The following is a 41449-nucleotide window of genomic DNA, read 5'->3' on the forward strand; positions in this document are numbered from 1 at the left end:
CATTCCCACGCAGAGCGTGGGAACGATCAGCACGCGGAGCGTGGGAACGATCAAGAACGATCAGAAGACCGCGCCGGTGTTCCTTAAAGGGGCGCCCCGCACATCCATTGCTCCCATCTGTAACACCCGCCATTGCGGACCTCGCCCCTCACGGCATCACGCTGATGCACCGCAACACCTCTACTCCAAGGCCTGACGATTAATTCGCGCCTCCGCCTGGAAACGGGCACGTTGATTGCTATATTTAATATCGTATACGAAATCCACAATACGATATCCAACAGCACTTCACATCAACGAGGCCTCTATGAAAACCCCCGCATTTGCCGTAGCCCTCAGCGCTGTTCTCAGTACCTCCTTTATCGCCACCGCCCAGGCCGACAAGCTCGACGACATCATCGGTTCGGGCAAGCTGCGCTGCGCCGTGACCCTGGACTTCCCGCCCATGGGTTTCCGCGATGCCGGTAACAACCCGGCCGGGTTCGACGTGGATTACTGCCGTGACCTGGCGAAAATCCTCGGGGTCGAGGCCGAAGTGGTCGAGACGCCGTTCCCGGACCGCATTCCGGCGCTGGTCTCCGGGCGGGCCGATGTGATCGTCGCCTCCACTTCCGACACCCTAGAACGGGCCAAGACCGTGGGCCTCACAGTGCCCTACTTCGCCTTCCAGATGGTGGTGCTGACCCGCGACGACACTGGCATCAACAGCTTCGATGACCTCAAGGGCAAACCCGTGGGCAACACCAGCGGCACCTATGAAGCCATCGCTCTGGAGAAAGACGTGAAGAGCTGGGGCACTGGCACCTTCCGCGCCTATCAGTCGCAGAACGACACCCTGCTGGCCGTCGCCCAAGGCCACATCGCTGCCACCGTGGTCACCAACACCGTGGCCGCCGCCACCCTCAAGTCGGGCAAATACAAAAACCTGAAAGTCGCCGGCAACGCGCCGTACGTGATCGACTACGTCTCCCTCGGTGCCAAGCGCAACGAGTATGGCCTGCTCAATTACCTCAACCTGTTCGTCAACCAACAGGTGCGCACCGGTCGTTACAAGGAACTGTTCGTCAAATGGGTCGGCACTGAAATCTCGCCGACCAACCTGACCGTGCCCCAGGTCTACTACTGAGGTATCCGGCATGCCTAGGCCCACTTCTCTGACCGGTCGCAGTCTGGTCGCGGGCGCCGCCGAGGGCGCCCTGCTGTTCGCCGATATCGGGTTGAGTTTTTGGGGCGGGGTCGATCCGTTTAGCGGCGAGATCATTGACCGTCACCACCCGCTCAGCGGCGAATACCTGGCCGGCCGCGTGCTGGCCATTCCCAGCGGTCGCGGCTCGTGCACCGGCAGCAGCGTGTTGATGGAACTGATCAGCAACGGCCACGCACCGGCCGCATTGGTGCTGGCCGAACCCGATGAGATCCTGACCTTGGGCGTGCTCGTCGCGCAGACGATTTTCGAGCGTTCCCTGCCGGTGCTGTGCATCGGCCGGGAGGCCTTCGCCGCGTTGCGCGGCAAGGCTTTCGCTCGGGTCGATGGCGCCTCGGTAACCGTGTTCGAACACCTGCCGGGCGATGCCTGGCAGGCACTCGACAGCCCATTGCAAACGCAAGACCCAAGCGCCCCGCTCGAACTCACCGAACACGACCGGGCGTTACTCGACGGCCTGCAGGGCAAGGCCGCGCAAGTGGCCATGCAGATCGTCCTGCGCATGGCCGAATTGCAAGGTGCCCGCCGTCTGGTGGATGTCACCCAGGCGCACATCGACGGCTGCATCTACACGGGACCGGCGAGCCTGCGCTTTGCCGAACAACTGGTGCAATGGGGCGCAAAAGTGCGAGTGCCCACCACCCTCAATTCGATTTCCGTGGACCAGCGCCGCTGGCGCGAATTGGGCATCGACCCGGCGCTCGGCGAACCGGCCAGTGCCTTGGGCGATGCCTACATGGCGATGGGCGCGCAACTCAGTTTCACCTGCGCGCCCTACCTGCTCGACAGCGCACCGAAGGCGGGCGAACAGATCGTCTGGGCCGAATCCAACGCGGTGGTCTACGCCAACAGTGTGCTGGGTGCACGCACCCTGAAGTACCCGGACTACCTGGACATCTGCATCGCCCTGACCGGCCGCGCCCCGTTGATCGGCTGCCACCTGGACGCACAACGCAAGGCCCGATTGCAGGTCGAAGTGCCCGCCCTGGGTGAACTGGACGACGCCTTCTACCCGCTGCTCGGTTACCACATCGGCGCGTTGGCGGGCAGCCGGATTCCACTGGTGCGCGGGTTGGAAAAGCACCAGCCGAGCCTGGACGACCTCAAGGCGTTCGGCGCGGCGTTTGCCACCACGTCCGCCGCCCCTTTGTTCCATATCGCCGGGATCACCCCGGAGGCCATCGACCCGTCACAAGTGCTGGATGTGGATGTAGCCCTACCCGTGGAAAAAATCCGTCTGAACGATCTATTGGTCAGTTGGCGCGAACTCAACAGCGCCCGCGACAGTCGGGTGGATGTGGTCTCGCTGGGCAACCCGCATTTCTCCCTCAGCGAGTTCGCTCATCTGGCGCGACTGTGCCTCGGTCGGCACAAACACCCTGACGTGGTCCTCGCCATTACCTGCGGCCGGGCCGTGCTGGAGCAGGCTCGCGAAGCCGGGCATATCGCCGTGATCGAAGCCTTCGGCGCGACCCTGGTCACCGATACCTGCTGGTGCATGCTCGGCGAACCGGTGATCCCGCCGGGTGCAACAACCTTGATGACCAACTCCGGCAAATACGCCCATTACGCACCCGGCCTGGTGGGTCGCCAGGTGCATTTCGCCAGCCTCGCCGAATGCGTCGACACCGCTTGCAGTGCCACGGCCAGCGGTCGTCTGCCGGCCTGGCTGAACACTGCCCCCCCTCTGGAGACGCTCGCGCATGTTTGATTACACCTTCCAATGGCGCGCCACCCTGCGCGCCCTGCCGGACATGCTCGCCGGCGCCTGGGTCACTTTCGAGACCGCCGCGCTGTCGATGATTTTCGGCGTGCTGATCGCCCTGGCCCTGACGGTGATGCGCGAAAACAAAAACCCGCTGCTGCGTGGCATCGGCAACGGCTGGGTATCGATTGCGCGCAACACGCCATCGCTGTTCCAGATCTACGTCCTCTACTTCGGCCTCGGCTCGCTGGGCTTGCACGTCAGCTCATGGTTCGCCCTGCTGGCCGGGATCACCTTCAACAATGCCGGGTACCTGGCGGAGAACTTTCGCGGCGGCCTCAAGGCCGTCCCCGACACGCAAGTGCGCGCCGCGCGTTCGCTGGGCATGAGTGCCTTCCAGGCCTACCGCATGATCATCGTCCCGCAGCTGTTGCGGATCGTCTTCTACCCGCTGACCAATCAGATGGTCTGGGCGGTGCTGATGACGTCGCTGGGGGTGATCGTCGGGCTGAACAATGACCTGACGGGGGTGACCCAGGACTACAACGTCAAAACGTTCCGCACCTTCGAGTACTTCGCCATCGCCGCGGCGCTGTATTACCTGATTGCCAAGGCGATCGTCGCGTCAGCCCGGCTGATGGCCTGGCGGTTGTTCCGTTACTGAGGGCTTGACCATGTTTTCCACCAGTTTTTCCTGGAATGATCTGCTGTTCCTGCTCGACGGCGCCTGGGTCACCCTGCAACTGACGTTCTGGTCGATCATCCTCGGCTCCGTCGCCGGGCTGTTGTTTGGCCTGCTGCGGGCGCTGTTGCCACGGGCCAGTCTGCCCCTGGCCTGGGTGCTGGACGTGTTTCGCAGCGTGCCGCTGTTGATCCAGTTCGTGCTGTTCAACTCACTCAAAAGCATCGTCGGCTTGAACCTCAGCGCCTTCAGCGTCGGCTGCATTGTGCTGGGGGTCTACACCGCCGCGTACTTCACCGAGATCGTGCGCAGCGGCGTGCTGTCGGTGCCGTTCACCCTGCGGCGGGCCAGTCGTTCGCTGGGCCTGAGTTTTTTGCAGGACCTGCGCTGGATCGTCCTGCCGATGGCCACCCGCGTGGCCTTCCCCGGCTGGCTGAACCTGGTGCTCGGGGTGATGAAAGACACCGCGCTGGTGATGTGGATCGGCATCGTCGAACTGCTGCGCGCCTCGCAAACCATCGTCACCCGCATTCAGGAACCGTTGCTGGTGCTGTGCGTCGCGGGCCTTATCTATTACGTCATGAGCCTGGTGGTTGCACGCCTGGGCGCTCGTCTGGAAAGAAGGTGGCAAGAAAATGATTGAGATCGACAACGTACATAAATCCTTCGGCGATCTGGCCGTGGTCAAGGGTGTCAGCCTGACGGTGGACAAGGGCGAAGTGGTGTCGATCATCGGCGGCTCGGGCTCCGGCAAATCGACCCTGCTGATGTGCATCAACGGCCTGGAACCGATCCAGAAAGGCAACATCCGCGTCGACGGCGTCGAGGTTCATCACCGCGCCACCGACCTCAACCGCCTGCGGCAGAAAATCGGCATCGTGTTCCAGCAATGGAATGCCTTCCCACACCTGACCGTGCTGGAAAACGTGATGCTGGCGCCGCGCAAAGTGCTGGGCAAAAGCAAGGCCGAAGCTGAAGAGCTGGCGGTGCAACAGCTGACCCACGTGGGCCTTGGCGACAAGCTCAAGACCTTCCCCGGCAAGTTGTCCGGAGGCCAGCAGCAACGCATGGCCATCGCCCGCGCCCTGGCCATGTCGCCGGACTACATGCTGTTCGACGAAGCCACCTCGGCCCTCGACCCGCAACTGGTGGGCGAGGTGCTGGACACCATGCGCATGCTCGCCGAAGACGGCATGACCATGGTGCTGGTGACCCACGAAATCCGCTTTGCCCGCGACGTGTCCGACCGCGTGGCGTTCTTTCGCAATGGGCTGGTGCATGAGATTGGCTCGCCGGATCAGGTGATTGGCAATCCGGTGCATGCGGAAACGGCGGCGTTTCTTAAATCAGTGAAATAACGACTGGCCCCTCAATGTAGGAGCGAGCTTGCTCGCGAAGGGGCCCTGACAGACAAAACAAGGAGCAGGCAATGCGCTCATCGAAAGTCATTCATGTGGTCAGCTGCCACGCCGAAGGCGAAGTCGGCGATGTGATCGTCGGCGGTGTCGCCCCACCGCCCGGCACCACCGTTTGGGAGCAATCGCGCTGGATCGCCAAGGACGGAACCCTGCGCAATTTCGTCCTCAACGAACCCCGCGGCGGCGTGTTCCGCCACATCAACCTGCTGGTGCCGGCCAAAGACCCTCGGGCGCAAATGGCCTGGATCATCATGGAACCGGCCGACACGCCACCGATGTCCGGCTCCAACTCGCTGTGCGTCGCCACGGTGCTGCTCGACAGCGGCATCTTGCCGATGACCGAACCGCAAACCCGGCTGGTGCTCGAAGCGCCCGGCGGGTTGATCGAGGCCGTAGCCGATTGCCGTGACGGCAAGGTCGAACGGGTGGAAATCAAGAACGTGCCCTCCTTCGCTGACCGCCTCGACGCCTGGATCGAAGTCGAAGGCCTCGGCTCATTGCAGGTCGACACCGCGTACGGCGGTGACAGTTTTGTGATCGCCGACGCCGAACGCCTGGGCTTTTCCATACGTCCTGATGAAGCTGCCGACCTGGTGGCGGTCGGGTTGAACATCACTCGCGCGGCCAATGAACAGTTGGGCTTCGTCCATCCGCTGAACCCTGAGTGGTCGCACATTTCCTTCTGCCAGATTGCCGCGCCCATTGTCGTTGAAAACGGCATCGCCACCGGCAGGAACGCGGTGGTGATTCAACCCGGCAAGATCGACCGTTCCCCCACCGGCACTGGCTGTTCGGCGCGTATGGCAGTGTTGCAAGCCAAGGGCTTGATGCAGGTGGGCGAACGTTTTATCGGCCGTTCGATCCTCGGTTCCGAGTTCCATTGCCGCATCGATTCGATGACCGAAGTGGCCGGCCGCCCGGCGATCTACCCGTGCATTTCCGGCCGGGCCTGGATCACCGGCACCCACCAATTGCTGCTCGACCCCAGCGATCCCTGGCCACAGGGCTATCGCCTGTCAGACACCTGGCCAGGTGCCTGAAACTCCCCCAGACCAACGGCAACCCAAAACCCCTGATTGATTGAAAAAACCACTGGCCGAGTATCGGCATTTAAAATATCGTATACGAAATACAAAAACGAACCGGAGGCAACAATGAGCAAGCGCATTAACTGGAGTGGCGTCTTCCCCGCGGTGACCACTCAATTCAACGATGACTTCTCCATCAACCTGGAAAAAACCCATCAGGTGATTTCCAACGTGATCCGTGACGGCGTATCGGGCCTGGTGGTGTGTGGTTCGGTGGGGGAAAACACCTCATTGACCGCCGAAGAAAAAATCGCCGTGACCGAAGTTGCGGTCGACGCTTCCCGCGGCCGCGTGCCGGTGATTTGCGGTGTGGCTGAATTCACCAGCGTGCAAGCGGCCAAGGTGGCCAACGCGGTGCGCAGGGTTGGTGTCGACGGCGTGATGCTGATGCCGGCGCTGGTTTACGGCTCCAAGCCGTTCGAGACCGCCGAGCACTACCGCTACGTGGCGAAGAACGCCGACGTACCGCTGATGGTTTACAACAACCCGCCGATCTACAAAAACGATGTCACCCCGGACATCCTGATTTCCCTGGCCGACTGCGACAACGTGGTGTGCTTCAAGGATTCCTCTGGCGATACCCGCCGTTTCATCGACGTGCGCAATGAAGTCGGCGACCGTTTCGTGCTGTTCGCAGGTTTGGATGACGTGGTGCTGGAAAGCATCGCGGTGGGTGCTGAAGGCTGGGTGTCGGGCATGTCCAACGTATTCCCGAAAGAAGGCGAGACCATCTTCCGCCTGGCCAAGGCCGGTCGCTTCGCCGAAGCCATGCCGATCTACGAATGGCTGATGCCGATCCTGCACCTCGATGCCCGTGCCGACCTGGTGCAGTGCATCAAGCTCTGCGAAGCCATCGCCGGTCGCGGCAGCGCCCTGACCCGTCCGCCACGCCTGGCACTGCCGCAAGCGGATCGGGAGTTCGTCGAGCAGATCATGGCCAAGGCCATGGCCAATCGTCCGGAGTTGCCGGACGTCGGTCTCTGAGTGATTGCCGGGCGGATCCTTGCGGGTCCGGCCCGGCTACCTGTTTTTGCGCCTCTACAGGAAACGTCAGCATGTCCAATCCTCACAGCACGTCCAGCGCAACCACACCCTCGGGACTCAAACGCGTGGTGGCCGCCGCCATGGCCGGCACTGTCGCCGAGTGGTATGAATTCTTTCTCTACGGCACCGCCTCGGCCTTGGTCTTCGGCCAGCTGTTCTTCCGCCAGACCGACAGCCCGATTGACGGCATCATCGCCGCCTTCGCCCTGTACGCGGTCGGCTTTCTCGCCCGTCCGTTGGGCGGTCTGGTGTTCGGTCACTACGGTGACAAATTCGGCCGCAAGCGCCTGCTGCAACTGAGCCTGGTGGTGGTCGGTGTCACCACGTTCCTGATGGGTTGCCTGCCCGGCTTCGACAGCATCGGCTATGCCGCGCCGGTGCTGTTGGTGCTGCTGCGCCTGATCCAGGGCTTTGCCTTCGGTGGCGAATGGGGTGGCGCGATTCTGCTGGTGTCCGAACACTGCCCGGACAATCGTCGGGGGTTCTGGGCCAGCTGGCCGCAAGCCGGGGTGCCGGCCGGCAACCTGGTGGCGACCGTCGCCCTGCTGCTGTTGTCATCGAACCTGTCGGAACAACAATTCCTCGCCTGGGGCTGGCGCGTGGCGTTCTGGTTTTCGGCGGTGGTGGTGCTGATCGGCTACTGGATTCGCACCAGCGTCGATGACGCGCCGATTTTCAAGGAGGCCCAGGCCCGGCAAGCGCAGACCAAGCAGCAACAACTGGGCGTGGTGGAAGTGCTGCGTCATCACTGGCGCGCGGTGCTGGTGGGGATCGGCGCGCGGTTTGCCGAGAACATCCTCTATTACACCGTGGTCACCTTTTCGATCACCTACCTGAAACTGGTGGTGCACAAGGACACTTCGGAAATTCTTTTGCTGATGTTCGGCGCGCACTTGCTGCACTTTTTCCTGATCCCGCTGATGGGCTATCTGTCGGATATCGTGGGGCGCAAACCGGTGTACCTGATCGGCGCGGTGCTCACTGCGTTCTGGGGCTTCATCGGCTTCCCGATGATGGACACCGGCAACAACTGGCTGATCATCGGCGCCATCACCCTGGGCCTGGCCATCGAGTCGATGACCTATGCGCCCTACTCGGCGCTGATGGCCGAAATGTTCCCGACCCATGTTCGCTACACCGCCCTTTCGCTGTGCTACCAGGTGGCGCCGATATTCGCCGGATCCCTCGCGCCGCTGATCGCCATCACCCTGCTCAACAAGTACCACAGCTCGACACCGATCGCCTTGTACCTGGTGGGCGCCGCGCTGATCTCCATCGTGGCCGTCGGCCTGACCCGGGAAACCCGTGGCAAGTCGTTGCATCAGGTGGATGCTGAATCCGCTGCGCGTATTGCTGCTCTGGATAACGCCGTGCCGGCCGCCGCGCGCCGGGGTGATTCGCTGGCTTGAACCAATACCTGTAGGAGCGGGCTTGCCCGCGAAGACGGCGGTACAGTCAACATTGATGTCGCCTGACTCACCGCTTTCGCGGGCAAGCCCGCTCCTACAAAGGCTCCGATTTCAACCTTTTTCGACAGGAGTTTTTTATGCCCCAGATCCTCGGCCACAACTACATCGGCGGCACCCGCAGCGCCGCTGGCAACATCGCAATGCATAGCCATGACGCCAGTACCGGCGAAGCGCTGCCCTACTCGTTCATGCAAGCCACCGCTGAGGAAGTGCACGCCGCCGCCCAAGCTGCCGCGGCGGCCTACCCGGAATTTCGCAATCTGCCGGCGACTCGCCGTGCAGAATTTCTTGAGGCCATCGCCGCGCAACTGGATGCCCTGGATGACGAATTCGTCAACCGGGTCACCCGCGAAACCGCCTTGCCGACCGCACGCATCCAGGGCGAACGCAGCCGTACCAGCGGCCAGATGCGCCTGTTCGCTCAGGTGCTGCGTCGGGGCGATTTCTACGGTGCGCGCATCGATCGCGCCTTGCCCGAACGTCAGCCACTGCCACGGGTCGACGTGCGCCAATACCGGATCGCCGTTGGTCCGGTGGCGGTGTTCGGCGCCAGTAATTTCCCCCTGGCCTTTTCCACCGCCGGCGGTGACACCGCCGCAGCGCTGGCCGCCGGTTGCCCGGTGGTGTTCAAGGCCCACAGCGGCCACATGGCCACCGCCGAACGTGTAGCCAACGCAATCATCCGCGCCGCCGAGCAAACCGACATGCCTAAAGGCGTGTTCAACATGATCTACGGCGCGGGCGTCGGTGAAGCGCTGGTCAAGCATCCGGCGATCCAGGCCGTCGGTTTCACCGGCTCGCTCAAGGGCGGTCGCGCCCTCTGTGACATGGCCGCCGCGCGGCCACAACCGATTCCGGTGTTCGCCGAAATGAGCAGCATCAATCCGGTCATCGTATTGCCTGAAGCCCTGCTCGCCCGTAGCGAGAAAATCGCCAGCGAACTGGTGGCGTCAGTGGTCCAGGGGTGCGGTCAGTTCTGTACCAATCCGGGGTTGGTGATCGGCATTCGCTCACCGCAGTTCAGCGCGTTCATCGCGCGGCTCAGTGCCTTGATGGCCGAGCAACCGGCGCAAACCATGCTCAACGCCGGCACCCTCGGCAGCTACGAAAAAGGTGTGCAGGCCTTGCTCGACCATCCCGGCATAACCCGACTGGCAGGCCAGGACCCACACGGCAATCAAGCACAGCCGCAACTGTTCAAGGCCGACGTCAGCCTGCTGCTCAAGGGTGACCCGCTGTTGCAGGAAGAAGTGTTCGGCCCGACCACCCTCGTCGTCGAAGTGGCCGACAAGGCGCAGCTGCAACAGGCACTGCGCAGCCTGCACGGGCAACTCACCACCACCCTGATCGGCGAAGCGCAGGACCTGCACGAACACGCCGACCTGCTGGTGCTGCTGGAACAAAAGGCCGGCCGGGTGCTGTTCAATGGCTACCCCACCGGCGTTGAAGTGTGTGATGCGATGGTGCATGGCGGCCCTTACCCAGCGACCTCCGATGCACGTGGCACGTCGGTCGGCAGCCTGGCCATCGAGCGTTTCCTGCGCCCGGTGTGCTACCAGAACTGCCCGGATGCCTTGCTGCCTGACGCCCTGAAAAACGCCAACCCGCTGGGCATTGCCCGACTGGTCGATGGCAACAGCCACCGCGAACCGGTCTGACACCACAACCTCCTGTAGGAGCTGGCTTGCCAGCGAAGGCGGCCTTGAGCCTTGCGGTGGCAATGAAAACGCCTTCGCCGGCAAGCCGGCTCCTACAGGTTCGGGATTTCCACGATCTGGCTGTGTAGGAGCTGGCTTGCCAGCGAAGGCGGCCTTGAGCCTTGCAGTGCCTATGAAAAGGCCTTCGCGGGCAAGCCCGCTCCTACAGGATTTTCATCGCATTCAAGCCAGCAGTGCTTTCAGGTCGTTGTACAGCGCCTCGGGAATCTGCACGCCTTCCACCACACTGCATGCCCGCGCCGCATAACGCCGTTGCGACGGCAAGCGTGCCCCCTGCCCTTCAATCCCCTGAAACAACACTTCGGCCCGGGCCAAATGTTCCTCGGTGGCCTCCCCCAGAAAACGCCGCGGATCCAGCGCGATGATCAACTCGCCATGGTACGGCGATGACTTGCTGCCCGCGTCGTAAGCCAGTGACTCGGCGCTGGTCAGGTCACCGATCAAAGGCCCGGCAATCAACTCCACCATTGCCGCCAGCGCCGAGCCCTTGTGCCCACCGAACGTCAGCATCGCGCCGCCGTCGAGCACCACCTTGGCATCGGTGCTTGGCTGCCCGTCAGCATCCACGCCCCACCCCTCGGGAATCGCCTTGCCGGCACGCCGATGCAACTCGATATCGCCACGGGCAATCGCACTGGTGGCGAAGTCGAACACAAACGGATCCTGCTCCGCACGCGGCCAGCCAAAGGCAATGGGATTGGTGCCGAACACCGGCACCCGTCCCCCGGCCGGTGCCACCCAGGCATGGCTCGGATTACACGCCAGCGCCACCAAACCAACTGCGGTCAACTGCTCGATCTCCACCCACAGCGCCGAAAAATGCACACAGTGGTTAATCGCCAACGCCGCAATCCCGTTGGCCCGGGTTTTCTCCAGCAGTAACGGCAGACCCGCCTGGAACGCCAATTGCGAGAAGCCACCCCCGGCATCCACCCGCACAATCGACGGCGCCTGGTCGATCACCCGTGGCTGGGCATCGGCCGACACCTTGCCGGCCCGCAGGGAATTCACGCAGCCCAGAATCCGGTACAAGCCGTGGGAGGCACAGCCATCGCGCTCGCCGGCGATCACCGTCGCCGCCACCGCTTGCGCATGGGCCAGATTAAAACCGTTGTGCAACAGGATCGATTCGGCCAGTTCACGGGCTTGAATCAGGGTCAATCGGATCATGCTCATCTCCTTGGACAGACCGCTCAGCGTGGTCGATCCAAGGGGATGTGGCTTGATCGGTTTGGAGACGGAGGGTGACGAAATTGGCACAGTGCCCTTTCGATCAGAACTGCGCTGCATCCAGTTTAAAGAGGCATTCGCTACCGGCCCTGACCGATGCACTCAGCGAGTGGATGCGCGGCAGCAGACGGGCGAAGTAGAAGCGCGCGGTGGCCAGTTTGCTGGCATAGAAAGCGTCCTTGGAATGCGTGCTCATGGCCGCCTTGGCCATTCGCGCCCACATGTAGGCGTACGCGGTGTAGCCGAACACGTGCAGGTACTCGACCGAGGCCGCGCCGATTTCATTCGGGTTGCTCTGGGCTCGATCCAGCAGCCACGCGGTCAGTTCGTCAAGGGTGTCCATGGCGGCGTTCAACGGTTTGGTGAACTCACCCAGGTCAGCGCAGGCGTTGGCGGTGAAGTGGCGAATTTCGGCAGCGAACAAGCGGTAGAGCGCCCCGCCGCTGCCGACGATTTTGCGCCCGGCCAGGTCCAGTGACTGAATGCCGTTGGTGCCTTCGTAGATCTGAGTGATGCGCACATCGCGAACCAGTTGCTCCTGGCCCCATTCGCGGATGTAACCGTGGCCGCCGAAGATCTGCTGACCGTGCACCGTGGTTTCCAGCCCCATGTCGGTGAGGAACGCCTTGGCCACCGGGGTCAGCAGCGACACCAGTTCCTGGGCGCGGGTGCGAGTTGCCGCGTCATCGCTGTACTTGGCGGTATCCAGTTGCAGGGCCACGTAGCTTGAAAACGCCCGTCCGCCTTCGTTCAAGGCCTTCATGGTCAACAGCATCCGCCGTACATCCGGATGCACGATGATCGGATCGGCAGACTTGTCCTTGTGCTGCGCGCCCGTCGGCGAACGGCTTTGCAGACGGTCACGGGCGTATGCGACGGCGTTCTGGTACGAGCGCTCACCCAACGCCAGGCCCTGGATGCCCACGCCCAGGCGTTCGTAGTTCATCATGGTGAACATCGCCGCCAGCCCCTTGTTCGGCGCATCGACGATCCAGCCAGTGGCGCCGTCAAAGTTCATCACGCAGGTCGCGGACGCCTTGATGCCCATCTTGTGCTCGATCGAACCACAGGACAGCGCATTGCGTTCACCCAGCGAGCCATCGGCATTCACCAGCACCTTGGGCACCAGGAACAGTGAAATGCCCTTGGGGCCGGCGGGTGCATCGGGCAGTCTGGCCAGCACCAGGTGAATGATGTTTTCGGTCAGGTCGTGCTCGCCGCCGGTGATGAAAATCTTGCTGCCGCTGATCTTGAAACTGCCGTCGGCCTGAGGCTCGGCGCGAGTGCGAATCAGGCCAAGGTCCGTGCCGGCATGGGCCTCGGTCAGGCACATGGAACCGGTCCAGGTGCCGGCATACATGTTCGGCAGATAGCGTTCCTTGAGTTCCTGGCTGGCGTGGGCATTGATCGACAGGCACGCCCCGGCGGTCAGCATCGGATACAGGCCGAACGACAGACTCGCCGAGTTGACCATCTCCTCGACCTGAGCCGAAATCGCCTTGGGCATGCCCATGCCACCGAACTGTGGGTCACCGCCGACACCCACCCAACCGCCTGCGGCGAACGCTTGGTAAGCCGCGACGAAACCTTCGGGAGCGATAACGATGCCATTGCTCCAGGTGCACCCTTGTTCGTCGCTGCTGCGGTTCAGCGGCGCGACCACCTCGGCGCTGATCTTGCCAGCCTCTTCAAGAATCGCGGCGGCCGTTTCTTCATCGATCACCTCGGCCAGGCCAGGCAATTGGGCCCAGAGCCGGGGCACCTGGAAGACTTCGTTGAGTACGAAGCGCATGTCGCGCAAAGGAGCTTTGTAATCAGACATAGTTGGCTTACTCGGAAGTGGTCAGGGCATGCGGCACGCCCTGACGTTGGGATGTATCGGTTTCAGCGGTTTGCGCCACATCAGCTTGCGCAACGGGATGACGCAGCAAGAAGTACGACAGGGCCGGGATCAGGATCAGCGCACCGAGCATGTTCCACAGGAACATGAAGGTCAGCAGGATGCCCATGTCAGCCTGGAACTTGATCGGCGACCAGACCCAGCACACCACGCCCGCCGCCAGGGTGATGCCCACCAGGCCCACCACCCGGCCGGTAAACGACACGGCGCTGCGGTAAGCCTGACTCAGCGGCAGGCCCTGGCGCTGGTAATGCAACTGCACGCTGAGCAGGTACAAGGCGTAGTCCACGCCGATGCCCACGCCCAAGGCGATCACTGGCAGGGTCGCAACCTTCACGCCAATGCCCATGGCCACCATCAACGCCTCGCACAGGATCGAGGTCAGGACCAATGGCAACAGGGCGACCAGGGTGGCGCGCCAACTGCGGAAGGTGATCAGACAGAACAGCGTCACCGCCGCATAGACGTAAAGCAGCATGGTGCGATTGGCCTCGCGCACCACAATGTTGGTCGCCGCCTCAATCCCGGCCGACCCGGCCGCGAGCAGGAACTGGCGATCTTCGCTGTTGTTGTCCCGGGCGAATTGTTCGGCGATGCCCACCACGGCATCCAGGGTCTCGGCCTTGTGGTCCTTGAGGAAGGTGATCACCGGCATCAGCGAACAATCGGTGTTGAACAACTCCGGGGAGTTGACCGAGGCTTGCTGCGCCGCGTAGTTCAGCACGTCCTGATTGCGCTGGATGCTGTTGAGCTTGGGGTTGCCTTCATAAGTGCCGGCGGTGATCTGGCGCACCGCGTTGACCAACGAAGCGGTCGCCTGTACGCCCGGATACTGCTGCAGCTCCCACGCCAGACGGTCGGCGAGGACCAGCGTCTTGTAGTTCAAGCAGCCTTCCGGCGCGGTCTTGATCATCACCGCGAACAGGTCGCTGGACAGCGCGTAGTGGCTGGTGATGTAGGCGTTGTCACGGTTATAGCGAGAGTCGGCGCGCAACTCCGGTGCGCCACTTTCCAGGTCGCCGATCTTCAGCTGCAGGCTGACCATGAAGCCGCCGATGCCCATCAGTACCGCGACCAACACCGCCCCGGTGGCCCATTTGGCGGTGGTGAAGCGGTCGAGCAAGTCCCACAGTTTGCCGAAGCCTTTGTGCCCTTCGGCGCGCGTGTCGATGTTCAGCGCTCGCTCGGCCGCCTTGGTGCCGACGCCGACATAAGACAGCGCCACCGGCATCAGCAATAGCGAAGTGAAAATCAGCACCGCCACACCGATACTGGCGGTGATCGCCAGGTCGCGAATCACCGGAATGTCGATCAGCATCAGCACCGCGAACCCGACGGCGTCGGCCAACAGCGCGGTAACGCCGGCAATGAACAGGCGGCGGAAGGTGTAGCGTGCGGCGATCAGTTTGTGGGTGCCACGGGCGATGTCTTGCATGATGCCGTTCATTTTCTGCGCCGCGTGGGACACACCGATGGCGAAGATCAGGAAAGGCACGAGCACCGAGTACGGGTCGATGGCATAGCCGAGCCAAGCGACGATGCCCAACTGCCAGACCACCGCGATCAGCGAGCAGCCGACCACCAGCAAGGTGCTGCGCACGCATCGGGTGTAGGCGTAAATGATGATCAGCGAAGTGACGACGGCCAGGGCGAAGAACATCATCACCTGGATCAGGCCGTCGATCAGGTCGCCCATCAGTTTGGCGAAACCGATCACCCGGACTTTGTACGGGCCCTTGCCCTCCTCCCCGGCCTTGCGTGCAGCGCTGTCACCCGCAAACTCGATCTGGTCGCGCAACTGCTCTTCGAGCATCTGCGAAAAGGCGTGGTAGTCGATGGGCTGACCGCTGGCCGTGGCCTTGTCCAGCAGCGGCACGATCAGCATGCTCGATTTGTAGTCGCTGGCCACCAGACTGCCAACGATACCGGCGCGGGAAATGTTCTGGCGCAGCTGTTCTATTTCTGCCGGCTTGCCCTGGTAGGTATCGGGCATCACCGGGCCGCCCTGGAAACCTTCCTCGGTGACTTCGGTCCAGCGCACCGCCGGGCTCCACAACGACTTCATCCAGGCACGGTCGACCCCCTCGGCAAGGAACAACCGGTCGTTGACCTGTTTGAGCACGTCCAGGTAACCGGGGTCGAAAATATCGCCCTGAGTGTTCTCCACCACCACCCGTACCGAGTTACCCAAACCGCGCAGCGACTGGCGGTTTTCCAGGAAGTTCTGGATGTACGGCTGGCTCTGCGGAATCATCTTTTCGAAGCTTGGACGCAGCTCCAGGCGAGTCGCGGCCATGTAGCCTAACATCAGGGTGACCAGCGCCATCAGCAGCATGAACAGCGGACGGTAGTTGAACACCAGCCGCTCCAGCCGATTGCCGGAATGGCGGTCGAAATCCCGCAGATCGCGGATCACCGGCATGGTTTCTTGTTTGGTATGGCCCATGTCTGGGTTCTCGCTCCAAGTGTTCGAGGGCTTATTCAACGGACAGCGTCCGTGCACCACGGCTGCCAACCACCACCAGCGCACCGTCGGCGGACTGAGCGGCGCCGGTCACCGGGGTCGGTGCCGGTTGCTGAACCAGGTGCAATTGCGCGCCGGCACCCTGGCTGACCAGCATCTGCCCGCCCTGGGTGAACAAGCGGTAGTGGCCATGGGCATCGACGAGGCCGGCGGTGATGCTGACGTGCAGGCCACTGTCCAGCGGGGTCCAGTTGCGACCGCCATCGGTGCTGCGCAGCACATTGCCGCGCAAGCCGTAGACGAGCGCTTCCCCGGGTTTGCCGAGCACACCGAAAAAACTGCCCTGATAAGGTGTCTGCACCGCGTCGAAGCGCTGTTGGGTGTCATCCCACTTGAGCAGCAGGCCTTGCTCTGCGGCGATGTACAGCGCATCGCCGGTGGAGGCGATGGCGTTGAGGTGAAAGCCCTGCGGGTTGTCGGTGCGGTCCTGAAACGGTGTCCAGCTCTGGCCGCCATCCTCGGTGCGCAGGATCAGGTTGAACACCCCAACCACATAGCCGAGGCGGTCGTTGGCGAACCAGACATCGAGCAACGGTTTGTCGGCGCCCTGCGCAATCAGGCGCTCACCTTCGGCGACCAGCAATGGCCATTGTTGATTGCCAGGTTCTGCACCGGCCAACGCCTGGTAATGCTTGACCAGCAAGGCACCGATCTGGCGGCCGTCCAGTTGCTTGCGCCAGGTCGCACCCGCGTCACTGCTGTGCAACACCACGCCGTCACCGCCCACCGCCCAGCCTTGGGTGGCGGAAGGAAAACTCACGGCATTGAGGTCGGCGCTGACCGGCACCGCTGCCTGCTGCCAGTGTTTGCCGGCATCATCGGAATACAGAATGTGGCCACGCTGCCCGACGGCAACCAGCCGGTCGCCGGCGCGGGTCATGCCCGATAGCGGGCTGTTGATGGCCAGGGCGCTAACCCTGGCCGGCAGATCCAGCACGTCGACATAAGCGGACGCCTGGCTCAGGCCTTGCAACATTGCAAGCAGAGCGCCGAGCGCCAGCCGCAGATAATTTTTGTACGAACACATACCGCGTCCTCTTCGGATAACCGCGCAGGGCACACGTCCGTGTGCCTGACATTCCAACCTGGGGTCACGGTTTGTTCAGCGAATCCCGCTACCGGCCAGGGATTCCGACGACCACTGCGCCTTGGAGAGCGGCTCGATGTACTTGATGCCGCCGTAAGGTCCGACCACGCCATTGATGTTGTAGGAACCCCCCACCAGGTCGTAGATCATGAAGGGCGTGGAATCCGGGGTCTGCTTGTCGTAGCTCTGGCTGAGGAACGCGAAGGAGCCACGGTACAACTGACCACGGGCGTCGTACTGGTCGGAGGCCAGAGCGGTCCAGCTGTCTTCATCCAGGTAGAATCGACGCTTCTGATAGATGTGCCGGGCGCCGGACTTGAGCGTGCCCTCCACCACCCAGACCCGGTGTTTTTCCCAGCGTACGTAGTCCGGTGACAGGTGATTGGCGGTGGTCAGGGATTTTGGGTCCTGGGCGTAGGTCAGCTTGTAGGTGTTGTACGGCACGATCATTTCCTGCTTGCCCACCAGCTTCCAGTCGTAGCGGTCCAGTGCACCGTTGAACACGAAAACATCGTCGTAAGTGCCCGCGCCGGCGGTGCCGGGGTTAGGCGTGTCGTACGCCAGGTTCGGTGCCAGCTTGACCCGGCGCTGGCCCGGCAGGTATTGCCAGGCGCGGCGCGGTTGCTGCAGCGGATTGGCGGCGTCCTTGAGCATCACCGCTTCACCGGCCCGGCGCGCAGGGCCGGTGTAGGACAGCTTCATCTGGTAGTACACGTCGGCGCTGCTGATCGGCTGCGCCAGGTTCTCGTAGATCGGATAGGAGATGAACGCCTGCCCGGTGGTCGCCAGGCTCGGTACGCCAGCGGAGTCGACGTTCCAGGAGTCGTACTTGGAATTGATGCTGACGCCCTGAAAACGCAACAGGAAGTTCCACATCACCTCGTGACCCGTCTGCGGAATCGGGAACGGCACGCCGGGCAGGACGTTATCGACGGCCAACCCGCCCTCGAGGGACTTGGCGCCGGTGGCATTTTTCACCCCGTTGTCCAGCACTGCCTTGGGCAAGGAGACTGTACGGTGGGTCGGGTAGACATTGACGTGGAAACTTGGGAAACGTTTGGCCAACTCCACCGTGGTTGCACTGAGCAAGCCCTTGTACTGATCGACGTTCTTGCCGTCGATCACCAGCAACGGTTTTTCGTTGGCGAAGGGATCCGGACGCATGCTGTCACCGGCTTTGAAACTGGCCGGCGGCATGGTCAGGCCTCCGTCATAGGCGGGGATCGATCCGTCGGCATTCCCGGCTTTTTCAGCCCCGACCAAGGTCAGGCTGGTGCCGAGCCTGGCGGCTTCCTGAGCCGATACAGCGGCCTGTGCCTGGGCGGCAATGACCATCGCCAACGAGGCGGCCAACACGGTTTGCACACATTTCATCTTGTTATTCTCCTGCTTACTTTGAGCAAGCCAGTGGTGAATCAAAAAGTGGTTTTCATCGTCAGGTAAACGGCGCCACGGTCCTCAGTCGTGGCACCACCACCGGAGAAGGCCGAGTAGCCGCCGCCGTAACACGCGTAGTTTTCATTGCCGCTAAAGGCATTGGGTGTGGAGCCGTCTCCGCTGCCGGCATTGGCCGCGCCCGTGCTCAGGCCACTGACGTCGCACTTGTCGGTCTTGCCGAAGGAGTCCACGTACTTCAGGTCGATGAAGTATTTGTTGTACACAACCGCACCCACGCCCACGGCATAGTTACCGGTGTCCTTGGCACCGCCACCGGACACCGGCGACACGCCGTCGAGGCCGACGTTGATGGACATCGGTGCGTTGAGATCGACCCCGGGGAATACCTGGTACCAGGTCGGTGTGAAGTTGACCGCGATGCCCCAGTTGTCCCGGGTCGGCTGGTCGATGCCGCGATAGGTGTCCTGGCCCTTGTAGAGCGCTTCGTTCTTGCTATCGAGCTTGAGCAGGTTGCTGTAGTACAACTCGGCGAGCAGGCTGGCCGAATCGAACACCGGTGTTTTCGGGAACGTCATCAGGCCGTTGAGCGTCCAGTGCAGCGTGTCGCCGGTGGCACTCAGGCTGTCGCCCTTTTGCGGGGTGTCATAGATCACACCGGTGGCCGCCGTGCGGGCCGGTAACAGCCCCAGACCGGCGCCCAAACCCCGTGGCCCCGTCGAGCTGACAACGGCGGGAATACTGGCCAGCGGCATGTTGTGACGAATGTTCAGGTCCGACCCCACGCTGATACCACCCACATCCTTGGACAGGCTCAGGCCGACGATCTGAATGTTGTCGGCATAGGCCAGTTGATAGGTGCTGGTACTCAACGAATTGAGGGTGTTGACCACCGCCGGCACCATGCCGGCAGGTGGGGTGCCGTTGGGATTGGCCGACGTCAGCCCGGTGGCGTTCAGCCAGGCTTGCGGCAGGATTTCCGAGGTATTGCGGTAGTACACGCCGAGGGTGCCATCCAGCCAGGCCGGCGACCACTTGGCCATCACGCCCCAGTCGCCGCGCTTGTCCGGCGTCAAGTCGTGACCGCGACGCACATTGGTCAGCCCGTTGCAGGGCGCCAGACCACAACCCAGCGGGCTGCCCGGCACCACGCCATTGGTGTTGCCCAGCAGGAACGACTGCGCACCGAAGCCGACCAGATCGGAACCGCCATAGTAAGTACCGGCTTCAGGCAGGCGGGCGGCATCCCAATCGAGGAAATACTGAGCGGCCACGGTCAACTCAGGATTGACGGTGAACGACATCGACAACTGGTTACGCGGAACGAACAGTTCCTTGGCTTCGGTTCCCGGCGAGGCGGCCAGTTTGGCCAGGTCCAGCCCGGACTGGCCGTAGCTGATCGAGTGCACCGGGTTGAGAATCGTCTCACCCCAGAACACGTTGTGTTGACCGGCCTTGACGCTCAGCAAGGACTCCTCGCCCACTTCGGTGCTGTAGAACACGAAGGCATCGAGGATTTCACCGGAAGGACCGGTGTAGTAACGCTGGGCATAGTTGCTCAGGTGGGGGCTGCCATTACCGACATTGTCGCCCGTGACCCCGGCCAGGCGCGGATCGTTGGCGACCAGACCCGACCTTGCGTCATTGCCGTTGACGAACGGGTTGGAATTGGAACCGGTGTTCTCGTAGGCCTTGTCATACCAACTGGCGGCGCTGACGCGAAAGCCCATGTGGTTCTGGTAGACCACATCCATCTCGGTCAACAGGTCAATGCGGTTGGTGATGTTGGTTCCGGCCTTGCGGAAGTTGTAGTCGCCGTCGTTGTTGTTCGGTGTCGCCAACAGGCGCTTGTCGGCGCTTTCGGTGCGCACGCCGTAGTTGTACTTGACGGTGTTATCCAGGCGCGCGGTCCAGTCCGGGTTACCGGTATCGAGTTCGACCGCCTGGGCGACCGGCACGGTTGCGGCCAGAATGGCCGAGGCCAACAAGGTGCATCGCGAAGGCGCGAACCCGTGACTCTTATTGTTGTGCATTGCGTTGTCTCCGCCTTTTTGTATTTGTTTTAAGCGCAGCCGCCCTCGCGCGACCCCTTGTGCCAGGGGTTTGCGTTTTTCAGGAGTGAGGGCAAATGCCGGATGGCTGGGGCCAACCGGCGCCTGAACTAGCGATCCAGCTCCAGGATGAGTGCTTCGGCACGAGGCCAGTGGCCAAAACCTGCAGCCGGATTGAGATGACCCACCTCGCCCATGTTGAGCAGTTCGCTGCCCCAGCCTTCAGCCAGCCGAGTGACGGCGGCCAGGCTGGCGAGGTGGTCGTTGGTACTGGCGGCCACCAGGCTGCGAAACGGCAGTGGCCCTTTGGGTAGAGGGTTCCAACCCTGGGTACGCAGGGTTTCGGGGGATGGATAGCCTTGCGGCCAGTTGGCATCGAGATCCGGTGGCGCGGCCAGCAGAGCGCCCTTGATCGGCCGACGGTGCTGCGCCGCCCAGTGCGCGACCATCAACACACCGGCACTGTGAGCCACCAGAATCACCGGCCCATCGATCTGCTCCAGCTCATGCTGAATCGCTTCGACCCGCTTGGCGCAATCGAGCTTGTCGGTGGCGAGCGGCGGCACGCTGCGCACCTTGCTCAATCGAGCTTCAAGCAACGTCTGCCAATGTTCGGCAACGTGCTCGCGCAGGCCCGGTACGATCAGAACGGTTGCGGCAGTTTGCAGTTTGTCCACGTCAACACCTTCGCTTTCTCGATGACTCGACTGGCTCTATCGGCCAGGGGCTTTTTGTAGGACTGACATTAAAGAGCGCCCACCCGAAGCGCTTTTCATTGGACGTCAGGCACTTTTCTTTTCATGACAAATTTCCAGGGATCGGCACGCGGCGACCATTGGTCGTAAATCCCCTCAGGTTCTCTGCGGGTCACTGTAATCAACGGGTGAGCGTCGATTGCGCCACGACAACGGGGGTGATTCTGGACAGATTTGAGCGAGCGCCCTCGACAACCTCACAACTGTTCAATTGCTGATGGGCTGGATATAGTCGCCACGCTCATTTAAATCGCAACCGGCCCAGGAAAGACCTTCGCATGCCCAAGCTTGTTCGCGCCGCCGTCTTGACCAACTACCTGGAGGTCACTCAATACCTGGGGTTCAACCCGCGCGATGTACTGGCCGGCGTCGGCCTGAGCAAAGCCCTGCTGCAAGCGCCCGAACACCGCATTCCCATTGATGCCGCGGTACGCCTGCTGGAAGATTCGGCCGCCGCCAGCGGCTGCCAGAATTTCGGCCTGAGCATGGCCGAGTCGCGCCAGCTCTCGGACTTCGGCGTGGTCAGCCTGCTCCTCAGCCACCAACGTACGCTGCGTGATGCCTTGCAGGTCGTGGTGAATTACCGTCACCTGATGAATGATTCGCTGGCCATCTTCATTGAAGAGGCCGACAAGATGGTGATCATTCGCGAGGAGGTGGTCACCGAATCGCCCATGCCCTCCCGCCAAGCCACTGAGCTGGCCATCGGGGTCATGTTCCGCCTGTGCGCCGCCTTGCTCGGTACACACTGGCACCCCTACAGCGTCAACTTCACGCACCAGCCTCCAGACAACCTGCAACTGCATCGCCGCCTGTTCGGCTGCAATCTGGAGTTCGGCAGTGAGTTCAATGGCATTGTCTGCTCCGATGCCAGCCTGGACATGACCAATCCCCATGCCGATCCGGCCATGGCGCGCTACGCCCAGAGCTACCTCGACTCGCTGCTCAACCACGAAGGCCCGTCGATACTGTTCGAGGTGCGCAAAGCCATCTACCTGCTGCTGCCGATGGGACGCGCCACCATCGAGCAGATCGCCCAGACCCAGGGCATGAATGTCCGGACCCTGCAGCGCCGCCTCAAAGACGACGGCTGCGCCTTCAACGACCTGATCAACGACGTGCGCCGCGACCTGGTGCTGCGCTACCTGGACAATCCGAATTACTCGCTGGGCCGGATCGCTGACATGCTCGGCTATTCCATGGCGAGTTCCTTCACACGCTGGTTCATCACCCAGTTCGGCATGCCGCCCGCCGCTTGGCGTAGCGCACAAAAGCACACCGCCTCAAAGCCGCTCTCTGGCTCCAAAGAGTCCTGAGCCAGCCGAACCTGCGAATAATCCGTGGCTGGCGCGGGCAAAGCCCGCTGCGGATTCCGCCCCATACCCGCATTCATTACCTGAAGGTTTTTCTGACAGCCTCAGGCTTCAACCACCCCATCCCGATCCTACAAGCGATTAAGCCGCGACTGGCAGCATCACCTATCCCCCAACGCGCACCGTTATCCCCAGAAACCAATCACTGATTTGGCGCCCAGGGATGGGCTTTCGCTAAAGGGATGCATCCATGGGAAAGGACTTTGGCGGTTACCACTGCGCCGTCTGCCGCGAGCGCGCTCTGGCAGAACGCGCCCGACGGCCTGTGCGCAGACCGGAGCAGGCAGAGGAACAACGCAAATACGACGAAATGATGGCCCGGCAACGGACACAGGCAGAGCAACTCAACGAGGCGTGGGAAGCCAAGGTTGCGCGCGAGCAAGCCGCCATTGTGAAGGTCACTCTGCGTATCGGGGTGTTTTTTGATGGCACCGGTAATAACCCGTTCAACGTGGAGATGGGGCGCAAGTGCGGGGCTCATCATCCGGTGTCGGCGCAGGATATGGAGGGGAGTTGCAAGCCATATATGCAAGATTCTGACAGCAGTTATGGAGGTGAAGTGACGAATGTTGCGCGGTTACATGATTTGTATATGGCATCTATCGACCAGGGAAAAATCATCCAGCAAAAAAAGGCATTCGATAAGGTCTATGTCGAAGGTATTGGTACGACCGCAGGCGGGCAAGACAGTCTGCTGGGCATGGCTTTTGGTCGGGGTGAGACCGGTATCGAAGCTCGGGTATTTGACGCATTCGGCCAGATCAAACGCCGGTTACGCAACTTTCATCAGGTCTTCCCGGACATCCAGATCAGCTCCTTGACCTTCGACGTGTTCGGCTTCAGCCGTGGCGCGGCTGCCGCCCGACATTTCGCCTGTTTGTGCCTGTCCGGAACCAATAGCCCGCTTAGGGAAACGCTGTACTTGCCGAATAGCCTGTTCGCCCGGGGCTTCAGCAAGGTCTTTGGTGAAGGGGTCAACATCGGGTTTGTCGGCCTGTTCGACACCGTCGCTTCCGTGGGTGGCCTGAGTAACCTGGGTTATGTGCGCAGCCCGGTAGCCCCCGGGGTCAAGTTGTATTTGATGCCGCGCTTCTTCCCCAATGTTTTGCAACTGGTGGCACGGGACGAATACCGCGCGAACTTCGCCCTCAACAGCGTCGCTCCGGATCATCTGGAAATCAGCCTGCCGGGTGCTCACTCGGATATCGGCGGTGGTTACCGCGAAGACATCGAAGAGTGCGTGTTACTCAACCCCATGCAGGCCTTGGAAGTCAGTGAGTTCACCGACGTAAAAACCACTTCGATCTACCGCGAGGCCCAACAGGAACGGGCGAAATGGCATGCCAAGGGCTGGCCAATGGAGATGCTGGAGCTGATCACCCCAAATCCGGTAAAGCTGCTGCCTGAGCCAAGAGAGCAGAACGCGCCAAAACAAAAACGGGTATTTGTCGGCTTACAGCTACGACGTAAGATCGGTGCCGGGCTGTCGCGGGTGTACCTGCGGGTTATGTATGAAGCAGCCAAAAAGCATGGGGTTGAATTTGACGATCCTCAGGAAGATCCCGAATTAGCACTACCCGCGGAACTTGAGTCAATGTGCGAGCGGTTTGTCGCCGGTGATTACCGCGTTACCGCCGCCGAGGAGCAATTGCTGAAGCTGCACTACATCCACCAGTCAGCGCACTGGACCCCGACTTTCCTTTCGGGGCCTCGCATCAGCCGATTCGAACTGGTCTATGCCCATGTCCCAACGGCAGATGCCGTACGGGTGCACCATCCTCATGTACCGGAATGGACGCTGTAACCATGAAAATTCTGATCCTGTTACTGGCGCTTGTATCGATAAGTGCCTGCCAACCCGTCGATCCGCTGTCGGCCAAAAACGACTACAGGACATCCTGGTGGTACATCGGCTTCACCGAGCCCGCTCATATGACGGTATGGGTCGAGACCTCCGCTGTCGAGGATATAAACGGGCGGATTTTTTACAATATCGCTGCAGGGGTAGCGGGTAGCAGCGACCACGAGAATGGCACTGAAAATGCGCGGGGCTGGGTGGGTATTGGCGGCGCCGGCAAGCCCGTCACAGGCGCCGACCTGCCCAAGCGCCTCTATGTGCGCTGGCAATCGATTGTCGAGCGCAAGACCTACGCGGGCTGGATCGATATCTCCGAGTCCACCCGCGATATCATGCGCAACTCGACAGCCCAACGTTGCCACGAGACCCCAGAGTTCACCGCCAACCCAAGTGCGGCCCTGAATCTGGGGCTGGCGCCGGGGGGCATCATTCAGGTCTGGGTCTGGGACGATTGTTTCCGCGCCCACAAAGTCGACCGTGGGCAAGTCGGTATCGAGCCGTTAGGCCCCTATCAAGGCAAGTACAACGGCTACCACAGAAAGATCAAAGACTCGTCCAAGCGCTACATCGAACGTTTCGGCATTCCCTATGGCAGTTGGTGACGACGTATTGTTGTTCCTGAACCGGTCAAACAAAAAAAACGGCGACTGCTGGCACAGTCGCCGTAAAAGAACCGGTGTCAGGGACACCGGCCGAGAGTCCCACCGCGCCATGGAGGCAACGCAGTGCAACGCCGCTCGTGAATGAAAGTCCTGTGGCGAGGGAGCAAGCTCCCTCGCCACAGGATTTTGTGTGCCTACAGCCCCCAGCGCAGCAACAGCAACACCAGCACAACCAGGAACACCGTCTCCCCCACCATCAGCAGAATGGGTTTGATGCCAACCGCCGCCAGCTCCTTGAGCTGAGTCTTCATGCCCAGGGCGCTGATGGAAACCACCAGGCACCAACGCGACAATTCATTGACCGATCCCTGCACCACCGGGGCTATCCAGCCAGTGCTGTTGATACAGGCCAGAATCAGAAACCCGACGGCGAACCATGGCAGCAGCGGCGGTCGTTTGCCGGCCGGGTCGGCGCCCTGCATGCGGGAAATCATCGCGGCGCAAACGATCACCGGCAGCAGCATCGCCACCCGCATCAACTTGACCACCGTGGCGGTATCGCCGGTCTCGGTCGACAGGCTGTAGCCGGCACCGACGACCTGGGCAACATCGTGGATGGTCGCCCCCAGGAACACCCCCGCCACTTGCGGCGACAACGACAGCCAATTGGCAATCATCGGGTACACGATCATCGCCAGGGTCGACAGCGCCGACACCCCGATCACCGTGAACAACGTCGCGCGTTCTTTCTGCGGATGGTTGGGCAATGCCGCCGCCAGCGCCAACGCGGCGGATGCACCACAAATGGCGGTGGCCCCACCGGTGAGCATGCCGAACAAACGCTGGAACCCCAGCGCCTTGGCCGCGATCACCGAGACGCCGATCGTCACCGCCACCACAATCACCACCAGCGCCACAGGCTTCCAGCCCAGCGCGGCCATCTGTTCGAGGGTGATGCGCATGCCCAATAACGCCACGCCAATGCGCAACACCGTGCGGGCCGTGAATTCGATGCCCGCCTTGCAGGCACCATCACTGGCCAGGAAGTTCAGCGCCATGCCCAACAGCAAGGCAAACAGCATCACCGGCGCACCGTAATGCTCGGACAAAAAGGAGGCGGCCGCCGCCACGATCAGACTGACGACAAAACCCGGTGCCAGTTCGCGCGTTCGGCTATGGATACGGGTGAGCGCGATCGCGTTCATGGCGCGGACTCCTCGCAAGCGATGACGATGAATGCCTGGCCGTCGATGATCTCGACGGGGTAATTGGCGACTTTGAGCACGGTTGAATTGAGCAGATAGCCGCTGCGCAGATCGAAGCGCAGGCCATGGGCGCCGCATTGAATCACCCGCCCTTCAAGGCGCCCGCCACACAGCGAGGCACCCTGATGGGGGCAACTGTCGTCGATGGCGAACAGGTCGCCTTCGACGTTGAATAACGCCAGGCTTTTGCCATCGAATTCGAACAGCGCACGACCACCTGTCTGCGGGAGTTTTCCAGCGGGCACGGGGATTCGAAGACTCATGCCGGTTGCCGCGCGCGATGACTGTCGAGCAAGGCTTCATGCATGGCGCCAAGCAGCACTTCGGCAGGCTGCGCGCCCACTACCGTCAAGCGACGGTCGAACTGAAAACTGGGCACGCCGCTGGCTGCTCCCGCCTCGTTGCCGATGTAAGGATCGCCGTCGCCTTTCAGGAAGGGGGCCATGACATCAGGGTCGAAACCACACGACTGGGCGATGGCAAGCAAGGTCTCCTGGCAGCCCAGATCCTCACCGCTCTCTGATCCCTGAAGCTGGAAATAGGCTGCGAACAAACGCTCAAGCAAAACATCACGTTGGGCGCTATTGCCCAGCACGCTCGCACGCTCCAGCAAACGATGGGCGTCGGCGGTATTGGGCATGCGGGTGATGCGGCTCAAATCGATGGGCACGCCCGCCGCCATCGCAGCCTGCTGCACCTGGGCCTGGCGCATCGCTACGGCTTCAGGACTGCCCAGACGCTTGAGGTAAAAATCGGCGAAGGACCCGCCCTGTGCCGGCAGCTGCGGCAGCAATTGCACCCCGTGCCACACCGTGGTGATTTCCACGTCGGGTTGCTGGATACGCAGCAGGTCTTGCGCGCGCTCCAGTTGACGCTTGCCGATCAGGCACCAGGGACAGATGAAATCGAAAAACACATCAATACGTAAACGACTCACAACTTCACCTCTAACACCGCTTTGCCAATCGAATCGTGGACTTGCTCGCCCTGAAGCCGGGCCATGTCCTTGTGGTAATGACACTTGGCGTAGAAGAACACGGCCGCTGCCGCGATGCTGACCAGTGGCACCATTTGAAAAGCCGCCTGCAAGCCGATGAAGTCGGACACCCGGCCGGTGATGAACGGCCCCGGCGCCAGCCCCAGCATGTTGTTGGCCAGGGTCAGCGTGGCGAAGGCCGTGCCATGGACCGAGTAATGGGTCAGGTTGGCAACCATGGCGCCGCAAGGGCCGGTCGTGCCGGCGGCAATCAACATCCCCAGGCAGATCAGCACCAATTGCACAGGCCCTGCCGGGAGCGCGAATGCCGCCGACAACAGCAGACAACTGCCCAGGCAATAGGCGATGGCCAAAGCGACTTTGCGCTCCGGCGAATGGCGACACAGGCGATCGCTGAGCATGCCGCACAGGATCATCCCCGCGCCGCTGCACAGCACGATGATCGCCGCGACACCGCCCGCCTTGTCCGTGGCCATGGCGTAATAACGATTGAGGTAACTGGGCATCCACACAATCACGGTGCCGCCGACAAACAGTTGCAAGCCACTGCCAATGTAGGCAGCGATCACCGAGCGGCTGGAAAACAGCGTGCGCAACGGACGCTTGACCGCCGCAGCCGCCTTGTTCGCCGCCTGCGCAGCACGTTGCGGAGCGATGCGTGCTTCCTTGACGATGACCGGGTAAAGCACCGCCAGCAGCAGGCCGAACAGTGCCATGCCGGCGAACGACCAGCGCCAGCCCAGTTTGGCGGCGATGGCACCGCCCAGCGCCATGCCCAACACCGAACCGAACATGCCGCCCGCCATGAACGCACTGGCCAGGGTGGCACGCATGTGTTTGGGAAACACCGAAATCACCACCGCGATGCCGACGCTGCCATAGGCCGCTTCGCCGACACCCACCATGAAGCGGGCGATGAACATCTGCGGGTAGTCCTGCGCCAATGCGCAGCCCAGTGTGGCCAGGCTCCACAACAGCGCCATCAATGCCAGGCTTTTGACCCGACCGAAGCGATCCGCCAACAACGACAAGGGAAAGGTAAGCAGGCCGACCATCAAAGCGACAATGCCACTGAGCAGGCCGAGCTGACCGTCGCTCAGGGCCCACTCGCCCTTGAGCATCGGGAACACCGCATTGAGTACCTGACGCGACATGTAATCGGAAATCAACAGGCCGAACGTCAGTGCAAAGACGATCCAGGCGTACTTGCGCGCAACGCCGACGCCACTGCCGTCGTCATCGTCTGCGGCGATGGGGTGAAAGGCCATGCAGCCTCCTCGAAGCTTTGTTTTATTGTTGTTATCAAGCGTGTCGCAGTGCCGCGAGCGGGAGGCCATTGACCGCCCGCCTCGTCTGCCGATCAACCGCGTTGCGGCACACCTTTTTGCCCAGCCTTGCGGTTGGGGGCCATGCCATTGGCCAACAGGGTTTCTTCGATGCTTGGGTACTGCACACCGATGCGATAGATCTCGCGGGCTTCTTTGCCCGTGGCGATTTCGCGACCCAGTTCATGGGCGATGCGTACGGTTTGCTCGATTTGCTGCACCGAGCTGAAACGCTTGCCCTTGTGATCAATGATAGTGTCTTCGATGCCTACACGCGGGTGCATGCCCATGGCCAGCGCCATGGTGTTGAACGGCAACACGTTCTTGAGCAGCGACTCGGCGGTCAGGGTGCAGCCATCCGGCGCACGGTGGATGAAGTTGAAGAAGTTGAACGGATTAGGGCCATCGAAACCGCCGCCGATGCCGATCCAGGTCAGGTTCAACGGTCCCCTGTACACGCCTTTGCGCACCAGGCGTTCAAGGGTCTCCATGGCATGCATGCCAGTCAGTTGGAAATGCGGCTGGATGCCGTTGTCCATCAGACGCTTGAGGTGTTCGGCGACCCAGGCTGGGCCAGCCGGTACGGTCATTTCGCTGTAAGCCGCCTGATAGGCAGGATTGGCCAGGGACGTGCCTTCCAGGTATTCCGGATACAGCAGCTCCATGATGTTCATCTGGGTGGTGTTGATGGCCACCGTGACCTGATCCGGTTTTGGCGTCAGCTCCGCCAGCATGTGGCGCGTATCGTCAGACAGCCACTTGGCCGCTTCGCCATCGCTTTCGGGTGCGAAGGAAATCGAACCGCCGACCTGGATGATCATGTCCGGCACGGCTTCACGCACGCCGGCGATCAACTCGTTGAACTTGGACAGACGCTTGGAGCCCTTGCCGTCCAGTTCACGCACGTGCAAGTGCAATACCGTGGCACCCGCCTCATAACAATCGACCGCTTTCTGCACCTGTTCATCCATGGTCAGCGGGATGTCTTCGGGAAAGTCTTCCGGCATCCACTCCGGGCCATACGGAGCCACGGTGATGACCACCTTTTCCATGTTTTCCGGGTGCAGGGAATCGTCGAAGAATTGCATGGGTTACTCCTGTTCTTATGATTGTTCCGCACGCCCAGATCGTGCCGGGCAGGCGTGTCTACGAGAGCGAATGCAGTTGCGGTCGATCAGTAAGTCTTGTCGCCGATGATGCCGGCGCGTTCCATCTTGCGATGGCACGGCGGGTAATCCATCACGGCGTAGTGCTGGGTACTGCGGTTGTCCCAGATGGCGATGCTGTTGGGTTTCCAGCGCCAGCGCACCTGGTACTCGGGGATGTACGCCTGGCTGATCAGGTAGCGCAGCAGCTCGCTGGCGCCTGGGTTGGCGTCCTGGCCGAAACGCACCCGCTCGGGGGTGTGGTAGTTGCTCAGGTGGGTAGTAAAGGCGTTGACGAACAGCACCTTTTCGCCAGTCTCCGGATGAGTACGGACCACCGGATGCTCGGCATCCGGGTACATCGCCTTGAGCGCCAGACGCTTTTCAATCGGCATGGCGGCACCGAAACTCGCTTCGATGCTGTGGCGCGCACGCAGGTCGGCGATCTTCGCCTTTACGTCATCGGGCAACCGCGCGTAGGCCTCCACCATGTTGGCCCACATGGTGTCGCCACCGACTGGCGGGCACTCCACACAACGCAGCACACAGCCCATCGGCGGCGCTTCGCGCCAGGTTGCATCGGTGTGCCAGGCGTTCTCGTAACGGTCCATGGGCTGGTCCGGGCGCTTGTAGATGCGCACCAGCCCTGGATGATCCGGGTCACTGCCGGCCACCGGGTGATCCTCCAGTTCGCCAAAGCGCCGGGCGAAGGCCACGTGCTCGGCGCGGGTGATCTCCTGATCACGCAGAAACACCACGCGATGCTTGAGCAACTGAGCACGAATCTCGGCAAAAAGACCGTCGTCATGCACCGCATCGGCGAGGTTCACGCCCAGCAGTTCCGCGCCAATGCTGCAGGTCAATTGTTCGACTTTCATGGAAGACGGCTCCCTTAAATGACGAAAATCGATGAGCCCGTGGTCTTGCGTGATTCCAGGTCGCGATGGGCCTGGACGGCATCCTGCAAGGCATAGTGCTGGTTGATCTCGATCCTGATCCGGCCGCTGCCGACATGGCCGAACAACTCATTGGCCAACGCGGTTTTTTCCGCCGGGTCGGCGATGTAGTCGGCCAGGGCCGGACGGGTCATGAACAGCGAGCCTTTCATCGCCAGCAGTACCGGATCGACAGCCGGAATCGGACCGGAGGCCGTACCGACGCACACCATCAGGCCGCGACGCTTGAGCGAATCCAGGGAACCCATGAAGGTGTTCTTGCCAACACTGTCGAACACCACGTTGACACCAACGCCGTCCGTCAACTCGCGAACACGCTGGGCGACATCTTCATGGCTGTAATTGATCACATGGTCGCAGCCATGGGCCCGGGCGATTTCACCCTTGACCTCGGTGGACACGGTGCCGATGACGGTCAGCCCGAGCAGCTTGGCCCACTGCGACACAATCAGGCCCACGCCACCGGCAGCGGCATGCAGCAGAATGCTGTCGCCGGCCTTGAAGTCGTAAATGCGCCGCATCAGGTACGACGACGTCAGGCCGCGCATGGTCATGGCCGCGGCGGTCTCGAAACTGATGGTTTCCGGCAGCTTGATCAGCGGCGCGGCCGGGATCAGGCGTTCGGTGCTGTAGGCGCCCAAGGTATTGAGAAAACCGGTGTAGGTGACACGATCCCCCACCCGTACGTTGGTCACCCCCTCGCCGATCGCCTGGACCACACCAGAGGCTTCGACCCCCATGCCGTTGGGCATCGGGATCGGGTAGGTGCCATTGCGAAAGTAGGTATCGGCATAGTTCAGGCCAACCGCCACATGACGCAGACGCACCTGGCCCGGACCGGGCTCGCCGACTTCGACGTCCTCATAACGGAGGACTTCGGGACCACCGGTTTCGTAGAAGCGTACGGCTTTGGCCATTTTTCTTATTCTCCAGTCTGCAAGATTGGCGTGCAGCGTCGATTTGCGCTGACTGGACTGTAGGACGCCGCCAGAGGAGCCGCTTCTCATCAGACGACAATGGCTTTTCATTTGATGACAGTGAGCCGGCAGGCATCGATTGGCCACTCGTCGGGAGGCCTGACGCGACCAATTGACTTCGATGGGTGTCTGCGCAATTATTATTTACATCGCATACGATACAAACGTATACGACACATAAATCACATCATTCGAAACGTAGAGGATCCACCCCATGAGCAAGATCGAAAAAGTCCTGATGACCGGCAAGACTCACACCACCGTCAGCGCCGCTGGCAACACTTCGCGTGGCCATAACGGCAGCCTCGACATCACGCTGTCGACGCCTGGAAACGCGAAGCCGGCGCACGTGTTCACCGCTATTCAGCCACACCCAACCGCCGAGCAACTGTTCGCCGGCGCATGGTCGGCCTGCTACACCGCCGCCGTCGGGCTCGTGGCCAATGACATGAATGTGGTGCTGCCGTCTGATCTGTCCGTCGACATCGAAGTCGATCTGGGCCAGACCGGCGCGGCCTACTTCCTTCAGGCTCGATTGACGCTCCGCGTGCCGGGGCTGGCGCACGACGTTGCGACGACACTGGCGCACACCGCCGATCAAATTTGCCCGTACTCGAAAGCGACGCGCGGCAATATCGACGTGGCCCTGAACGTCCTCACGGCCTAACGCGCCACATATGTCGCATGCGCTTTAAGCGCATGCGAATAACAAAGCCAAGCCCATTCCGATAAAATCGTACACGAGGTATCTTTTGCCTTTGCGAGCCTTCAACTTGGCCAATGAGGAAGCACATGAAACGCACCGACAAGACCGTCCCCGCTGATCTGAAGCTCTCCGACTTCCTGTGTTTTGCGGTCTATTCCACGAACCTGGCCTTCGGCAAGGCCTACAAGCCGATACTCGAGCAGCTGGGGCTCACCTATACGCAATACATCACCATCGTTGCGCTATGGGAGGAAGACCACCAAACCGTGGGCAGCCTGGGCGAGAAACTGTTTCTCGAATCAAACACGCTCACACCGATCCTGAAAAAGCTGGAAGCGATGGGCTATCTGCAGAGGCAGCGTGACCCCGAGGACGAGCGGCAGGTGCGGATCAGCCTGACGAAGAGCGGTCGACAGCTGCGTGAAGACCGCCCCGAAATGGGCCTTTCCCACGCAACGGGCCTGACACCGGACGAGTTCATGCAGCTGCAGAACGCGGTAGTGAAGCTGCGTAATAATCTCATCAAATCGACGAAAGCCGAGGAATGAGCAAAGCAAATACCTTGATACCGGAATGAAAAACTGGCGCCTTATCGGCTAATGCCAGTCAGTTAAGCGAAACCCCTGTAGGAGCGGGCTTGCCCGCGAAAGCGGTGTGTCAGGCAACATCAATGTTGACTGTACCGACGTCTTCGCGGGCAAGCCCGCTCCTACAGGGGTTTCGTCCATGAGTGCTCCGCTTGCCGCCTCTCTTTGATATGTTTATTTTCATACAGTTGATTTGTGAAATATTTTATGTCATTTATACCCTCGCAAATCATCAGGACAGTCCACCTCGCCAGACCGGACGGCAGCCCCGAATCACCCCCAACGCCCCTTCCAAGGAGTCAACAATATGAACAAGACAGAACTTCTAGGTGCTCTGGCACTGTGCGCCGCAAGCTTGCTGGCGCACGCCGACGAGGACAGCCTGCGTATCGGCATCGAAGCCGCCTACCCGCCCTTCTCCTTCAAGACGCCGGAGGGCAATGTCAGTGGTTTCGATTACGACATCGGCAACGCGCTGTGCGCAGAGATGAAGGTCAAATGCGAGTGGGTCATCCAGGAATTCGACGGCATGATCCCGTCGCTCAAAGTGCGCAAGATCGATGCGGTGCTGTCGTCGATGTCGATCACTGAAGACCGTATGAAGTCGGTCGACTTCAGCAAAAAGTACTACCACACGCCGGGCAAGTTCGCGATGAAGACCGGCAGCGTGATCAACGATCCACTGGTTGATCTCAAAGGCAAGAAAGTCGGCGTGCAACGCGCCTCGACCTACGACCGTTTCGCCACCGAGCAGCTTGAGAAAGCCGGCGCCCTGGTGGTGCGCTACGCCTCACAGAATGAAGCCTTCCTCGATCTGGCATCAGGTCGCCTGGACGCCACGCTCGCCGACATCGTCAACACCGATGAGAGCTTTATCAAAACGCCAATAGGTAAAGGTTTCGCTCTGGTGGGGCCGGACATCAACGACCCGAAATACTTCGGCAAAGGCGCCGGGATCGCGGTGCGCAAAGGCGACAGCGCGAACGTTGCACGCCTGAGTGCAGCGATTGACGCCATCCGCGCCAATGGCAAATACCAGCAAGTGATGGCCAAGTACTTCGCCTTCGATATCTACGGCGAATAAGCCGTTACCCGAAACCCTGGCGCCGGCGTTTGCGGGTGCCATTTTTGGCTTGTCTCGCGCGCCTCCCGGCGCTCGTTTGAGGAACTTCATCATGCTTCACGGCTACGGATCGAGCATTCTCGATGGCGCCTGGCTGACCATTCATCTGGCCCTGACCTCCATGACCATGGCGATTGCCCTGGGCCTGATCGGCGCCGCCTTTCGTTTGTCGCCGTTTAAATGGCTGGCGGTGCTGGGCGAAGGTTATACAACCCTGATTCGCGGTATTCCTGACCTGGTGTTGATCCTGCTGATTTTCTACGGCGGCCAGGATCTGGTAAACCGCATTGCCCTCGCACTCGGTTACACCCGCTACATCGACATCAACCCCTTTATCGCCGGCGTCTGCACCATGGGCTTCATTTTTGGTGCCTATCTCTCGGAAACCTTTCGCGGTGCCTTTATGGCGATCCCTAAAGGTCAGGGCGAGGCCGGCGTGGCTTATGGCATGCGTGGTACCCAGGTGTTCTGGCGGATTCTGGTGCCGCAGATGATTCGTTTCGCCATTCCCGGGTTCACCAACAACTGGTTGGTGCTGACCAAATCCACCGCGCTGATCTCGGTGATCGGTTTGCAGGACATGATGTTCAAAGCCAAAAACGCAGCGGACGCCACCCATGAGCCGTTCACGTTTTTCCTCGCGGTTGCCGCGCTCTACTTGCTGCTGACCAGCGTGTCATTGCTGGTGCTGCGTTATCTGGAAAAACACTACTCGGTCGGCATCAAAGCCGCCGAACTGTGACGGGGAGCACAGCCATGATTCTCGACTACAACCTGATCTGGGAAAACCTGCCGCTGTATTTCAATGGCGCCTTGTTGACCCTGAAAGTTCTGTTGATTTCCCTGGCCGTTGGCCTGGTGCTGGCGATTCCTTTAGCGCTGATGCGCGTCTCCCGATCGCCGCTGATCAACTTCCCGGCCTGGCTCTACACCTACGTGATACGCGGCACCCCGATGCTGGTGCAATTGTTCCTGATCTACTACGGCTTGGCGCAATTCGAAGCGGTACGCCACAGCGCGCTCTGGCCTTACCTGTCCAGCGCGACCTTTTGTGCCTGCCTGGCCTTCGCGATCAATACCAGCGCCTATAGCGCGGAACTGCTGGCTGGCAGTTTGAAGGCCACGGCCCACGGCGAGATCGAAGCCGCCAAGGCCATGGGCATGTCGCACTTTACCTTGTACCGCCGCATTCTCTTGCCGTCGGCCTTGCGCCGGGCGCTGCCGCAGTACAGCAACGAAGTACTGATGATGCTGCAGACCACCAGCCTGGCATCCATCGTCACCCTGGTCGACATCACCGGAGCCGCTCGTACGGTCAGTTCGCGGTTCTATCTACCATTCGAGGCGTTCATCACCGCCGGCCTTATCTACCTGGCCCTGACCTTCATCCTGGTTCGTCTGTTCAAGCTGGCCGAGCGCCGCTGGCTGGCCTATCTGGCACCGCGCAAGCACTAAGGAGTTTTATGAAGCACATTCAATACCTCTTGCCGTGGAGCACCTCGGGCACAGAACGACGGCTGTCGCTGTTTCGTTTTGGCAGCGGGCCGCGCAAGGCCTACATCCAGGCCTCCCTGCATGCCGACGAGCTGCCGGGGATGCGCGTCGCCGTCGAACTCAAGCGCCGTCTGCAAGAGCTGGAAGAACAAGGTCGCCTGACCGGGGTGATCGAGTTAGTGCCGATGGCCAATCCGATCGGTATCGCCCAGATGTTCCAGGCCACCCATCAAGGTCGCTTCGAATTTTCCAGCGGGAAGAATTTCAATCGTGATTTTCCGGAGCTGGCCGAAGCCGTAGCGCCGCTACTGGCAGGCCAATTGGGCGACAACGCCGACGCCAACATCGCCCTGATCCGCCGCGCCATGAACGATGTCCTCACCGACATGCCGGCACCGACATCGGAACTCGATGGCCTGCGCCGCCTGTTGCTGCAACATGCCTGCGCTGCCGATGTGGTGCTGGACCTACACTGCGATTTCGAGTCGATCATGCTGCTTTACGCCATGCCGCAACACTGGCCGCGCCTGCGCTCATTGGCCGCTCGACTGGGTGCCGGCGCCGCATTGCTGGCCGAGGATGCGGGCGGCAGTGCCTTTGATGAAGCCTGCGCGATTCCCTGGTTACGTCTGACCGAGCTCTTTCCTGAAGCCAATATTCCGCTGGCGTGTGTGGCCACCACGATCGAACTGCGCGGCATGGCTGACACCGAACGCGAGCAATGCGTCGATAGCGCCCAGGCCATTCTCGGCTACCTCGCCGAGCAAGGCCTGATCAGCGGTGACTGGCCGGCCGCGCCACCGACCGAGTGTGAAGCGACGCCATTCGCTGGCGCGCAGTACGCCTATGCGCCGCACCCCGGCGTGGTGAGTTTTCTGCAACCGCTGGGTGCCCGGGTCAGGGTCGGCGATCCGCTGTTCGAAGTGATTGATCCGCTGACTGATCACCACAGCGTGGTACACGCCAGCACCGACGGCATCCTCTATGCCCGCGAACGTCTGCGTTTTGCCCAGCCCGGTTTGTGGTTGGCCAAAGTGGCCGGCAGTACCCCTATTCGCCAAGGCCGTTTGCTCAGCGACTGATTCCAGAGAGTTGAAACCATGTACAAACTTGAAATTCAGGACCTTCACAAAAGCTACGGCACCCACGAAGTGCTCAAGGGCGTGTCCCTGGAGGCGAAGGCCGGTGACGTGATCAGCCTCATCGGCTCCAGCGGTTCCGGCAAAAGCACCTTCCTGCGTTGCATCAACCTGCTGGAGCAACCCAACGCCGGCAACATCGTGCTCAATGGCGAACCGCTCAAACTGGTGGCCAACAAACTTGGCGGGCTCAAGGCCGCCGAACCCAAACAGCTGCAACGCATGCGTTCGCGGCTATCGATGGTGTTTCAGCATTTCAACCTCTGGTCGCACATGAGCGCCCTTGAAAACGTCATGGAGGCCCCAGTGCATGTGCTGGGCATGAACAAGAAACAAGCCCGGGAAAAGGCCGAGCACTACCTGAACAAAGTCGGCGTGGCACACCGCATGGACGCCTGGCCGGCGCATATGTCGGGCGGTGAGCAACAGCGTGTAGCGATTGCCCGGGCACTGGCCATGGAGCCGGAAGTGATGCTGTTCGACGAGCCCACTTCGGCACTCGACCCCGAGCTGGTCGGTGAAGTGCTTAAAGTCATGCAGGATCTTGCGCTGGAGGGCCGGACCATGGTGGTCGTGACCCACGAAATGGGCTTTGCCCGCGAGGTCTCGAACCAACTGGTGTTCCTGCACAAAGGGCGGGTCGAAGAGCGCGGCAATCCGCGAGAAGTGCTGGCCAATCCGCAGTCCGAACGTCTCCAGCAGTTCCTGGCCGGCAGCTTGAAATAATCATACACTCCAACCAATTTATGCCCCCGCGCAGAACCCTGTAGGAGCGTGGCTTGCCCGCGAAGCGAACACTGCGGTTTTTCAGGCATTACGCGTTATCGTTCTTCGCGGGCAAGCCACGCTCCTACAGGTTATGCGCCCGCCCCCAGCCCCATCTCCAACCCTCAGGAACTGTAGAGCCGGACATGCCGACCCCTTCGAAAAACACCACGGTCTATGCCGCGCCGGTAATGCGTAAACTGGCGGAAATCGTTTCCGATCTACAGCCTTCACTGCGCAAGGTAGCGGATTTTATCCTGCGTCACCCGCTAAGGGCCGCGACGCTGACGATTGAAGAAATGGCTCATGAAACAGCCACCTCGCCAGCAGCCGTGAACCGTTTGGCCAAGGCGCTGAACCTGGGTGGTTACACCGGCATGAAGGCCGAGCTGGTCGCGACATTGCAGCAGATGGTGTCGCCGGTCGACAAACTGCGTAACGAACTGGCGCATCGTCCTGACGGCGCATTTGGCCTGCATGAGCAACTCCAGAGCGCCAGCAGTAACCTCGCCACGGCGGCGACCAACAACCATGCCGACACCTTTGAAGCGTTCGTCACCCGCCTGACCGAAGCGCGAAAAATTTACATCCTGGGCTTTGGCAACAGCGTCTACTTCGCCGGCCTCGCCGCCTCGACCCTGATGCCCTTCTGTGCGGACGCCACCGCCATCAGCATGGAGGGCGGCAACGAAAACGCCGCTTACCGCCTGGCCGCCATCACCGATCAGGACGTATTGCTGGCGATCTCCCTGCCGCGCTATTCCCTCGACACCCTGCAACTCGCGCGTTTCGCCAATGAACGCGGCGCCTCGGTGCTGGCAATCACCGACTCACCCGCATCGCCGCTCACCAGCATTGCCGAACACGTGCTGTTTGCCCCCGCCGACCATCCGGTAATGACCAGCTCCAACATCGCCGTGCTCGCCTTGATCGAAGGATTGGTGGCGGGCGTGATGGCGCGCAATAAAGAAGCGGTCAAACTGGCGACAGAACTGACTGAAAGTGTGATGTCTTATTTGCATATCCCTTCCAGCAGTAAATCGTCGAAGAAGTGATGTTTGTTGGAGGGCGAGAAAAATCAAACTGGGGCTCACCCAGCCAGGGCCTAGCACTCCGTGCCTGGTAAAGAGCCAAAGCTGGGTGAGCGGTGAGAACTCTATCCAGCGTTGCACCCTGTGTCCCGAACACAATTCTGAATAAACCTGAACAGCCTGCTGGTGAACGGCGGGCGATGCGGCGGCGGGATGTTACGAGAGATGGAAGGAAGAAGAGATGCCGGGCCTCCATGAAGTGCGGGCGCTGTCGCTGCGCCTGTACAAAAAAGCGGGAAAGGATGGGCAGAAAATCGCAGATCATGCGAGCGAAGGCATGACATGACATGACATGACATGACCAAAAACTATCGGTGGGACCACGTAGAAATAGTCTGGTCCGAGGCAATTCCAGACCTGAATATCAGCGAAATCACCAGGTAGTTTTGCGCAGACCTGAAACGAGAAAAGGGGATCAAGCCACTAAGTGCTTGATCCCCTTGCCACTGGCGCAGCACCTACCTGCCCTTGTCATAAGGATCGCATGTGCGGATTAGCTGGAGTTTTTGGGGCCTCAGGGGGTGCCCCCCTAACTGCCCCTCAAAAACGCAGGAATGGTACAAAAAGTGGTACGAGACTTCAGATCGATTGCGACGAGCATGATTTCAGCTACGACCTTTACGACTGAACAACCAGCGCCACGTCAGCCTGACGATAACTGCCCGATGCGGACGAAACTGCGGCCTATAACCGCCCACCTGCATCAAATCCCAGAATCGGTTGCTATCGAGCGCTGGCGAACTGAACACGGCCGTGGAACTCGGCGCCGGAGACGTAACCGGCAATTCCTCTAACTTGAGATGATGATAGCGGCATGGTCAAATAAGTGATGGCCTTTTGCTACGGAGATCTCAGTTGAAGCAGTACCGCGGATTAATCATTTTTTTTTCGGCAATGATTTTACTCTTTGTCCTGGTCCAAGTCTGGCACGCACAGTCTGCTCCGGAGGAGAAAAAGCAGGAGCGAGAACGCCAGCTTAAAGGGCTCGCGCTCATCATGAATACCGAATCCCGAAAGATGTTCGATGAATCAACTCGCCTCGATTCGGTAACCTACAAAGATGGGATCATGCATATCTCATACACGCTCACAAAAGTCTCGAAAAACGAAGTCGATTCCGATGCATTTGCTAAGGACACAAAAGCCGTTGCCGCGTCTGTATCCTGCGCTGAAAAAGGTCTAGGACCCTTCGTGAAGTCGGGGCTTTTGGTTAATTACACCTTCAACGACTCAAGCAACTCACCGATAGCCGACTTTCATATAGGCAGGTCCGACTGCCTCTAAAGGTCAGCACCTGAAGCCCGCCTCTCTCGCGGTTTTTTTATGCGTGTCGTACCCTCTACGGGATCCGCGCAACTCGCCATCCCCCTCCCAAACACACCCGCATGCACTCCCCTCCGCGCCCAACGGCAACCAGCGGAACGGATGAGTGCAGCCGAGTTTTGTTGGATCAACACCCGCCACTTTGGAGGCGACCATGTCAGCACTACCCAAGGCTCAGATTCAATACGACAACCTTCTGCCGCCTCCGGTGAGCGAAGACGACCTGGTGGAGATTCAATGGCTGGAAGCGAACGCTGAAAACCTGATGCGAGGCTTCGTCGTCAGCTGGGGCATCCGCACAGATCGCGGTGAAGTGACCCAAGCCGAGCTTTACAAGGCTGTTTAGGACCATGTGAACTGTCAATACCGGTTGAAAACTGACCCACCCTACCGAAGTAAAACTGACCCACCCCGGCGGTGTTTGAGGTCTGATTATTTCCGTGGCAAGGCTGTTTCTCTCGGCACCACCTGACCTGATTTCAGCTTGTCCTTCAGCCGATAACTCTGTCCGCTGCAAAGACTCCATGTGCTCGACTCCGTGATAGGCATGAGAAATTGGCCTTCACCATGTAGAATTCCCTCGCCAACAATCCAAGGACAAGGGTATGAACAAAAAAGTAGCGGCAGGACTCCTCACTTCCATTGGACTCATCACCAGCGCACACGCCGACACCTTCACAAGCGCCGAAATCTGCAAGGCAGCTATTTCCGTGGAGATGGGCCGACCAACAAAAACGATGAAAACCAAACATTCAGACCCAAACCCGGAGATTTTCTATCGGCGTCCCGACGGAGACTCATTTCGGTATCGATGCCAGGTCAGTGAGGACCGTGTGATCTGGTCTGCATTCATGGAAGACGAAAACGAATGGGGCCGATGGAGAAGTCGCTACTCGGAGGGGGACGCGTCGACGACGTACTCGGTATCCAACGGTGTGCTGACGATAAGCAACGATCAATCGGGCGACAAAACCTTCAAGAAGAAAGATTTCTGAAACCCTGAAATAGGAACGCATGTCTTTTTAATTAATTCGTGTCTTCCCAGCAGCAGGGTTACTGAATGCTGAAGAAACAGCCGGAAAGAAAAGTAGCGACTGCTGCTGAAATTGAGCGCTCCATCCAGGCCCTGAACAAAATGGCAGAACGCCTTTGGGGTGATGGCCGGGAAGCTGAGGCTAAAGCCCTGCTTGATGCCTTGGACGCACTAAACCGGGCGCTTGATCGGATCAGGATTGGAGAGAGCCGAAGGATTTCGACTCTCCATTAAGACGCACTTGAACGCTAACGAACAACAAGAAAGTCGACGAACCCAAGGACGGGCGGGTCCGAAAAAGACTCACCTTACCCACAGATGTTTAGCTGCGCGTTTAAATACACCCGGTGTTACTTCATCGAGGCTACAACGCCTTGCGTCGTTGCCTACGCCTGCGCCAGAATCCGCCGGCTTGTGCGC

38 protein-coding genes and 1 pseudogene are annotated in these 41449 nt (G+C 60.7%); 25 read left to right on the plus strand and 14 right to left on the minus strand.

The annotated features are described in order from the left end of the window. Positions 1 to 307: 307 nt before the first annotated feature. From HCU66_RS22880 to HCU66_RS22920, 9 genes are all read left to right on the plus strand, one after another. On the plus strand, positions 308 to 1126 hold the full coding sequence (locus HCU66_RS22880; RefSeq protein ID WP_205890703.1) for an ABC transporter substrate-binding protein: 819 nt from the start codon (positions 308 to 310) through the stop codon (positions 1124 to 1126). A 10-nt stretch (positions 1127 to 1136) separates the two neighbouring features. Next, the gene (lhpI, locus tag HCU66_RS22885) at positions 1137 to 2915 is read left to right on the plus strand and encodes a cis-3-hydroxy-L-proline dehydratase (protein ID WP_205890704.1); all 1779 of its coding nucleotides are present in this window, start codon (positions 1137 to 1139) and stop codon (positions 2913 to 2915) included. Beyond that, positions 2908 to 3573: an amino acid ABC transporter permease gene (locus HCU66_RS22890; RefSeq protein WP_205890705.1), complete on the plus strand. Its 666-nt coding sequence runs from the start codon at positions 2908 to 2910 to the stop codon at positions 3571 to 3573. The genes lhpI and HCU66_RS22890 overlap by 8 nt, the downstream gene beginning before the upstream one ends. A gap of 10 nt (positions 3574 to 3583) precedes the next feature. Continuing rightward, the gene (locus HCU66_RS22895) at positions 3584 to 4234 is read left to right on the plus strand and encodes an amino acid ABC transporter permease (protein ID WP_205890706.1); all 651 of its coding nucleotides are present in this window, start codon (positions 3584 to 3586) and stop codon (positions 4232 to 4234) included. Further along, positions 4227 to 4949 carry an amino acid ABC transporter ATP-binding protein gene (locus HCU66_RS22900; protein ID WP_205890707.1) on the plus strand — a complete coding sequence of 241 codons (723 nt, stop codon included), beginning with the start codon at positions 4227 to 4229 and terminating at the stop codon, positions 4947 to 4949. Before HCU66_RS22895 ends, HCU66_RS22900 begins: the two co-directional genes overlap by 8 nt. A 71-nt stretch (positions 4950 to 5020) precedes the next feature. Beyond that, positions 5021 to 6049, plus strand: a complete 1029-nt coding sequence (locus HCU66_RS22905; protein ID WP_205890708.1) for a trans-3-hydroxy-L-proline dehydratase — start codon at positions 5021 to 5023, stop codon at positions 6047 to 6049. 114 nt (positions 6050 to 6163) lie between these two features. Beyond that, on the plus strand, positions 6164 to 7081 hold the full coding sequence (locus HCU66_RS22910) for a dihydrodipicolinate synthase family protein (RefSeq protein WP_018928306.1): 918 nt from the start codon (positions 6164 to 6166) through the stop codon (positions 7079 to 7081). 71 nt (positions 7082 to 7152) lie between these two features. Next, positions 7153 to 8550, plus strand: a complete 1398-nt coding sequence (gene abaF / locus HCU66_RS22915) for a fosfomycin efflux MFS transporter AbaF (RefSeq protein ID WP_205890709.1) — start codon at positions 7153 to 7155, stop codon at positions 8548 to 8550. Positions 8551 to 8687: 137 nt separating this feature from the next. Continuing rightward, entirely contained in the window at positions 8688 to 10268 is a 1581-nt protein-coding gene (locus HCU66_RS22920) for an aldehyde dehydrogenase (NADP(+)) (protein ID WP_205890710.1), read from the plus strand. 222 nt (positions 10269 to 10490) lie between these two features. Here HCU66_RS22920 and HCU66_RS22925 read toward each other — a convergent pair whose 3' ends face one another. The 7 genes from HCU66_RS22925 to HCU66_RS22955 all read right to left on the minus strand — a co-directional run bounded on the left by HCU66_RS22925 (position 10491) and on the right by HCU66_RS22955 (position 21192). Next, complete coding sequence (locus tag HCU66_RS22925; RefSeq protein ID WP_205890711.1) at positions 10491 to 11498, minus strand: Ldh family oxidoreductase; 1008 nt, start codon at positions 11496 to 11498, stop codon at positions 10491 to 10493. Positions 11499 to 11601: 103 nt separating this feature from the next. Next, the gene (locus HCU66_RS22930; protein ID WP_205890712.1) at positions 11602 to 13380 is read right to left on the minus strand and encodes an acyl-CoA dehydrogenase C-terminal domain-containing protein; all 1779 of its coding nucleotides are present in this window, start codon (positions 13378 to 13380) and stop codon (positions 11602 to 11604) included. A 7-nt stretch (positions 13381 to 13387) separates the two neighbouring features. Continuing rightward, positions 13388 to 15904 carry an efflux RND transporter permease subunit gene (locus tag HCU66_RS22935; RefSeq protein ID WP_205890713.1) on the minus strand — a complete coding sequence of 839 codons (2517 nt, stop codon included), beginning with the start codon at positions 15902 to 15904 and terminating at the stop codon, positions 13388 to 13390. Positions 15905 to 15935: 31 nt separating this feature from the next. Further along, positions 15936 to 17009 (minus strand): WD40/YVTN/BNR-like repeat-containing protein, encoded by a 1074-nt coding sequence (locus HCU66_RS22940; RefSeq protein ID WP_205890714.1) that lies wholly within the window; start codon positions 17007 to 17009, stop codon positions 15936 to 15938. 75 nt (positions 17010 to 17084) lie between these two features. Next, the gene (locus HCU66_RS22945) at positions 17085 to 18443 is read right to left on the minus strand and encodes a DUF1329 domain-containing protein (RefSeq protein WP_205890715.1); all 1359 of its coding nucleotides are present in this window, start codon (positions 18441 to 18443) and stop codon (positions 17085 to 17087) included. Between the two features lie 41 nt (positions 18444 to 18484). Next, positions 18485 to 20497, minus strand: coding sequence for a DUF1302 domain-containing protein (locus tag HCU66_RS22950; RefSeq protein ID WP_205890716.1), 2013 nt, complete (start codon positions 20495 to 20497; stop codon positions 18485 to 18487). Positions 20498 to 20625: 128 nt separating this feature from the next. Beyond that, entirely contained in the window at positions 20626 to 21192 is a 567-nt protein-coding gene (locus tag HCU66_RS22955) for an alpha/beta hydrolase (protein ID WP_205890717.1), read from the minus strand. 356 nt (positions 21193 to 21548) lie between these two features. Between HCU66_RS22955 and HCU66_RS22960 the strand changes: the two genes are divergently transcribed. From HCU66_RS22960 to HCU66_RS22970, 3 genes are all read left to right on the plus strand, one after another. Continuing rightward, the gene (locus HCU66_RS22960; RefSeq protein ID WP_205890718.1) at positions 21549 to 22586 is read left to right on the plus strand and encodes an AraC family transcriptional regulator; all 1038 of its coding nucleotides are present in this window, start codon (positions 21549 to 21551) and stop codon (positions 22584 to 22586) included. 247 nt (positions 22587 to 22833) lie between these two features. Beyond that, on the plus strand, positions 22834 to 24447 hold the full coding sequence (locus HCU66_RS22965; protein WP_205890719.1) for a phospholipase effector Tle1 domain-containing protein: 1614 nt from the start codon (positions 22834 to 22836) through the stop codon (positions 24445 to 24447). A gap of 2 nt (positions 24448 to 24449) precedes the next feature. Then, the gene (locus HCU66_RS22970) at positions 24450 to 25103 is read left to right on the plus strand and encodes a DUF2931 family protein (protein ID WP_205890720.1); all 654 of its coding nucleotides are present in this window, start codon (positions 24450 to 24452) and stop codon (positions 25101 to 25103) included. 194 nt (positions 25104 to 25297) lie between these two features. Here the strand turns inward: HCU66_RS22970 and HCU66_RS22975 are convergent, their stop codons facing one another. The 7 genes from HCU66_RS22975 to HCU66_RS23005 all read right to left on the minus strand — a co-directional run bounded on the left by HCU66_RS22975 (position 25298) and on the right by HCU66_RS23005 (position 31708). After that, positions 25298 to 26308, minus strand: a complete 1011-nt coding sequence (locus HCU66_RS22975; protein WP_205890721.1) for a YeiH family protein — start codon at positions 26306 to 26308, stop codon at positions 25298 to 25300. Then, entirely contained in the window at positions 26305 to 26631 is a 327-nt protein-coding gene (locus tag HCU66_RS22980) for a Rieske (2Fe-2S) protein (RefSeq protein WP_205890722.1), read from the minus strand. Before HCU66_RS22980 ends, HCU66_RS22975 begins: the two co-directional genes overlap by 4 nt. Further along, on the minus strand, positions 26628 to 27305 hold the full coding sequence (locus HCU66_RS22985) for a DsbA family protein (protein WP_205890723.1): 678 nt from the start codon (positions 27303 to 27305) through the stop codon (positions 26628 to 26630). The genes HCU66_RS22980 and HCU66_RS22985 overlap by 4 nt, the downstream gene beginning before the upstream one ends. Next, the gene (locus HCU66_RS22990) at positions 27302 to 28633 is read right to left on the minus strand and encodes an MFS transporter (RefSeq protein WP_205890724.1); all 1332 of its coding nucleotides are present in this window, start codon (positions 28631 to 28633) and stop codon (positions 27302 to 27304) included. Before HCU66_RS22990 ends, HCU66_RS22985 begins: the two co-directional genes overlap by 4 nt. Positions 28634 to 28725: 92 nt before the next feature. Continuing rightward, complete coding sequence (locus HCU66_RS22995; RefSeq protein ID WP_205890725.1) at positions 28726 to 29778, minus strand: beta-keto acid cleavage family enzyme; 1053 nt, start codon at positions 29776 to 29778, stop codon at positions 28726 to 28728. An 86-nt stretch (positions 29779 to 29864) separates the two neighbouring features. Then, positions 29865 to 30713 carry a TauD/TfdA dioxygenase family protein gene (locus HCU66_RS23000; protein ID WP_205890726.1) on the minus strand — a complete coding sequence of 283 codons (849 nt, stop codon included), beginning with the start codon at positions 30711 to 30713 and terminating at the stop codon, positions 29865 to 29867. Between the two features lie 14 nt (positions 30714 to 30727). Continuing rightward, positions 30728 to 31708 carry a quinone oxidoreductase family protein gene (locus HCU66_RS23005; protein ID WP_205890727.1) on the minus strand — a complete coding sequence of 327 codons (981 nt, stop codon included), beginning with the start codon at positions 31706 to 31708 and terminating at the stop codon, positions 30728 to 30730. Between the two features lie 274 nt (positions 31709 to 31982). Between HCU66_RS23005 and HCU66_RS23010 the strand changes: the two genes are divergently transcribed. The 13 genes and pseudogenes from HCU66_RS23010 (at position 31983) to HCU66_RS23065 (ending at position 41263) form a co-directional block, all read left to right on the plus strand. After that, positions 31983 to 32435, plus strand: a complete 453-nt coding sequence (locus HCU66_RS23010; protein WP_205890728.1) for an Ohr family peroxiredoxin — start codon at positions 31983 to 31985, stop codon at positions 32433 to 32435. 125 nt (positions 32436 to 32560) lie between these two features. Continuing rightward, positions 32561 to 33022 (plus strand): MarR family winged helix-turn-helix transcriptional regulator, encoded by a 462-nt coding sequence (locus tag HCU66_RS23015; protein WP_205890729.1) that lies wholly within the window; start codon positions 32561 to 32563, stop codon positions 33020 to 33022. Between the two features lie 346 nt (positions 33023 to 33368). Further along, complete coding sequence (locus tag HCU66_RS23020; RefSeq protein ID WP_205890730.1) at positions 33369 to 34145, plus strand: ABC transporter substrate-binding protein; 777 nt, start codon at positions 33369 to 33371, stop codon at positions 34143 to 34145. 91 nt (positions 34146 to 34236) lie between these two features. After that, complete coding sequence (locus HCU66_RS23025) at positions 34237 to 34926, plus strand: ABC transporter permease (protein WP_205890731.1); 690 nt, start codon at positions 34237 to 34239, stop codon at positions 34924 to 34926. A 14-nt stretch (positions 34927 to 34940) separates the two neighbouring features. Continuing rightward, positions 34941 to 35639 carry an ABC transporter permease gene (locus HCU66_RS23030; protein WP_205890732.1) on the plus strand — a complete coding sequence of 233 codons (699 nt, stop codon included), beginning with the start codon at positions 34941 to 34943 and terminating at the stop codon, positions 35637 to 35639. A gap of 8 nt (positions 35640 to 35647) precedes the next feature. Next, positions 35648 to 36760 (plus strand): succinylglutamate desuccinylase/aspartoacylase family protein, encoded by a 1113-nt coding sequence (locus HCU66_RS23035; RefSeq protein ID WP_205890733.1) that lies wholly within the window; start codon positions 35648 to 35650, stop codon positions 36758 to 36760. Between the two features lie 18 nt (positions 36761 to 36778). Beyond that, positions 36779 to 37543 (plus strand): ABC transporter ATP-binding protein, encoded by a 765-nt coding sequence (locus HCU66_RS23040; protein ID WP_205890734.1) that lies wholly within the window; start codon positions 36779 to 36781, stop codon positions 37541 to 37543. A gap of 185 nt (positions 37544 to 37728) precedes the next feature. Then, positions 37729 to 38637 (plus strand): MurR/RpiR family transcriptional regulator, encoded by a 909-nt coding sequence (locus tag HCU66_RS23045; protein WP_205890735.1) that lies wholly within the window; start codon positions 37729 to 37731, stop codon positions 38635 to 38637. 181 nt (positions 38638 to 38818) lie between these two features. Then, positions 38819 to 39057, plus strand: a pseudogene (locus tag HCU66_RS27215) (integrase); the annotation flags it as partial. 471 nt (positions 39058 to 39528) lie between these two features. Next, positions 39529 to 39957, plus strand: coding sequence for a hypothetical protein (locus tag HCU66_RS23050; RefSeq protein ID WP_241015633.1), 429 nt, complete (start codon positions 39529 to 39531; stop codon positions 39955 to 39957). A 193-nt stretch (positions 39958 to 40150) separates the two neighbouring features. Beyond that, positions 40151 to 40342, plus strand: coding sequence for a hypothetical protein (locus HCU66_RS23055; protein WP_205890736.1), 192 nt, complete (start codon positions 40151 to 40153; stop codon positions 40340 to 40342). Positions 40343 to 40601: 259 nt separating this feature from the next. After that, a complete protein-coding gene (locus HCU66_RS23060; protein WP_241015634.1) occupies positions 40602 to 40991 on the plus strand; it encodes a hypothetical protein in 390 nt (129 codons plus the stop codon). 65 nt (positions 40992 to 41056) lie between these two features. Further along, entirely contained in the window at positions 41057 to 41263 is a 207-nt protein-coding gene (locus HCU66_RS23065) for a hypothetical protein (RefSeq protein WP_205890737.1), read from the plus strand. The last annotated feature ends 186 nt before the right edge of the window (positions 41264 to 41449 follow it).

This window comes from Pseudomonas frederiksbergensis (genome assembly GCF_017114915.1).
GTDB lineage: Bacteria > Pseudomonadota > Gammaproteobacteria > Pseudomonadales > Pseudomonadaceae > Aquipseudomonas > Aquipseudomonas frederiksbergensis_I.

What these genes read in the sequence shown, in the direction of transcription:
- HCU66_RS22945 (WP_205890715.1), bottom strand. Translation starts at nt 18,443, where the DNA reads ATGAAATGTGTGCAAACCGTGTTGGCCGCCTCGTTGGCGATGGTCATT.
- HCU66_RS23025 (WP_205890731.1), top strand. Translation starts at nt 34,237, where the DNA reads ATGCTTCACGGCTACGGATCGAGCATTCTCGATGGCGCCTGGCTGACC.
- HCU66_RS23015 (WP_205890729.1), top strand. Translation starts at nt 32,561, where the DNA reads ATGAAACGCACCGACAAGACCGTCCCCGCTGATCTGAAGCTCTCCGAC.
- HCU66_RS23045 (WP_205890735.1), top strand. Translation starts at nt 37,729, where the DNA reads ATGCCGACCCCTTCGAAAAACACCACGGTCTATGCCGCGCCGGTAATG.
- HCU66_RS23005 (WP_205890727.1), bottom strand. Translation starts at nt 31,708, where the DNA reads ATGGCCAAAGCCGTACGCTTCTACGAAACCGGTGGTCCCGAAGTCCTC.
- HCU66_RS22900 (WP_205890707.1), top strand. Translation starts at nt 4,227, where the DNA reads ATGATTGAGATCGACAACGTACATAAATCCTTCGGCGATCTGGCCGTG.
- HCU66_RS23010 (WP_205890728.1), top strand. Translation starts at nt 31,983, where the DNA reads ATGAGCAAGATCGAAAAAGTCCTGATGACCGGCAAGACTCACACCACC.
- HCU66_RS22950 (WP_205890716.1), bottom strand. Translation starts at nt 20,497, where the DNA reads ATGCACAACAATAAGAGTCACGGGTTCGCGCCTTCGCGATGCACCTTG.
- HCU66_RS22880 (WP_205890703.1), top strand. Translation starts at nt 308, where the DNA reads ATGAAAACCCCCGCATTTGCCGTAGCCCTCAGCGCTGTTCTCAGTACC.
- abaF (WP_205890709.1), top strand. Translation starts at nt 7,153, where the DNA reads ATGTCCAATCCTCACAGCACGTCCAGCGCAACCACACCCTCGGGACTC.
- HCU66_RS22935 (WP_205890713.1), bottom strand. Translation starts at nt 15,904, where the DNA reads ATGGGCCATACCAAACAAGAAACCATGCCGGTGATCCGCGATCTGCGG.
- HCU66_RS22930 (WP_205890712.1), bottom strand. Translation starts at nt 13,380, where the DNA reads ATGTCTGATTACAAAGCTCCTTTGCGCGACATGCGCTTCGTACTCAAC.
- HCU66_RS23065 (WP_205890737.1), top strand. Translation starts at nt 41,057, where the DNA reads ATGCTGAAGAAACAGCCGGAAAGAAAAGTAGCGACTGCTGCTGAAATT.
- HCU66_RS22925 (WP_205890711.1), bottom strand. Translation starts at nt 11,498, where the DNA reads ATGATCCGATTGACCCTGATTCAAGCCCGTGAACTGGCCGAATCGATC.
- HCU66_RS22895 (WP_205890706.1), top strand. Translation starts at nt 3,584, where the DNA reads ATGTTTTCCACCAGTTTTTCCTGGAATGATCTGCTGTTCCTGCTCGAC.
- HCU66_RS22940 (WP_205890714.1), bottom strand. Translation starts at nt 17,009, where the DNA reads ATGTGTTCGTACAAAAATTATCTGCGGCTGGCGCTCGGCGCTCTGCTT.
- HCU66_RS22980 (WP_205890722.1), bottom strand. Translation starts at nt 26,631, where the DNA reads ATGAGTCTTCGAATCCCCGTGCCCGCTGGAAAACTCCCGCAGACAGGT.
- HCU66_RS22920 (WP_205890710.1), top strand. Translation starts at nt 8,688, where the DNA reads ATGCCCCAGATCCTCGGCCACAACTACATCGGCGGCACCCGCAGCGCC.
- HCU66_RS23035 (WP_205890733.1), top strand. Translation starts at nt 35,648, where the DNA reads ATGAAGCACATTCAATACCTCTTGCCGTGGAGCACCTCGGGCACAGAA.
- lhpI (WP_205890704.1), top strand. Translation starts at nt 1,137, where the DNA reads ATGCCTAGGCCCACTTCTCTGACCGGTCGCAGTCTGGTCGCGGGCGCC.
- HCU66_RS23060 (WP_241015634.1), top strand. Translation starts at nt 40,602, where the DNA reads ATGAACAAAAAAGTAGCGGCAGGACTCCTCACTTCCATTGGACTCATC.
- HCU66_RS23000 (WP_205890726.1), bottom strand. Translation starts at nt 30,713, where the DNA reads ATGAAAGTCGAACAATTGACCTGCAGCATTGGCGCGGAACTGCTGGGC.
- HCU66_RS22965 (WP_205890719.1), top strand. Translation starts at nt 22,834, where the DNA reads ATGGGAAAGGACTTTGGCGGTTACCACTGCGCCGTCTGCCGCGAGCGC.
- HCU66_RS22990 (WP_205890724.1), bottom strand. Translation starts at nt 28,633, where the DNA reads ATGGCCTTTCACCCCATCGCCGCAGACGATGACGACGGCAGTGGCGTC.
- HCU66_RS23020 (WP_205890730.1), top strand. Translation starts at nt 33,369, where the DNA reads ATGAACAAGACAGAACTTCTAGGTGCTCTGGCACTGTGCGCCGCAAGC.
- HCU66_RS22890 (WP_205890705.1), top strand. Translation starts at nt 2,908, where the DNA reads ATGTTTGATTACACCTTCCAATGGCGCGCCACCCTGCGCGCCCTGCCG.
- HCU66_RS22970 (WP_205890720.1), top strand. Translation starts at nt 24,450, where the DNA reads ATGAAAATTCTGATCCTGTTACTGGCGCTTGTATCGATAAGTGCCTGC.
- HCU66_RS22975 (WP_205890721.1), bottom strand. Translation starts at nt 26,308, where the DNA reads ATGAACGCGATCGCGCTCACCCGTATCCATAGCCGAACGCGCGAACTG.
- HCU66_RS23030 (WP_205890732.1), top strand. Translation starts at nt 34,941, where the DNA reads ATGATTCTCGACTACAACCTGATCTGGGAAAACCTGCCGCTGTATTTC.
- HCU66_RS22905 (WP_205890708.1), top strand. Translation starts at nt 5,021, where the DNA reads ATGCGCTCATCGAAAGTCATTCATGTGGTCAGCTGCCACGCCGAAGGC.
- HCU66_RS22960 (WP_205890718.1), top strand. Translation starts at nt 21,549, where the DNA reads ATGCCCAAGCTTGTTCGCGCCGCCGTCTTGACCAACTACCTGGAGGTC.
- HCU66_RS22910 (WP_018928306.1), top strand. Translation starts at nt 6,164, where the DNA reads ATGAGCAAGCGCATTAACTGGAGTGGCGTCTTCCCCGCGGTGACCACT.
- HCU66_RS23040 (WP_205890734.1), top strand. Translation starts at nt 36,779, where the DNA reads ATGTACAAACTTGAAATTCAGGACCTTCACAAAAGCTACGGCACCCAC.
- HCU66_RS22995 (WP_205890725.1), bottom strand. Translation starts at nt 29,778, where the DNA reads ATGCAATTCTTCGACGATTCCCTGCACCCGGAAAACATGGAAAAGGTG.
- HCU66_RS23055 (WP_205890736.1), top strand. Translation starts at nt 40,151, where the DNA reads ATGTCAGCACTACCCAAGGCTCAGATTCAATACGACAACCTTCTGCCG.